Source organism: Aquimarina sp. RZ0 (assembly GCF_008370685.1).
In the GTDB taxonomy this organism is placed as follows: domain Bacteria; phylum Bacteroidota; class Bacteroidia; order Flavobacteriales; family Flavobacteriaceae; genus Aquimarina.
Map to the genome: position 1 here is coordinate 57,672 of NZ_VTZU01000010.1, position 57,671 is coordinate 115,342.

Sequence of the window (57,671 nt, forward strand, 5' to 3'; positions counted from 1 at the left end):
TGGATGAATGGACTTATTTTGAGTATCCGGGTAATAAATAATCCCCGAGGCAGAGCCATTGAGGTATTCAACGAAAGAAAGTTTATTTTTAGTTTGATGAAAACCTTAGGTTTTCAAACTTTCCTCTTAACCCCAACGCAGAGCGTCGAGGAATTCTATAGATTAAATATTGCCGCGTATATACCCGAATTATAGCAACACTCTTCTAGTTCTATTTGTATGAGTAGCAAAAATGTTTTAAAATAAATTGTTTTTAGGCCGTAAGTTTTATAATTTTCTAAAGACTTATACGATTTGTCCTTTGAACTTACTGTAAAAGAAAATTATGCTTTAAACACCAGTAAATTCAATGGATGAATGATATTATTATTATATCTAAAATTAAAAATTTCTTTTGACTAATTTCAAAAAATCAACTGCAGTTATTGTCTTTGCCCTTTCTCAGGAAGAAGAAATCAAAAGAAAGCCTTTTCTTAAGAATAATTTATTTCAGCAAAAATTTACTTCCAGAATTTGTAACATTCTTGATAAAACAGGGTTGGAATATTTTTTATTTGATGAAAAAAAGCAAGAAGGTAGTAGTTTTGGAGAACGTTTTTGTAATGCTATTACAAAAATATATGATAAAGGTTATGACGCTGTTATCACCATAGGCAATGACACTCCTAATTTACACAAAAACCACATAACCAAAACAATACAAGCATTACAGCAGGGCAAAAGTGTTATTGGCCCTTCTTTTGATGGTGGATTTTATATTATGGGACTTCATAAAGAAGCTTTCTGTTACCAGCAATTTTTAGAATTCTCCTGGAATTCATCTCATGTACGAAAAGAACTTTGCGCATATCTGGAATCTTATCCATCAACCTATGTCCAATTAGATTTTTTATACGATCTGGATCAGATTTGTGATATTAAAAAAGTATATAGCTCATTATATTTTGAATTAAAACAAACATATTTAATACTTCAAAAATTACTTCAAAAAAGGAGGATTATTGATTCCTTTGTTATAGAGATTTTAATTATTGTCACCCTAAAAAGTTATTACAACAAGGGATCTCCTTCTAGTACTTCTTAACATCGATTAATCTCAGTTCACAAAGATATTTTTCTAAGGTATCACACATATTTATTTTATTAAAAACTTGAAATAATTGTTTCTTATAGAGGTATTTCTAATAGTATAATTATACGTCCTTGTATGAGGTATGATATTCGATACTCTTTGTATTCATTATTCTCAAGTCATTATCAAATTTAAGTTTATGAAGCTTTTTTTTAAAGTTATTTTTATAGTTCTTATTCCACTTTTTTCATTTGCTCAGGAGACAACAGGCACCCTTCAGGGAGTACTAACCGACACAAAAAACAATCCTATACCCTTTGCCACTATTCAATGCATTGATATAGCTACCAATTATAAATATGGTACTATTTCTGAAGAAAATGGTTTTTATAATATTTCAAATTTATCACCATCCAATACCTATACATTACACATTTCTTTTGTAGGATATCAATCGATCAACGAAGAAAATGTTACTATTCAATTAGGGAATACTACTATCAAAAATTTTATACTATCTGAAGATAGCGTATCATTGGAAGCAGTAGTGGTAACGAGTACTTCTAAAAAACAAAAAAATGGAAATGAAGTTATTCTGGGAAAACGAGAAATCGGAACCACCCCCACGATTAACCGAAGTATTCAGGATCTTACAAAAAACTTGACTGAGAATAATCTTAATTCTTTTGGAGGAGCCAGTAATCGGTTTAACAATCTCAATATTGATGGCATTGCTAATAATGATGTTATTGGTTTTCAGGAATCCGCCAGTGGCGCTGCAGGTTCTTCTGCTAATGGAACACCCGGAAGTCTATCCAGATCACAACCTATTGGGCTGGGTGCTGTAAAACAACTATCCGTAAAACTTGCCCCATTTGATGTTAGTATTGGTAATTTTAGTGGAGCCAGCATTAATTTGGTCACTAAAAATGGTACTAATACTACAAATGCAGAAGTGTATACTTACGGGAATAATCAAATTTTACTGGGTACCTATGCTAACGGAATTAAACAAGAGAAAGCTAATTTTTATGATTTGCAATTTGGTGGCGGAGTTGGAGGGGCTATTATTAAAAATAAACTTTTTTACTATCTAAATGTAGAGCAAGCATTATCTGATAATCCGGTATTAAACGCTCCGGGAAGTACTACTTCTAATATTTCTTCAGCAGATGTTGAGGCAATTGCCAATCGCTTAATCTCTGAATATAATTATGATCCTGGTACTTTTACCGACGCCTCTATTAAAACAGCCAGTACCAAAATATTCGCTCGTTTGGATTATAATATTTCTGATCAGCATAAGCTTACGTTACGTAATAATTATGTAAATAGTTATGCTGATAATTTAGAGTGGAACGCTTCTATATTCAATTTCGGAAATCAGGGATATCGTCATAATAGTATTGCCAATAGTCTTGCATTAGAATTAAAATCTAATTTTAGTAATGGTATTACGAATCAACTTACCTTAGGCTACAATACCGTTAAAGAAGATAGAGATTTTGACGGGCGTGTATTTCCGCATATCCAGATTGCTTCTAATTCTACCAACCGTATTTTTGCAGGAACCTATCGGGAAGCATCCGTATATAATACCGATTTCTCTACAGTACAATTCACAGACAAAGTTTCTTACACTTCTAAAAAACACACATTAACCGCCGGTGGGCTAGCTCAATTTCATGATATAAAATATGGATTCTTATCTGCCTGGAACGGAAGATGGGAGTATCGTTCAGTACAAGATTTTCTAGAGGATAGACCCAGACGTATCAGAGGTGTTTATAATATCAATAATAATGATTTTGATTTTGTAAGTAATCGCCCATCAGCTACGGTCTCTGTAATAGAAACTGCTCTATATGTCCAAGATCAATTCAGGGTTTCTAATACCTTTTCTGTAACAGCAGGTATCCGGCTGGATGCGCAGTTCCTGCCCAGCGATTTACCCATAAGTCAAGAGGTTCTCAATACTCCAGAATTTAGTCAGTTTGATAATAAAATATCCAAAGCCCCACAAATAAATCCTAGAATTGGATTTAATTATTCATTAGATGCAGATCATAATTATCGACTACGTGGAGGTACAGGTCTTTTTTCTGGTCGTATTCCTTATCTCTGGTTTGCGTATGTAGAATATATTTCTGGAACAGAATATTTTAATATTGATTTACGTCCTACAGAAACTACTCCATTGATAGAGAATCTCGGCGATTTAAGAAGTGTACAACCCAACCTTGCTGAGATCAACCTTATAGATAATGATTTTACGCTTCCCAGAGAATGGAAAACTAATATTGCCCTGGAAGCAAAACTGCCAAATCAATGGAATTTAAATATTGAAGGAACCTATACTGAAGTACTAAATGGATTATTTTTTCAATCTATTAACCGCAGAAATGAACTTGGCAATTTTGCTGGTACCGACAATCGCCCTTATTTTTTACAAACCGGTCAGGAGGCAAAAATCAATCCTAATTTTACTAATGTATTTTTATTAACTAATACTGACAAAGGATATCGTTATAATTTTACAACAAATGTTTCTAAAAAACTAGGGAATTACAGAGGGTCTGTTGGGTATACCTACGGTATGAGCAAAGATATTTCCAGTACCGTTAGAAGCTCACCAGCTGCTAATTTTGAATGGAATCAGGCAATTTTTGGAAACGAACCGGCTATTTCTTTTTCTAATTTTGATCTAAGGCATAAAATAGTATCTACACATTCTTATGACTTTACTTTTGGAAAATCTAATGCTCTTGGAATATCTTTCCTGTACAATGGGCGCTCAGGAAGCCCCTATTCTTTTATATATCAAGGAGACCCTAACCGAGATGGTTCCTCCAGAAACGATTTGATTTATGTCCCTCGTGATCAAACCGAAATACAATTAGTGGATATTGTGGATAACAACGGAATCGTAACTGCCACAGCAAATGAACAATGGCAACAACTAAACAATTATATTGAAAACAATTCATATCTAAGAAGCAGACGCGGAAATTATGTAGAAAGAAATGGAGCTAAAACTCCTTGGAATCACGAATTAGATATGAAATTACAATATGGGAAAAAACTAAAAAACGGACATCATATTACTGTATCTTTTGATATGCTTAATGTCTTTAACTTTATCAATCGGGATTGGGGTCGTTTGGTATTTGTTCCTAATGTGGTAAACTCCAGTTTTAGTCTTCTTAATTTTGTAGGTATTGAAAATGAACAACCGCAATATCAATTTAATATTGATCAAGATGAGCAACCCTGGAATGTGGATTTACAAAACTCCAGATGGAGAGGTCAGATTGGAATTAAATATGGTTTCTAAGATTCTATCCACACAATATCATCCTAAGAATGTAACCAGTAAGACTGTATCTTTTTTTGCCATAGGCGAAAACATTTTGTTTTCTTGCATTCAAACAAAAGTTGTTTGCTATTATATCAGTTCTCAAATGAAATTACTTGCTAAAATAAAATCATTTTTTTTGTTGCACACTTCAAAATAAAAAACATCGATAGCGCTGTTATCGATGAATGTTCTTTCTGGTCTGAATTAAAAAATAATTTGATTCAGTGTACGATGATTTTAGCTAATAACAGGTATTATCCAGAATCAAAATGAATTAATAGCAAAATTTGGATTTATCATAGTATTAATTCGATATTTATAGTAGAAATAGATACTAAAAACGAAATTAATAGCTAATGAGGACAGATTATCAATATACAAAGGATGCTATAAAACTATTTATAAATAGAGAATACAGGTAGAACAATCATAAAATGATATAAAAACCAGAAGCGTCCATAAAAATGGGCGCTTTTTTTTATATTCATTGTAGGTATTTTATTAAGAGAAATGGTTTAAACTTTTTTCAATTCGCTATAAAAATGCTCTTTTTGAATCAATTTTTAGCTTTTTCTTACTTCGTAACACTGCAATGAAGTTCAAAAAGCACTTCAATTGAGTAAAAAAGTTTAAATCACTTCAAATAGGAAACACAATAGTATTTGAAAGTACTTATAAGAATTACAGCATCTTACAAAAAACTTACTATCTGTTGAAAAACGGACAGGATTCTCCTTGTTCAAAACTAAAATAAACACCTCAAAATCAACTAAATAAATTTATTTTTTATTTGTGTAATTCAAAAATAGAGTTCATATTTGCATTGTAAAAAAACACTTAATTACCGGAGCACTATGAATTTCACATATACAAACATATATACTTTAAGAGAACCAAGTTCTCCAGTAAGTATACTTCGGGACTTCTACTATACTTAGTACTGAAAATAGCAGTATTTATGAAGTCTGAAGCCGTTTAAGTTTTGGACTTTTTTATTTTATTTTTTTTAATAAAAAGTAATCATACCATAAGGTCTGTAATAACTATAGGTATACATCATACCTTATTTCAGCATACAATAATTAAAAACAACATGGGAACACCCTTAGAACATAAAATTATACAAATTATTGCAGGAAGAGGACCGGCAGAATGCTGCTGGGTAGTGGCACAAGTGCTCAAAATATTTCTGCAAGAACTCCGGCAACAGGAATATGAATATATCATATTGCAACAAGAAAAAGGAATAGAGAATCGTACTTTACAATCTGTAACCATAAAAATAAATGTAAATCAAATGCAACACTTCCTTGATCAATGGTTGGGCAGTATCCAATGGCAAGGTGCTTCTGCTTTTAGAAAACATCATAAACGAAAAAATTGGTTCATCGGGATGTATGAAATACAACAAATTAAACTCCTGGAGCTGCAGGAAAAAGAAATTTCTTTTCAAACTATGAAAAGTTCTGGCCCTGGAGGTCAACACGTAAATAAAGTAAATTCTGCTGTGCGTGCCACCTATCAGCCAACTGGAGATCAGGTTGTAATTATGGATAGCAGATCACAACATCAAAATCGAAAGATTGCGATACAGCGATTAAAAGAAAAAGTGAATCAAAATCAGTTAGAAAATATTAAAAAATCTCTAACTTATCAATGGGAAAATCATCTTACGATACAGCGTGGTAATCCTATCAGAACATTTAAAGGAACTGATTTTAAAAAACAGTATAAAAAATTATCGTATACATCTAAGCCGCAACAACTAAAAGGCGCTTTGCGTAACGAATTAAAAAAAGCAGGATTATGAGAAATTTATCGGACAAATATCTATTTCAGGCATTAGATGCATATCCATACAACTTGGAAGAAGCAGTAGAATCTCTTAATTATGCACTCTCGTATGATAATAAAAACCCAGTAGCTTTATGTTTGATGGGACAGATATATGCAGAAAATTTAAGAAGCTATGAAACAGCAAAAGAATACTATCAGCAGGCATTAGCAGAAGATATGTATGCATTGGATGTATATCCTAACTATATCAATGTACTCTTTTGGAACGAAGATTATCAAGAGGCAGAAAAATTAATAGAATTTGCATTAACGTTAAAGGGTTCAGACAAAGCTATTTTATATCTCAAAAAAGGTATTCTTTTTGAACAAAAAAAAGAATATCAAAAGGCACTTAAAACTTTGAAAATAGCAAAAGAGCATGTGTATGACAACTATGTTATAGGTGATATTAATGACACTAAAAAAAGGATAAAAGATAAAATGCCTAAAAACAAAAAGAAGAAAAAGAAATCTTCTAAAAAATTAAAGAAAAAATAAACTACTGAAAAGGAGATATATTGAGCAATGCTTTTACCTGCAAAATTTACATTTTGTGCTCTAATTTTGTTGGTTTTTTAAACCGTAGGCTATGGCTATGCTGAAAAAACCTGCTTCATTATAGTACAAAAGCCAAACTTTTCGGTTGAAAACCACTACTCAAGATGAGTTTATTAAATAGTTATCAGGTATTCACAAGATTAGAAAAAAGACTGATGATATTTTCTTTAAGACGTTCAATAATTACTAATAAAGCACTGTGAAGACACAGTGCTTTATTAGAGCTAATTATCATGTATTTGTCTCGAACAAATATTTTAGCGAATATTATTCGTCAATATCATCATATACCGGATATAAACTCGTAGAATTGTTTTTATTTTCTGTGGCATATTTTGCTCCGAGAGCAACAATTTCATCAGATTCTTCTACAGCTTCAGAGGCTCCACCACTAAAAGAACTTACTTCAAGTTCTGATGGTAAACTTTCTTTCTCACAGGACGTAAATAATAATACACCAATGGCAAAGTAACTTAGGTTAAAAATTCTTTTTTTCATTTGATTTGGGTTTAAAATTAATAATAAAAGGGAATTTTCTTCAAAAATACAATCAAATTCTTTTTTAAAAGGTCATTTATCTCACATTAAGTTTTTTTTATCATTTAACGATGGTAATAAAGTAGCCATTTTCTAGCACAAAAGGTTTTCAAAAAATTATGAAATGAACCATCTCAACTATGTGATCCCAGCAAAAACAAAAGTCCAACGACTCCTTAAAAAATATAGGAACAGAGCTAAATATTTTTATGACAAATTCTGCCCAACAGCTAAAAAAATCTTAAAAAAGAGCAGGTGAAAGTCTGTAAATGAAAATAGTTATCTATAAATTATTACTATGACTTATTGTACCTTTGTGGTTATGGTCTACAGGGTTTCAATGCCTGACAGATCCCTCTAGACTAATTATTTTTTTACTGAATAATTCAGTTTTATAAACGGTCTCGTCTGAAAACAATTCTGATTCTTTCTTTAAGAATGTATTTCTTAGAGTAAAACTATCTCGGGGCAAGCTCACGAGGCATTTATTAGAAAAAAACATTTCGATTTCGAGGCAAGCCTCGGAGCATTTAAATCTCGATTATCGAGTAAAAGTTAAATATCAAAGAGCTTATTGATTTTTATCTAACCCTGAAAAATAATGATATTTGTAATTATTCAATACATGTCAAAATCTTTAAAGCTTTTTCCGCTTCCGTTTTTATTATTAATAAATCATCATATTGCTGCTCAGGCAACATTAGAAAACCATCGGTACAACTACGAATTACTTAAACAAGCACGAAAAGATATTACGTTCAAACAAGAAAATCGACAAGAAGCATTTAGGATAACACACAAAATTTTAAAAAAAACCAATAATGAAAAAGATATAATTTATGGATATACCAATATAGGAGCGTATCATTATTATAAATATGCAACAGATTCTGCATTATTTTATACAAAAAAAGCTATTTCATTGATAGGAAATAAACAAGACTCAACCTCTTTAAAATCCTTGTCCTATTGTTACGTAATCCTTTCAAATGCTTCGCGAGATAAAAATCTAATTGACGAAAGTAAAAAGTGGGCTTTAAAAGGAATTGAAACCTCCAAAAAAATCAATGATACTATAGCATTACATAAACATACATCCAACCTTGCAATTACCTATAGAATTTCTGGTGATATCCCCAAAGCATTAGAACTTTTTGAAATGATTATAGACAAAAAATGGAATTCAGATTTGACAAAAAACAATTATATTTCTATTGCTCTTTGTTATGCTGATTTAAAAAAATATAAAAAAGCACTTGTTTATTATCAAAAAGCACTGAAGTACTATGAATCAATAGACAACCAAAGAAGCAAAGCAATTACCTTAATGAATATTGGAGTCGTTTATTCAAATACTTCTAAAATCGACCTAGCTCTATCCCATTTCAATAAGTCATTGCTCATTGCCAACACATATGATTATCCACTAATTGCCCTTAATAATAAAATTAATATTAGTGAGACCTTTCAAAACAAAAAACAATATAAAAAGGCAAAAAAAGGATTCCTAAAAGTTTTATACACTGCAAAAAAATCAGGGTATCTTAAGCAACAACTATATGTTTATAAAGCATTAAAAGATATTGCTATAGATGAACAAAATTATAAAAAAGCCCTTGTTTATTCTGAGAAAAAAAGTAATATACAAGATTCTATAAAAAAAATGCAACAGGATAAGGAGGTTGCTAAACTGGAAATACAATATGAGACATTAAAAAAAGAACAAGAAATATTACTCTTGAAGAAAAATCAGGAACTCAAAGCTTTGGAAATAAAAAGGCAGCAGTTTCTAAAGAAAATACTCACCTATTCTTTTATCATTATTCTTATACCTCTTATAGGATTACTTTTTCTTTACTTCAAAAAATTAAAAAGTCAAAATTTACTCAACAAAAAACAAAAAGAGATTAGTGAACAGAAGATAGATGCATTAATCAGGGATCAAGAATTAAAACTAATTAAAACATCACTAAACACTCAATATAAAGAAAGAAAACGTATTGCACAAGAGCTTCACGATAGTATAGGTGGGAATCTGGCAGCCATAAAACTTCAGTTCAGTTCTGTAGCTGGGAATATAGAAAATCTAGGACTAATCCATCAACAATTAGATGACACCTACAAACAGGTTAGAATGCTTTCTCACAATCTTATTCCTGAAAAATTCAGGCTTAACAATTTTACACAATTACTTAAAGAATACATGAATAATATAGGAAATTCCAGTGATCTTGTTATTAAGATTTCTACTTTTCCCGAAAATAAAATCAACGAATTAGATCATTTTTTTCACAATAAAATATTCTCTGTTTTTCAAGAACTTATCACCAATACCATAAAACATGCGAATGCCAGCGAAGTTCAAATCCAAATAGATATTATAAAAGATATCATCTACATTATTTTTGAAGATAACGGCATCGGTTTTGACACTTCAATAGTACCTTTGGGTATTGGTTTATCAAATATAGAAAATCGTATCCATAAATTATCGGGGGTATTGCGTATTGATTCTCACCCAAAAAGAGGTACCATCATCAACATCGAAATGCAAAAACCTTTATAAAGCCCTTAAAAGAATCTGTACATTTGTTGTAATAATCATCAGATCAAAATTGTATCAATGGATAAAGAAAGAAAGACCACTCCTTTACACATATCTCCAGACTACTTCGAATTATTAAAAAAAGAAGGTACAAAAGCCTGGACTATATGTCTTCATCTCAATACTGATAAGAAATTTATAAATACTGTCACATCATCAGCTCAAAACAATAAAACTATTAGCTATAAGGCAGAGCATATATTGATGAGAGATATTGTGAAAATTTTTAATAGTCTGGCGATACGCTATGATGATTTTAATCAGATACCTGTAAAAGCTAAATTCTTATTGATTTATTTCTATGAACGATTACAGGGGCGAGAGCTTAGCAAAACATATGATTTATCGAAAATCAATCAGCTTCCGTTATCCGATCGATTTGATAAAAATGTGACACTCATAAGAAATACCTCTTTTTATGAAACCAAACCTGAATTAGAAAAAGAGTTTGCACTTCCTGCTATTTTAACAAAAATTCATAGTGATCATATTTCTGGTATAGCATCTATCATTAATAGAATAGCTATGATGATCGTAAAAGCTGATAATACAATTACCGAAGAGGAAGAAGTTTTATTAAAAGAAATCGCTAAAAAAATAAATAATCCTAAGGTAATTGTAGATGCATCTACATACAATGATATCCCTGAAAATGATACTTTAGAGATTGTTCTTAGCGAACTTCATGAATTGGTTGATCTGGATTCTATAAAAAAGAGTGTAGAAGATCTTACTAATTTCTTAAAAATTCAGAAAGTACGTAAAGAGAAAGGTCTTAAAACATCCAACAACTCATTACATGCTGTTTTTATGGGACCTCCGGGTACCGGTAAAACTACAGTTGCCCGCATGCTCGGGCGTATCTATAAACATCTCGGTTATTTGGAGAAAGGGCATCTTGTAGAGACTGACAGAGCTGGAATGGTTGCAGGATATGTAGGGCAAACAGCTATAAAAACCGATGAGATAATTACGGCGGCTATTGGAGGAGTATTATTTATTGATGAAGCATACTCACTAACCACAGGAGGTTTTAATGATTTTGGCGCAGAGGCCATAGAAACCTTATTAAAACGTATGGAGGATCACCGCGAAAACCTGGTTATTGTAGTTGCCGGATACCCCGATGAGATGGAAACCTTCATACAATCAAATCCAGGACTACAAAGCCGGTTTAATCGCTATTTTGAGTTTGATCATTTTTCTATAGATTCACTCGCTAAAATCTTTAAGCTGATTGCTAAGAAAAATGATTTTATCCTTACAGAAGATGCAGAGGATAAGTTATTAGCTATTTTGGAAAGAATCCACGAAAAAAGACATAAAGGTTTTGGTAATGCCAGAACGATAAGAAATTTGTTTGAAAAAATCATTGAACGACAGGCAAATAGAATTGTCTCTATCACCCCTGTTACAGAAGAAGTATTAATGACCTTAACAGAAGATGACATCCCACCAATACTGAAAACTGTCAAAGAAATCATCTTATTTGATGAAGAAGAATGATTCGTATTCATTACATTAGTAGTATTCTAAATAATAACTAACCTCCCTTTTCTTCTAAATTTTGGTTTATAATGACATTACAACACTTAATTGATTGGTTTGGGCAACACGAATATATAATAGCAGTTTATTTTGGTATTGTATTAGCATTCACTGTATTGGTCACCTTACTAATTAATAAGAAGAACAGCAATTTTCTACAATATGTAATGAGCGTTCTGGTTTATGCAGTCACAGTACCAGGTATACTATCATTTATACTGCTTTTGTATGCGCTGATAATACTCAAAACGAATATACTGACAGTTAGTATAATTGCATATTTTGTCCCTATAATTGCTACGATTCTAGTATTATTTATTTTAAACAAAAAAGTACGTATGAGCACAATTCCCGGATTCGGGAGGTTATCGGGTTTATTAATTTTGATATGTATTACATTTGCCATTGTTTTTATCCTACAAAAAACGTATTTTGGAGTACTATTCATTGGAGGCTTTATGCAACTCATTGCTATGTTTTTTGCAGTGTTTATACTTTTAAAAATAGCGTGGAATAAAATACAAAAATAAGGGCATTAAAAATTATTGGGATATTAAGTGTAACAAAGTAGTAAAAAAAAACACAAATAGTAATGAGATACTACTTTTAAAAAACAACGGTGGTTAACAGGAATTTATATAAATTTGCCTTTAATTATCGTTCAACAACCAAGAGTAATTTATCAAACGTATTATACATGGGTAAAGAAAAATTTAATTGGAAAGGTCTTTTTATTAACGATGAAAATGACAATGAAGATACAAGTAAGGAAGTTGTACCAAAAAAAACAACTGAGAATACTACTTCTTTTCCTAAAACAAAAGTCACTTCAAAATTTCCTACATCAGCTCCAATCACTTCAAAAGCCAATATTCCTACATCCACAGGAAATAAATTGCATGTGAGTAGCAATGTTCTCAATACAATTATAGAAATGTATGAAGCCGGTTTTGAATCATTAAATCAACCAGGTTATGATTTCTATGAATTTTTCAAAGCTATAAAAGCAGTAGGTTCTAATGAACCTACTGTGTATAAAATGGCTTTAACAATGGCTCAATCTGTAGATTCTAAAGTAACTAAATCTGCACTCCTATCACAAGCTGACTATTACATAAAAGAAATTGAAAAAGTACATAAGCAATATTCTAAACAGGGAAATTCTAAAAAAATCAGTATAGAAGAGTCTCAAAAAAACTCTAAACAAAATCTGATCACAGAAATTTCTGCTTTAGAAAAACAACTTATGGAAATCCAGAATCAAATTAGTCTTAAAAAAAATGAGCTTCATTCTCTGGATACTAATATCTCATCTGAACTATCAGAAATAGAACAAAAAATTGCAGCAAATGATACTGCACGATCAAAAATTCTGGAAACCATTGTTACTGTGGTTAACGGTATAAAAAATAACCTATAAGCGCTGTTAATGGATCTTAAAGAATCAAAAAGTCACGTTTTAGACTTACCAATATTAAAACACTTCGATGATGAAAAAGGAGAAATATCCTTAAATCCTAATAAATGGAGAAACGGAGAAAAAGGATTAAATGCATTTCTAAAAATAGCATTGTTTGCTGGTTTAGGTTATGCTGCCTGGGTATACGTCTTACCTCCTCTTTTTACTGCATTAGGACAAGTTATCGCACTTGCTGGTGTAGCAGTATTTGTGATCTTTTTTATATTGATGCTTCCCGTTATCTTTAAGTTTTTAAGAAGAGTTACCAGAGGTATTCATAAATCTCTTATCAAACACGATCCTTTTGGGGAGCTGGAAGATCAAAAATTAAAAATGCTTCAGAATAGAAAAATATTCAAAGAATCCAAAGCTAAGATTAAAGCACTCAAGAATGGAATGGAGAATGAAGCCTACAAAGCAGAAAAAGAAGCAAAAGACTTTCAGGATCAGGTAGTGGCACTACAGAAACATGCAGAAAAAATTCGTTCCAAAATGGAAGCGATTGTTGCAGAAAAAGGAAGTGCAGGAAAAGATACGGACGAATATGTAGAATTGCATAGTGCTCTGGCAAAAAAACTATCTCAATCTCAGCAAATTGCTCACCAACTTAAACAGAGTAAAAGCTTTATTCAAAAATATGGAAGTAGAGCCAGCGTAATGGGCAAATTAGATAGAAAACTTACGCTCGCAGGAACTGCCATAGATATCAAAATTTCTGATTTTGAAGTAACCATAAAAATGTTACAAAAAGAATATGAATTTGCCAAAACGGCAAGAGCAGCTACAGATGGTGCTAAGTCTGCGATGCTATTCACTAAGGACTGGGAACTGGAATATGCGCTTGATGTAATTACAGAAACCATTGCTATTGATATTGCGAGAACACAAGAAAACCTATCTGATATTGATACATTGACCTCTAAGTATGATGTAGATAGTGATGAATTATATTCTCAATTAGACACCTTGGCAGATAAAATTAAGACAGGAAAAGATTTTATTCCTGAAGCAAAGAAATATAATAATCCTAACTATAAACTTACTGCAGAAGACAAACAAGAAAGTGGTGGTTTTGGTAATATGTTTGACTAATTAAAAATTAAATTAAAAAATGGGTAAAATTTTACGGACAAAGAAATTAACTACACTATCAGAATTGATTATTGTACTTATTTTGTTAGGAGGTATTCTTGGGGCTGTCTACTATTTCGCACCGGGACTAAGAGTAGGAGAAGCTAAGCAACTGGATGAATTAAATATAGATAAAAATGAAGTAAACAATGTAACTACTTCAGAAAAATTAGGATTACCATCCAATAGTCTTTCGGGAGAAGTAAAAAAGAAACCGTTGGTAAGAATGGCGGCATATGCCTGGAATGCACAATCTGGTATAATCGTGTCTAATGGAGGGCCTAAAACAACCAAGGGTTCTTTAATGGAACAAAATGGTGTCAATCTAGAAATCATTCGTCAGGACTGGCTATCAGAGCTTAGAAATATGCAGATGAAATTTATAGAAGAGTTTGATCGTGGAGAAGAGTTTCCGGATGCAGACAAAAGTGCATTTGCTATCATGATGATGGGAGATGGAGCACCTTTCTATATCAGTACTATGCAACAAGCACTAGATGATAAGTTTGGAAAAGATAAATATCACGTACAGGTAGTAGGTGCGGTGGGACTTAGTTACGGAGAGGATAAACTGATAGGTCCTCCAAGCTGGAAAGTAGATCCCAAAAGTATGAAAGGATCTTTGATTTCTGCTGTATTAGGTGATGGTGACTGGGTAACTGCACTTAATTATGCATTTGCGAATGGCCTAAAAGTAAATCCTGATGTAACCACCTATGATCCTGATGCTGTAAACTTCTATCCTTCTCAGGATGATGACTATATTAAATCCGCAGAAGAGTTAATTAAATCTCAGAAAGCAGGCTGGACAGTTCCTCTAAAAGAAGTTAAAAATGGAAAACTGACAGGAAAAACCATTAATAAAAAAGTAGATGGCTGTGCTACCTGGACACCTGGAGACAAAATGGTTTTTGATGCGCTAAGTGGATTTACTGATATTATTTCTACCAAAGAATTTAATAATCAGATGGCTACTACTGTAATCGCAGTAAAAGAATGGTCTATCAAACATCCGGAGATTGTAAGTAATATTCTAAAATCAGCATTGACCGCTTCTAATCAAATGAAACAATATGATGATTGGAGAGTAAGAGCATCCGAAGCGATTGCTAAAACGTATGATCTGGAAACACCAAAATACTGGTATGATATGTTTAAAGGTCAGAAAGGAAGTAAAAATGGTATCGAATATAATATGGGCGGCTCCAGAGTATTCAATTATGCTGATGTAATGCAGTATTACGGTATAACAGATGGTACAAATAGGTACAAGGCTGTTTATAATCAGGTATCTTCTTATCTGAGTGAGCTAAACCCATTTGGTTTTAATGAATCCGTAAAAAGAATTGTACCCTATGACGAGGCAGTGAATTTATATTTCTTAAAAAACATAAACGATATCGATGCGGGTACAGCCTATAAAGCAGATTATTCTAAAAAAGCTGAAGAAGTATTGGCCTCGGGAGAATGGAATATTAATTTTGATACAGGAAGTGCTAATATATCCTCATCTTCTGCAGCAACAATCGAGACGATTTATAACCTCCTCATACAAGCTGAGGATACTAAACTAAGATTAGAAGGACATACTGATAATACGGGTTCTACAGAATCTAACTATGACTTATCACAAAGAAGAGCACAGGCAGTTGTTAATTTCTTAAGAAAAAAAGGAATTCCGCAATCACGATTCCAATCTGTAATTGGTAAAGGAGAAGATGAGCCTATTGCCAATAATGGAACGAATAGTGGTAAAGCAAAAAATAGACGAGTCGTTATTACCTTGCTTAAATAAATACTCGCTAAGCACATAAAGCTGCCTCTGAATTATATACAAGTCAAGTATATCCAGTCAGGGCAGCTTTTTTTAATAACCAAAACCGTATTATGAAACATCTATTTAAACCGTTTGAAGTAGTCAGTAGAAATAATCGATTACTGATTACGCTATTTTGGATTGTATTAGTAGTCGTATTCTGGTTTATTTCCAGTATGGGCGAAAGACATTTGTTTCCTTCTCCTGGACAGGTATTTACAGGTTTCACAGAACTCTACAATGAAGGATTGGTAGTCCATATTTTTAGTTCTCTTTGGTTATGTCTAAAAGCGATATTGATTGCAGTAGTTATTTCTTTAATTTTCACATATTTATCTACAATCCCTATCATAAAACCAATAGCAAATACTCTGAGTAAAGGCAGATACCTCCCGCTTACCGGAATAACTTTTTATCTTGCCATTTTAATCAACGATGCCAGAACCATGCAGGTATGGGTTCTAGTAGTGTTTATGAGCACCTACCTGACAACATCCTTGCTAAGTATGATCAGTAGTATTGATCAGGAAGAGTTTGATCATGCCAGATCCTTACAATGTAATAGATGGGAAGTATTATGGGAAGTTGTAATAAAAGGTAGAATTGATCATGTTATTGAGGTTATCAGGCAAAACCTTGCCATTGTATGGATGATGCTGGTTACAGTAGAATCAATACTGGTAGCAGCAGGCGGTTTAGGTTTTCTAATTAAAAACTCGGACAAATTCATGAATCACGGGAGAATTATTGCATTACAGATTGTCATACTTCTTGTGGGACTCTCGATAGATTTTGTCCTGGATTACTTAAGAAAAGTATTTTTTAGATATTCCAAAATATAACTATATGAATTACAGCAAAGAAAGCACATTACTCTATGTAGAAAACTTAAGTGTTGCATATGGTGATAAAATAGTAATTAAGGACATTAATTTTGTGGAAAAAGATGTTATTAGAGAAAACAATGTAACTGGTCAGATAATTGCTGTAGTAGGACGTTCTGGAAGAGGGAAATCAACACTATTCAGAGCACTCACGGGATTGGTTAAACCCACTACAGGTAAAATACTTATTGCAGATACGACTACAGGAATAGAAAATGATGCCAAAGAAGTGCACGAAGGAGATATTGGATTTGTTGATCAAAAATATACACTATTTAGAAATAAAACTGTGTACCAGGCATTCATGTTTGCATTACGCAAAAAAGATATTTCTAAAGAAGAAAAGCATTCTAAAATAATGGACTACCTTACAGAATGGGGATTAGAAAAGGCAAAAGACCAATATCCAAATGAACTATCTGGAGGACAACGACAGCGAACAGCAATTATCGAACAGATTTTATGTTCGGGACATTATATGGTATTAGACGAACCGTTTTCTGGATTGGATGTTGGCAATATTCAGGATGTCAAAAACGCATTTAATTTAATTACTTCAACGCACGAATATAATACTGTTATCTATTCCACTCACGATATCGAACTGGCCGTAGAGTTAGCAGATAGTATATATGTAATAGGTTACCCTACCATCGACGGAAAAATAGAAGAATATGGAACAATCGTCAAACACATTGACATGAAAGAAATCAATCTTGCCTGGAAAGATTTCGGGATGGATCATATCGAAGTAGTAAAGCAAATAAAAGAAGTAATGCTTAATTCCTAGTAAACTACTTCGGGGCAAGCCCACGATACATGTATTGAAAAAAACATTTTGATTTCGAGACAAACCTCCTGTAGCATTTAAGAGTATATTTAAAAAGAATACAAATTGAAAATCAATAGTTTGAGGTTCTGAGTACACTTCAAATGATGAGTATATCGAGCTATTTACATTAATTTGAAGTAACCTCACGGTTCTTAAAATATTTGTTTTCCAGAAATAAGGTTTTTAAACAAGCTCTAAGCCTCGATTATCGAGTAAAATTACACCATTCTTTTTCTAAAAAAATATAATAATAAGCGGCTGTATAAAACGCATTGGAAGTTTTTTAAATATTTTTTTATTTAAAATTTGGATTTCATCACAACTTCCCCTCATATTTGCACTATAAATGACAATAAATAAAGCACATATTAATCCTAAATCACTGTTAAATCAGTGTGAATATCGTTGGAAAAACAGATTGTTCCATCGAAATCAGGCGTTTTGTAGCTGTTTTAATCCTCAAACATGAAGTGATTTAAAACAAAAACTATATAAAACTACAAGCGCCCAATAAAATGGGCGCTTTTTTTATTAAAAATTTTAAAAAAATGTATAAAAATTAATTGACACATAAAAAGCAGTATTTGGAAAGTAAGCATCAGAAAAGCAGATAGTTGCCAAAAAATCCACTATCAGTTAAAAAACTGACAGGAATTCTTATGCTCAAAATTAAACACAATATACTGATTGTCAATATTTTAAATCAAAAAATGTTTGGAGATTTAAAAAATGTTTTGATCTTTGCATAGCAATCAGAATTAAAACAGGAATTAATATTGATTGCACTATTTATAACAATAAAAAATAATAAAATGACACCTACAATTTCACTTCATAATCTGACCCGCCTCTTTAGTAAACAAAGAGAATATTGTTCGGGCGTGAACATACACGGTATCTTTTATCCAAACAAAATATCTATAAGAATATAACTTATATATAATAGCAAGATATAAAAGGTGCCCTGATAAGGCACCTTTTTTTATGCGCATAGTTCATTGACATATATTAACCTGAGTTTCGAATAATTCCAAGGGCGTCAGTTTGACTGAAATTCTGATAACCGTTTTGTATAGAAAACAAGCTTTTTGGGCTTAAAAACCTATTCGCGATGTACTTTCCCTTTATCAAAGCATTCGAATTAAAGGTTTTTAATCTTCTAGATTAATAGAAACTCTAGTTATTAATACCATTCATTCTTTGAATTTATTACAAAAGGAAAAAACAATATTTAATCGATAGATCTATTACCTGACTTGTATTATAAAAGTGTTACGTTCAGAATTTTGATTCTCAATGACAGCACTTATATCAAATCAATATGGTATACCCTTTCGGATTACTAAAATGAGGTATAACTCAGTGGCAGAGTGCCGCGCTTATATCGCGGGAGTCTTGGGTTCGATTCCCAATACCTCAACAATTTAGTCCCTGACAGAAACAACAAAACACATTCATTAACATCTAAAAAAAACAGCAATTATGAAATACATTTTATTACAAAATCTTTTTAAAAAAAATACTACCTAAAAATTAATACATCAATGAAAATTAAACATCATGAAAACACAGCTTATTACTACCAAAGAAAAAAGAAAAAATAATATCCATCAGTTACTTACAAAATGGATTACTATGTATATCAATGCTATGACAAAGGCATTATATCCTGATACAGCAACTTCAAAGAATAAAAATGATAAAAACCGTTTTTTTCATAAATAGAATACACTATACATAAACAACTCACTTTAATAAAAGTGAGTTGTTTATAAATTCTGATTAAATAAAGTATACTTTTAAAACAGGCTGTAACTTGCCTTTATTTTTTGTACAAGTAAAACTTTTTTTTCATTAAAAATACAGGTTGATAGGTAAAGAAAATGGCCAAAATACCAGCTAAAGAAACCTGAAATATAATCACTCCATTTTTCTCAAAAAATAAATCATACCCTAATGATATCAGCAATAGAAAAAAACAAGTTATACCCACCAATAATATAAATATCCCATTAAAAATACTCACCTTAAAGGCATAACGTAGCCATTTAAAATTCTTTATGAATTCAAATGGTAATTTTCCTTTTTCAACCTCTTTATATACATGTTTCACAGAATCCATAGTGACAAAAAAAGGTAAAAGGAATGCAAGAGGAAGAAATACTTTGACCAATGATTGCTCTCCTTCTATGACTCTTAACGCCTCATAATTCTTGAGTGCAAAAAACTGAATTACAAAATTCAATATAATATTAATCATAAAATTGATTATGGCTCTCTTAAAAAGAAATCGATTCAACATACTTTTTTATTTCATAGCTAATACCATTTCTGATTCAAAATTACTCCAGTCAACTTTGCTTTTTATTCTGAGTATTTTAAAACCAGAAATGGTCTAATTCATTATTTTCAAATATTCTTCTATTCTTTCATGAAGATATAAATTTCTTCAACAGACACCTCGACGTGTCTGTGAATCAGGAACAACATATGAGACTCCCTTTTTTATATAATATCATTTTTTACAAAATTATTGGTTGAGAGTAAATCAAGCTCTTTCAGAACTCTCGGGAGTCCACCACCTTTTTGAAACGAATCTCCAATTTTCTTGGATGCTTTAGCATATTCAGGGTCATTTAGTATTTTCTCTAAAGCTGTCGATAAATGTTCAGGTTTCAAACGTTTAAATTTCAATCGAATTCCAATATGTAACTCTGCTACTCTAGAGGCAACCTGGGATTGGTCAAATGCTATCGGAAGCACAATTAATGGCAACCCCTGCTCCATACTCTCACAAACAGTGTTATGACCTCCATGACAGATTACTGCTTGCAAGTATGGTAATAATTGTAGTTGAGGGACTTTATCCTGAACAATAAAATTATCAGGCCACTGCTCAAACAAATCCGGGTCTGCAACGAGAATAATCAGGTAATTTTTATCCTTAAATGCATCGATTACCTTGAGATAAAAATCTCTTTTTGAAGGTGCTGAAAATATGGTTCCAATAGAAATTAATATTTTTGGTTGTGATATCGTTTTTAAATATTCCCAATCAAAAACTGCATCCGTGGGACGATCTTCTATGAGTGGCCCTACAAATTTATAATAATCAGGAAACTCTTCTGTTCCCAAAAACTCTTTAGAAGAAAAAACTAAGGACAATTGATCTGAACAGGCTATTGATTTATTTCCAAAAACCCCAAGTTTTTTTTGTAGATTAATAATTTGTTCTGTTTCCCATTCCAGAAATTTAGGGAAATCTAAAGAAGCTTTTATAGCTGCAGGAGCAGTAATAGAAGTAGCATAAGGAATGTTTTTTCTAACTGCGCATATTGCACCAGCAAAAGCCTGATGATCGTTAATAATGACATCTGGTAGAAAATCATCTATAATATCTGGTAAAATCCTCCCCATATATAATCCTATAGGAATTAAAACTTTTTCATATAGGTACTGGATACTTTGTATACCAAAAACCTCTTGCCCTTTCTGCTTTATCTCATCAAAATATGCCATTCCGAGTGTATCTTCACCTTTCTCTTCTTGATGAAACTTATAACATACTGCTCCTTCCGGAATTAGATGATCTATGTCGATCATACTTGCCCAGGCCACGGCATGCCCTGCTTCGCTAAGAACTTTCCCCAGACTAAGGGTTGGATTAATATGACCCCAAAATGGGGGAACAACGAATAAGAAGTTCGCCATATTTAATAGTGTTAGTTTAGGTTATAATGCTTTTATCTGCGAAAAAATACTTTTTGATGTCTTGAATAAAAAATTATTCACATCTTCTGCTACTTCTACAGGATTTTCTAAGGGATACCAGTGCCCACCTTCTTTTAATAAATAGTGATTAGATGGTATCCATTTTGCTAGGTTATTTGCTTCGTCCAGGCAATCAGATTCGCTTCCATAAAGTAACAACGTATCAGAAGCAATCATTAACAGGTCTTCATTTTCAAACTCCTCTTCTCTATCCAGATCTTCAATAAGCGTGGTTTCCCAACAAAGATGCTTGAAAACTGCCATAATTGAATTCAATACTCGTGTTTTTCCTCTAGAAACCTTTCCTTCTCCTACCATTTGATTTTTCACTTTACCCATTACAATGTCGGGAAGTTGTTGTTTAACCTCCTCTAATGTTTTGAGATTTTGCTCTTCCATTACCTGATACACCATGGAATGCTTAGGGCTGGGAGATTCTAACAATATCAATTGATTGCAACGATCTGGAAATATAACAGCAAATTTTAACGCTATTTGAGCTCCAAAACTATACCCTACGAGGTGTGCTTTTTCGATTTCCAAAGCATTCATTAATCCCAGAACATCTTCTGCCATTTTTTTAAGATCAAAACCACCTTTCCCTTTTTCACTTTTACCATGGCTCTTCAGATCAAACATAACTACATGGTAATTCTTTGCCAATACTGGTGCAAAAGTGAAGTACCATTGTGCCACATTACCTAATAATCCAGGAATCAAAATGATAGTTTCTGATGCTTTTCGGTTTAATTGCTGAACGTGCAATTTTAACCCATTTACTTTTATATTTGCCATTTTTTATATTTTGATTAAAAAAGAATTAGTTATGCATCGTAATCTCATGCTCTATAAAATCTATTACTTCCTGTAGTTTCAAATCAATAATCTTTTCGAGTCCCATATCTGACAACCAGGTTGTAAGATCTGCTTTTTCTCCATATTGAGATTTTACCAGATCGGCAAATTGTACAATTTCTATACTTTCCATTTCTAATCCATCGGTAAAAGTATCTTCTGTACTGATTTCATTTTCTGTAATAAAATCTTCCCCTATGACCTCTACAATCATTTTTTTTAGTTCGGTTTCTATACTAGCTTTAGTTTCTGTGTGTTGGTTAATTATATCCATCCTATTATAAAGTTTTTGTGTTTTTTAGTTTTAATTTGTGTTTTATTAATGTAAAGATCTGTGCCATTAATCTCTGTTATGCAGTATTTTTTTGGATTCCCCTGTAGTCCTAACCCTAAGCTTTTGCCATAAGCTTCTTTGGCAGTCCAAAAACGAGTAACCCACTCCCACCTATCTTCGCCTTCTGGAATCAATTTTAATTCTTCTAATGAAAATGATACTTCCAGAAAACTAGCCCCTCTGTCTTTAATTTCTTCTATATCAATACCGGTCTTCCCTTGAAAAGAAGCTATCGCTACTGCAATTTTTTCTTTGTGAGCAATTGATATTTCCATTTCAGGAAGTTTCACACCTTCACCTATTACATAGGGTTTACCATCCGAAGTAGATTTTACTCCAATTTCTGCGGGGTACAGATTTTGAAAAGTGTTTTTTTTGAGCCCCACACGAACTGCATCCTTTGCTACTACTCTTCCCATCAACCATTGTTTTCTTTTAGAAAGCGGTAAAGATTCCATGCCTTCTTTTTCAGGCATATTTAAATATTTTTTCTTTATATAATCCCAGGCAGAACTTCTTCGATAGACATCTTCAAATAGAAAAACATTTGGTATAATTTCTTCTGAAAGCTTGTTCTCCAGTACAGACAAAGAGGTATTCCATAATTTCTTATTGAAACCAAGGCGTCTATTTCTCCATCCATCGATAATTGCCCATGGAGTTCCGTTCAGTTGTAAGATCATTCTACAACTCAAAAAATCTTCTGTTTCTTCTATAACCTGACATGTGCATTCCAGAGGTTCGCTTTGTGATGTATACGCTTCAAAAAACTGAATTTTCTCTATTTTTACAGGAAAAGCTACATGATCGTGTGGTATCACAAGATGACACCATAAACCAAATAACTGACCCGCATTATCTAATAAAGAGCCTTTACCTCCACCATTAGAAATTACAGCTTTCATTCCTTTATTACCCATGGCAATAAATTTTGTGATCCCTTGATATTTTGGACCATGGAACATATATTTTTTTTCATACACCTCCTTTTCCGAGATAGGAATATGCTTCCTTACACCGATATCATCAATAGTTGTAAATGCAGGTTTATCAAACTCTTTACCTACCGTAATACTTGCAACTGCATAATCTCCCAAGCGAATATTTACTTGTTCGCTATTTTTCCAGGAACCTGTCAATATTAGATGTATAGGAGATGTAACATCTGTCCACTTAAATGCTTGAATATTTTCTATTCTTATAATCTTATAATCTGGTAAGTTCTGCTGTACTGCATCTGCCATAAGTTCTATAAGCATTGTCATCGGTACTACCGGAAACCTATCGCCTATATAAGGCCATCCTGATTTCTGCATATACATCGAATGATCTATTAAGTCCGGATAGCGTTCTAAAGAAAGCTCTACAGCCTGTTCAAAATCTGCTGGAATGGATTCTTTATACAATAACTCGTTTTGAAAAGTATGAGTATTGATATTAATAGATTGCTCATTCACAGTATCAAAGCTATTTGTTAGCGCCATAGCAATCTCCTTTTGTGCACTTTGTATAGCTTCAAAATTTTGATGAAAACTTTGTAATATAGGGTGTAAATTTTTATTGTTTTCTTGACTAGAAATTTTATTTTCTGTAACGAGTATTTCTTGTTTTGGAATGGCTATAGCTTCAAATTCTGTTACCAGTGGTAATCCAAGTTGAAGCTTTATGTTATGGTTCTTCTTTTCTCTTCTTTTAAGATGTAAAAAAGAAATATCTACGTCTTTCCCTTCTATAAACATTGCTGCTACCACACGCTGTAATTGGTTAATTCCTGAACGTTTTACAGAATTTGCTGAAAGACCTGAGTATGTCATTCCCTTTAGTGTATCGTCTGTAAAACCAATTAATCCTCCCGCTCCTATTTGTACAAATGCTTTTACATTTTCTTGCTGATGAAGTGTTTGGATCAACTCTTTAAAACGAACTGGTTTTACCAAATGTTCCATAGATAAGACTCTTATATCTTCTATATCTTCTGGATATGGAGCTACCGTCGTTGCAGACCACAACGGTATGCTAGATTTGTTTTGGAGCACATTTAATTTATCCTCTAATTGATAACTAAAATCTTCAAAAAAAGGAGAGTGAAACCCTGACTGGAAAGGCAATACTTGATTAAAAACCTGTTGATCCTGTAGTAATCTCTTACATTCATTTATTGACTCTTCTGTTCCACATATAATAGATTGATGTAAACAGTTATCGTGAGTCAGGTATACATTCCCTATTTTTTTTAGTATTGGAGTTACTACATCTACTCCTGCACCAACTGCCAGGAAATATACATCAGGGACTTTGATTGTGTTTATATCAAATTCTGATAGCATTTTTAGTACAGCTTCTCTATTTGCTATTCCTGCAGAGTAGAATCCTATCCATTCGCCTAAACTATGCCCTGCAATACAATCAGGAATAATGCCCAATTTTTTTAAGGCAATATCTGTAACTATACTATTTTTAAAGACACTGACACCCGACTCTACTAGTTCTGAACTTTCTGCGTGATGAATTTTTTCGATCTCAAAATATTCATAAATATCATCTACGCTATTGTTAGCCAACGCATCCAGACCCGGAAAAAGAAAGCACAACTTTCCTCCATCCAGAAGTAATGGGGATGAGGTATACCAAATATCATTACGATTGCGCCACGCTTTTCCTTTTTTAACAATCTTGATCGCTTTTTCTATCCTTTCTAATGTGGGATTAAAAAGTGCCAGTCGATGTATGCCTTTGCCTAGAGTATAATCTCCTTGCTCTAATGCAGTAATCAATGCTTCCGATGAATCACGTGTTAATAATAATAGCTCATCTTTTTCATAGGTAGCTGGAGTTATATATTTCTTTTTAGTATTGTTTTTTGAAGTATGATACCCTTCTAATACTACATGTGCATTAATCCCTCCAAATCCAAATGCATTAACTCCTGCTCGTCTGGGGAGTTCTTCCTGATCCCAATCTCTGGTTTCAGAAATTATGCTAAAACCGCTATCTTTTATAGTTTCTAAGGGAGTTTGACAATGCAATGTTGGAGGCAGTTCTCCATGATACAATGCCATGGCTGTTTTTATTAAGCCTGCTATTCCTGCGGCAGGCATTGTATGACCAATCATCGATTTTACGGTACCAAGTCCAGCATTAATTTTTCCGGATCTGTTCCCAAATACATTTTTTAATGTTTCTATTTCGGTTGCATCCCCAAGTTGTGTTCCAGTACCATGAGCCTCAATATAGCCTACTTCTTCTGGAGCAATTCCTGCCTGATCCCAAGCTTGTTTGATTGCTCTGGTTTGTCCTGATACTGCGGGACTCATGATACTAGTTGCAGAACCATCACTTGCGATCCCGGTACCTTTGATAACAGCATAAATTCTATCTTCATCTTCAATTGCATCCTCCAGTCTTTTTAGTACTACCATTCCACAGCCTTCTCCAATTAGTAGGCCATCCGCTTTTTGGTCAAAAGGTCTTATTTGTTGCTGCTTGGACAAAGCTCCAAGCTGTGTAAACACACTATAAAAGGTTACATTTTGACATAAATGTACACCGCCAGCAATAACCATATTACAACGCCCTGTTGTAAGTTCCTGAACAGCATGGTCTATCGCTATGAGTGAACTCGCACAAGCTGCATCTATGGTGTATGCGGTACCACCGAGGTTTAATCTGTTTGCCACTAGTGAAGCTGCTAGATTGGGAATAAGCCCCATAGCTGTATCTGGTCCAAAACGACCTGTTTGCTTTTGAAACCCCTTCCTGATTTTTTCCATTTCTGAAGGCGCTATATCCGGAGCAATAGAATTCAATAAATTAACCAGATGTTCTCCTGTACGGAGCTGTTCAACAAGTCTGGTGATCCCAGTTCCCAGATAATTCCCTTTCCCTAAGATTATTCCGGTCTTATCCGTTGGTGTGTTTTTATCAAATACACTGGCATCTTCCAGAGCTGCTTTCGCCATTTTTAAGGTAATCAGATGATCTGGTTCTGTCCCTTGAACAGTAATAGGTACAATCCCAAACTCGATGGGATCAAACTCTGCCAAATTATCTACAAATCCGCCACGTTTGCAGTAAAAACGGTCTATAGCGGTCGAAGACGGATCATAATACCTGCTTTCCCATCTATTTTCAGGAACATCAGAAATAGCATCTACTCTATTTCTGATATTGTTCCAATAAGTATGTATATCTTTTGCACCGGGGAACATACAAGACATCCCAACGATAGCAATATCATTTTTTTGATTCATTATATAAAAACAATAAGGTTTAGTAAGAAAAATTATTCTGCCATAATAAGTACTTGACTGTCTCTGCCATACTTAATCTCATTTATAAAGGTTTCCATACCTTCTTTTAATGGGATCAATGCGATACCTCTTCTTTCATATTCTTTTTCTAGAGTTGAGGATACCATACCTGCACCTTTCCATGGTCCCCAGTTTATAGAAATAACCTTAGCTTTTAGTTTTTCTTTGAGCTCCCATGCATATTCGTCTAATACACTGTTTGCTGCTGCATAATCCGTTTGTCCTTTGTTACCATATACAGAAGCTACACTAGAAAATAATACAACAAATTGTACATCTTCTCTAAGTTTTTCAGCTAGTATCCGTACCGGAGTAACTTTTGTGCTAAACACACGTTCAAAAGATTCTTCGGTTTTATCCTGAAACAGTTTATCTTCGAGTAAACCAGCTCCGTGTATTACTCCGTCAATCCTATTGTATGATGTATACAGGTCGTTGATAAGAGTACCCAAATTATTTTCATCTCTCAAATCCATTGCATGATAATCCACTCTCGCTCCATTTCCTTCTATAGATCGTATGGTATTAAGCACTTGATTTCGTTTAAAAATCTTATTAGTTTCTTTTTCAATATCAGCAGGTGTTTTGAATACTTTTAAAGCAATCAGTTCTTTTTTAATTTCTTCTTTAGATTTTAGATTTGTAAACTGATCTATCGGTACCTTTCGCGGATCTGAAGATCTACCTATTAGGATAAAATTACAGGGATATTCATTAGAGAAGCGGATCATCATCTCAGCGGTAATCCCTTGTGCTCCTCCTAACACTAAAATTACTGCATTAGTATCGAGGGCTATTTCTGGAGACGTTCCATTAGTCAGTGCTGTAGGGATGAGTTCAAATATTTTTCGTTCATCTTCTTTATAGAAAACTTCTATCTGATTGTCATTAAGTAATAATTCTTCCTGAACAATTGCAGCTGTAGACTCTGGTATCAGGCTATTTTCCATATTAATGATACGGCAGTTTGCCTGTGACCATTCCTGATTTAAACTTTTAAGAAAACCAGAATATCCTTGAAAATTACGTAATATCTTAACATCTTTGGAAACTCTAAGGTGACTTTTTAGATCAGAAATCGCGTAAATCCAACGTACATTTTTAGCGTCTAGCTTTTTTACCAAAGAGACAAAATCCGTAATCTTAGGACGCACTGGCGCAGCAAAAATATCTAATAATATAAGACCATCATACTTGTCTAATTCTTGATCATTCGTAGCGATAATAGTTACATTGGCTCCACTTTTTTCTAATGTAGCTTTTATTGTTCTGGCTAATATTCCTCCATCATCAGTAATTGCAAAATTTTTCTGATTCAACTCATTATTATGCAATCCATTCTCTTTCTGAGTTTTTAACTGAAAACTCCACCGCATCAATTTTTCTTTATCATCTTTCTTAGTAGGAATACCATTAGCAATGGTTCTGGTAGAAGTAAGTATATTTTCTTCTTGCTTTGTGCCAGCACCTATGACATCTGTGATCCAGGAAACTAATCCTTGAAGAGTTTTTATACCCGCCAATTCTTCTACGATAGCTTCTTCGTTTTGGCTAGAAGTGTTAAAACCTCCTAACTGGATTCTTATCTCTCCAATTATCTCCATTCTTTTAATAGAGTCTATACTCAAATCAGCTTCCAGATCCATTTCTAATCCTAACATCTCCTCTGGATACCCGGTTTTATCACTAATAATTTTTATCAATAATTCCTGAATACTGTTTTGAGTCCAAACAGTAGGTGATACCTCTGCTTCTTGCCTACTACCATTTGTAACGGGAACCGACACTTCCTGGTTTTCGGGAACTTTGATTCTTTCTTCTAACCAGTTGATAAGGCTTTTTAATGTTTTTAATCCTGTTAATTCTTCCACTAATTCTTCTTCTCCTTTATTGGTTTCTCCAAATCCTCCTAACTCGATTTTCAAAGCACCAATAATTTCCATTCTCTTAATAGAATCTATACTGAGATCTGCCTCCATATCCATATCTACCCCTAGCATATCAACCGGGTATCCGGTTTTATCACTTACAATATCAATTAGTATTTTTTGTATGTCGACAGGTACATTTTTAATAGAGGTTTCAGAAACATTACTTGTAGTTACTTCTGGCAAAGGTTGCTTGCTATGTTCCTGAACCCAATCAATAAGTCCTCTCAGTGTTTTTATGCTAGCTAATTGTTCTATTAACTGTTCTTCTGTTTTCCCTTGTGATTGTAGTGTTCCTAACTTCTCTTTAAGTGCTCCTGTAATTTCCATTCTTTTAATAGAATCTATACTAAGATCCGCCTCCATATCCATATCCATCCCTAACATATCCACAGGATATCCAGTTTTATCACTTACAATATCCAGTAAAATATCTTGTAGAGCTTCGCGAGAATGTAGTGTTGGTAATTTAATGCTTCCGTTTTGCTGAACAGGAAGAATGGCTTCTGCACTTGGTTTTGAAACTGTCTTCTGAATATTATTTATTACAGGATAATCATCCAGTCTTGTTTGAGGTATATTTATTTGCTGACCTAGATACCCCAAAACTACATCACGCTGTGCATTAACCATACTTTTTACATTATCCAGATATTCCTTTACTAACTGTTTTGACCCTTCTTCTGCAATCATTGCTGGTTGTAACGGAGCTATCGAATGCCCTGTTAATTGTAATGGAGTTATAACTGGTTTGCCAGCATGTGTCGGTATTTTACTATACACGGGAGTAGCACAATGACCATTTACAGTCCATAATGTTTTGCTTTTGGCATATTTCTCTGGATGTTGGATGTCTATTGTTAATGCATCACGGTCAATAAAAAGCTGGTCTATATTTACCTGTCTTCCGGTAGCAACATATTTTGCTATAGCTTTCAGCATATAATCAATCCCCTGTACTGTTTTATCTTCTGTACTAATTAATACTTCTTCCTTTCCTATAGTTGCTCTTATCAAGGAAGAAAGTGTTTTTCCAGGACCTACTTCTATAAATATTCTTGCCCCATTGGCATACATATTGGTAATTTGTTCTGAGAATTTCACCGGCATCACCAGATGTTCTGTTAATCTTTCTTTGATCTCTTCGGGAGTATTAGGATATATAGAAGCTGTGGTATTGGACCATACAGGAACTGTAGTTTGTTCAAATGTAAAATCTTTTAATATTTTTTGATAGTTTTCTTTTGCTCCAGCAACCAAAGGACTGTGAAAAGCGCAAGCTACCGGGATTATTTTGCTTGATATTTTTTCAGCCTTTAATACGGATTCAAAAGTGATTATAGCTTCCATTTTTCCTGCTAAAACTATTTGTTTTGGCGAGTTTATATTTACAGTATATATGTCCTTATGAATTGCTAAAAATGGTGCTAAATCTTCTAAGGCAGCACTAACAGCAAGCATAGTGCCAGCGTCATTTCCTACTGCATCTAATATGGCGTTGGCTCTTTTTCTACTAAGAGTTACTAAATCATTTTCTGTAAACACTCCAGAGAAACACAGTGCGGGTAGTTCTCCGTAACTATGCCCTGCAATCATATCTGGTACAATCCCCAGGGATTTCATAAACTTTGCAATAGCAAGATCTACAATTCCTAAAATAGGCTGCGCATTCGTGGTATCTTTGATTGCTTCTTGTTGCTTTTTCCTAGAATCCTGATCAAAAACTTCTGGAGGAAAAAGAATATCTTCAAGTTCGGAATATTTTTTTAATTGTTCCCTCATTGCTGGAAATGCTACAAAGAGGTCTCGTGCCATATTTACACGTTGACTGCCCTGCCCTGGAAACATAAAAGCCACTTTACCAGTTTTATAATCCGTTTGATATACGTTTTCTGGAATTCTTCCGGCTAGTACTTCTGTTATTGTATTCAATAACTCCTTACCATCACCAGTTACAATAGACAGTTGAACAGGTTTCTTATTGATATTTACTAAACTAAAAGCTATATTTTTAAGAGACAAGTCACAATTTTCCTGCAATAAACGTTGGGTTTTTTGAAGAACAGAAAGTGCCTCCTGGTATGTTTCTCCTTTAAAAACAAATAATTCTGAAGACCACTCTTTTAAAGCTGTTTGTTTTAGCGTATGACCCTCATTTGCTTCTATCACCGTATGAAAATTGGTACCTCCAAACCCAAAAGCACTAACACCTGCTATACGTTTTTCTGCATTCCAAAGACCTGCTTTTGTATTAAAAGCAAAAGGACTGGAATTCTGTTTATAGAAAGGGTTCGGGTTTTCTAACTGAAGGGTTGGGGGTTTCACACCATGGTACAATGACAACGCTACTTTAATCAGCCCTGCCAATCCTGCTGCACACTTGGTATGTCCAATTTGTGTTTTTACTGACCCCAGATGTGTTTGATTGGCTATAGCCCCCGCTTGAGACATCAAATCTGTTAATGCACTAATTTCTGTTTTATCACCTACAACAGTACCGGTTCCATGTGCTTCTACCAATCCCACATCAGCTGGAGAAATACCTGCCTGCTCGTAAGCACGTTCTAATGCTTTGAGTTGCCCAGAACGCCTGGGAGCGGTAAGCCCCAAGCTTTTCCCATCGCTAGAACCTCCAACGCCTTTAATTACGGCATAGATTTTATCTCCATCATTCTTAGCATCTTCTAAACGTTTTAAAACTACTACTGCAATACCTTCTCCCAGTGCAATACCATCTGCATCTTTGTCAAAGGTCTTACATCTTCCTTTTCGAGAAAGTGCGTGGGTACTAGAAAACATGAGGTAATCATTAATACCATTATGTAAGTCAACTCCACCTGCCAATACCATATCTGATTTTTCGAGGATCAATTCCTGACAAGCCAAATCTACCGCAGCTAATGAAGAAGCGCAAGCAGCATCTACTGTATAATTTCTTCCTCCCAAGTCTAAACGATTTGTGATTCTCCCAGAAATGACATTGGCCAGAACACCTGGAAATGAATCTTCTGTCATTTTAGGCAACACTTCATCCAGTTCTTTGGGGATTTCTCCAAACAATTGAGGAAAAAGACATCTAAAACCATAACTCGTAGCAAGATCATTTCCTCCTTCGGCACCAAAAATGACAGATACATTTTCATTATCATCCGAAGGATCGGCATATCCGGCATCTTCTAATGCTCTTTTAGCTACTAATAAACTCAGTAATTGTGTAGGTTCAATTGCCGCCAGAGATTGTGGTGGAATTCCGAACTCCATAGGATCAAAATCAATACTTGGGATAAACCCACCCCATTTTGATGGTGTTTTTTCTCCATTGGTAGCATTTGGATCATAGTATAACTCTTTATTCCAGCGTTCTTCTGGCACTTCTGTTACAGCATCTTTACCTAGAAGAATGTTTTTCCAATATTCGTCTATATTTTTGGCTCCCGGATAGATACAAGACATTCCTACAATGGCGATATCTAATGGTTTTTTATTTGTTTTTGGGTATTCGGGAAGTTCTGCATTCTCGAGTAGTATATTATTTCCTACTGCTACTTGCTCGTGCAGCTCTTCCATTGTAATTACCTGATCACGCAAAGAAGCTACTTCACCTATCATATACATTCCGGTAGATAGCTGTTCTGCAGTATCTATTTTTTCTAATGCGCTTCCTTTTCTTTCAATTCCTTTAGATGCAATTCGTAACCGCCCTACATTAAGATGTTCTAACTTAGACCATATCTCCTTCTTATCCAGTCCTTCATTAATATATTTTTCTTTTTCTTCTCTAAAAAAATCTGCAAATGGTGTTTCCAAACATCGTGTTTCGTGTCCTGGTGCGGTTTCTAATAAAACAGTATCACTATATTTTACTGCTTGTTTTTGAAATTGTTCTAGTATAGCTCCTGTTTTTACAGCTTCTTCTGTAAATAGGTAAGAAGTCCCCATGAGTACGCCAATTTTAGCTCCTTTGACAGCGAGTGGAGCAGCCATTACGGATATCATTGCTGCAGAAACATCATCGTGAATACCTCCTGCAAATAGGATATTAAATTTATCAACATCGTCTTCTTCTAGTAGTCTTGATATCTGACGCTCCCACAATACAAGGCTTGATAAAGGTCCGACGTGACCTCCACATTCTCTGCCTTCAAAAACAAAACCAGTGGCTCCCTCTTTTATAAACATATCCAACAAACTCGTGGATGGTACGTGTAAAAAAGTTTTGATCCCTATCTCTTCTAAAGGTTTTGCTTGCGACGGTCTCCCCCCTGCAATTAATACAACAGGCGGCTTTGCTTCCTTTATATATCCCATCTGTTCTTCTCTAAGTTCAGTTGGAGCAAAACCTAAAACACCTACTCCCCAGGTTTTGCCATCGGCAAGTGCTTTTGTTTTCTCGATCATATCAATTGCCTTTTTTCCTTTGACCAGAGAAAGTGCTATAAAAGGCAAACCACCAGAACTAGCTACAGAATTTGCAAATTCTGGAACATCACTTACTCTGGTCATAGGTCCCTGAGCAATAGGGTATTTTATATTGAATTCTTTTGCAAAAGCATTATTAGGCCGTATCGGTACAACAGCTTTGGCCTGACGAATCTGCCCGTGAATAGCTTCATCTAATGCAAAAAACATTTTTTTTAAATTCTTATATTTTGAAACAAAGTCTCGAGAAATACTAATATCTTGCCCTAAAGGAAGTAAGCCTTTATCAATTTCTAACTTTCCTAGTAATGGCTTTATATCTGAAAATCCAGCTGTTTCAGGAATTTCTGGCGAATTGGGCCTTCTCAAAATACGATAACCATCTATAACTTGTGTTTCTGTTCCATCGATTTTATACAGGACCTCTTTGGTCATTTGTGGCAATCTACTTTCTGGGAATAAGGCTAACTGACTATCCAGAACTACTCCTTCTGCTCCAGCCATTATCAATGCTGGTGCTGTATGAATCCCGACTCCTCCTTGTACCCATATCGGTAGGTTTGTTTGCTTTTTTACTTTTTGAAACAACACAAAACTTGATTCTTTACTCACTATTCCTGCACCCTCATTACCTTTTATAATAATACCTGTGGCTCCATATTTTTCTGCCGCTATAACATCTGAAGCTTTTTTTATTTGAAGAAAAACCTTTTTATTTTTAAATAAGGTGATTTTTGAAGGATCAGAGCAGATAACCAGGTCTACCTGATCCGTGAGTTTTATTCCCTCCATCACTTCTTCCCCGAAGCATACTCCAAAAGTTTTTTTAGTTTTATTATAAATTGTTTCTATTGCCGAATTAGCAACCTTGAGGTCATTCCCTAAATGAAGAACAGCATATGCCGTATTTAATTTTAAAATTGAAAATAGAAGATCCTTGTCCGGGTACTCGCATGGAGTAACCGCGATGAGTTTACATGGTATCATATTATAGTTTTAAGAGAGTTAGTTGTTTAGTATTTTTGCTACATTATTATACTATTATTATTATTTTAAATTATTTAAAATACACGGTAATAATGATTAATGAAACCAAGGAAATATGCTATAAATCGCTTATTTTCCTTAACATTTTCTTATTCAAATTACGTAAATCAGGATAGCAAAAAAGTTAACAGTATGTTAATTAGATGTAATGAAATCTATTTATATGAACTTAAAAAATCTAAGATCTCTTTTTTGATATTATTGTATTATTTTAACAATTTTATAACAATAAAGTATTAGGGGAAAAATCAACTAAATAAATTTTTTATTACTACTCGTCAAAAATATCTTCTATTTCTAAATTTGTAATTGTTCAAACGAAGATAAAACGTCTAACAATTACTTGAAACCAATTATTAACGCATCCAAAACCAGGGAATTTTTTTAAAAAAATACCTGTGCCCGCTATTAATTTACATTAAATTAACTTTGCTTACTCTGTTTTCATTCAGGATGGATTACGTTTTTATTCGAAAAACTATCATAATGTATTTCTTGACTATTTTAAAACTAACAGGTTATGGGATACTAGGGAATTTTGATAGTGTTATGTGAATTAATGATATCATTACACACCACCACTTACTCTTGTATTAGATCACAAGAATATCATTTTTTAACACTTTATTAAGTAACAAAACGTTCATAATAAACATTAATATATACAGTACTTTAAAAAATAATGTCTATGTCATTTTTTTACAAACAAATATAAAATCAAAACCATTTTTATTGTGGTAGTTTTTTTTAACCAATATTCAGAAAATGTAAATACAACATATGAAATATTACAAACTTCAAAGCATTAAGAGCTTGTTTAAAAACCATGCTGCCTGCTGGTCATCACTTTGACAACCTTGACTTTACTTCAAATAAGCAACGTATCTCGATATGTTGTCGATTTGAAGTATCGTCAGAACGCCAAACTACAGACAATCAGTTTACATTGTTTTTAAACATGCTCTAAACCTGCTCTTGTTTGCTAAATATATGGTCATAAAGATTTTTTATTTTTAAATGTAACTTATAACTACAAGAACTATATAAGTTACCTTATTTTCGGGAGTCTAGTTCTCCTGACCAGCATATAAAAACGTATCGATATAGATAAATTTTTACCTAGATTATACATTCCAAAATATAGGTTCTAAATATAAAATACACTAAAAACCAACAAGAAATTTTATAGGACTTACAACTTGATCTACTTAAGATTCTGACTCTTGAGGTAAAGGTTAAATTCCTATCAGATTGTCAACATGAGATATAACTCAGTGGCAGAGTACCGCGCTTATATCGCGGGAGTCTTGGGTTCGATTCCCAATATCTCAACAATTTAAAAAATAAAGAATGAAGAATGGCATAAACAATCTCAAAGCAAAGGTTTTGACCGCCAGAAAAGCTAAGTATAGAGGAGTCATACGATTTGTGATTAAAAAATTCGTATAAATTCATTGAATTATTTTTTCTTTATGCAAGGCAAAAAAATCAAGCATAGCTATAGCTACGGTTTATTTTTTAAACGAAGTAGAAAGGAAAAAGAAACGATGAATATGCGAAATTTTTAGTTATAAATCGTATCATTACTCTCAATACATATCACAATCAATGTCAGTACTAAGACTTTAATCATATGTTATACAGCTTATCCGGTAAGAACATCGTGATTTTATAGCTTCATAAAAGAATAAAACGCACTAAAGAATCATATGAATTTACCATCCCGGTTTTAAAAACACTCACATGAAAAGTAGTCATTTTTTGCTTAGACAAAATAGAAGAATTAAGGAATATCCTTAGCTACGGCTTCTTTTTATTGAACTCATCTTGAAGTATCAACAAAAGAGAGCAAATTTGAATAGACAATTTTAGGCTAGATTATTAGAAGCTAGTTTGCTTTTAGGGTTTTACTTTTCATCCCTAAATAAACAGCTATACCTCCTGTGAAAAACATTAACAAACTATATACCGCAGGAGCCACGGCAAAAGAAGTGTTTTTTAATAAAACCACGGCGATACTTACGGCTAACGTTCCATTTTGAATTCCTGACTCTATACCAATAGAAATTGCACCTTTGTGATGAACACGAAATAATTTTGCAGAATAATAACCAATTGCCATCGTAATGATATTTAACAATAATGCAATTATTCCTGCCTCTTTAAAATAAAAAACCAGATTATCCTTTTCTTTGATCGCTATACCGATAATCACTAATGCCAAAACAATTGCTGATGCAATTCTAACAGGTTTAACCATTTTTAGAGCAAAATCTCCATTGTACTTTCGTATCAACATACCTATAGAGACAGGAATAACAGTAATTACCAAAATTTGAGTAATTGTTTTTACAGGATCTAATTTGATCGTTTGCGCTTCTTCCAGAAAATATAACAGAGCAAAATTCACTATAAATGGTATGGTGATAATTGTAATTAAACTACTTAAAGCCGTTAAACTAACCGATAGTGCGATATCTCCATTTGCTAAATGAGATATTAAATTAGATGTTGCCCCACCTGGACAGGCTGCTAAAATCATAATTCCTATCGCAATTTCTGGCTGTACTGGAAATAGAGTTGCCAACACAAACCCTATTAGTGGTACAATGATAAGCTGATTTGTTAATCCTACTAGAATAGCTTTAGGGTAAATAAATATCCTCTTAAAGTCATTGATAACAAGTGACAACCCCATTCCTAACATTATGATTACTAAAGAACTGGCTAAAACGATTGTAGAAATAGTATCCATGCAGTTAGATTTATGATTTATTGTCTAATATATTGATTTTGTAATACATCCAAAGGTGAGTTCAGGACATTTCCCATTTAAAAAGAAAATATTTTTTTGTAATTTTGAGAAACACTTTTATTAGAAAGTATGAGTTCCATTCTACCGGAATAATAACCAAGAGTAAAAGCCACCACCCTACTACAAATCAAAATCTAAAATAATGGTATAACTTTTATACTATCTTACGCTAAATTTACCTTATAAAACAATAGCTGTTTTACCTTATCAGCAAATTCAAATCAGGATGGTATAACAAAATCCAGATACTCCCTCTGATTAGCCTTTTTTGTATAGAACGAATCCAAGGTAATACTTTTGTCATACAATGTATGTTTTAACCATAAATTTATTTGTTTTTTTAAAAATATTTAATGAGTTTTGATGAACTCTTTCGTTTATAATCAGAAAACATTTTAGTTGGAAAATACAGTATAGCTGATAAAATCATTGAAATTAACCATAGTTCATATACGTAGTTTACACCAAAAACATCTCCTTGATTCGGACCAAAAACCAACATTGAAATTTTATACAAAACTAAGAGAACATATAAATGTATTATATAAAAAAACATGGGTGCAGAACCGTATGTTTTTGCAATATGTAACCATTTATAATTAACTCGTTCAAAACAATAGAGTAATAGACAACCAATACCAAGTGTAAATAATAAATAATCTAATGAAGGCGGATATTTGGTATAGTTCAAAAATGACATAACAGATTTCAAGAAAGATTCCTGAACCTGCCAGGCTAGGGTCTCTCCATATATATTAAACCCTCGTAGAATCAGAAGAGTCGTAAGAGAAGATATGCATGCTATAATTAGTATTTTTTGTCTTTTTGCTGCTATCATACTCTTAGCATATAGAGGTCCAGAAAAATACCCTAATAAAATCACACCAATCCATGGCAAAACAGGGTAAGAAGCTTTAATACTTATGATACTATTGTTAATCAGGTACCCTCTATCATGCAAAATAGTCCAAAGAGAATAGCCTATTTCTGTAGGTTCAAATGAAATAAAAGATAAAGCATTGTGTCCAAAAACAATGAGTACTCCCATAATTCCAATCCATATTCTTGGTAACCTACTTACCCCTGCCAAACAAATCATACTTATCCCTATAGCCCAAATAACTTGTAAATACAAGGTATGATATGCACCAAACCAAGAGAAATTAATTAATGTAATTTCTAGCAAAACGAGAAATAATCCTCTTTTTAATAAAAAAGAAGTTGCAGAACGTGGAGGTTTATTTTGAGGGTTTGAATATAACCAAGCAGATAATCCTGTTAAGAAAACAAAAATCGGAGCACATAAATGAGCAGATAGTCTGGTAAAAAACAAACTACTGCTAATTTCATGAATTGTGAGTGGGTCTGTAATCACATTATGAGAGAAAAACCGTTCCCGAACGTGGTCTACTAACATGATTAACATTACTAAGCCTCGCAACATATCAATTGATGAAATACGAGATGTTTTTTTTTCTTGATCCATGTTTTATATAAATTGTTTAGGTACGCAATCTAATTTTCTGATATTAAAAAGTATATCCTACTAATATTTTTAATTTATCCTTACTCATTTGATCCTAGAACATAAATACCACGAGGAAAATATTTAGTCACTGGAAAATTAAAAGCCTTATTAAAATTATAATCCGTCAAGTCTGCCAATTCATATACTGGGGCATCCAGGTTAAAATGAGGTACATTAGGAACGGGTACGCCATCATTTTCAAAAAGAAAATCTCCAGAATTCGCATCAAAATCAGCCTGATCCTCAAAAACAAAACTTCCTATTCCTCCATTAATTAATCTATACCCATCTGCGCTCAATTGACTACCTCCTGCTTCTTCTTTCTGTTGAACATAATCATACCCAATTAAAATTTTATGTTTCAATTTACAGGTACTTATATCATTAAAAAGGAAATATGGGGTTATATTATACGAAGACAATTCTCTTTGTCGTAAATCAGGTCTCAAGGCTACCTTATTATTTATAAACTCATCAAAAGAATTGTTTCTGGCAAAACCATTAGCAGTTCTATATTCTTGTAAATCTTCCTCCCAATTAAAATGAAGATACGATGTATTAAAAGTTATATTATGTGTAATTTTTTGAGACAATGATGCATTTATATAATCATATTTATTCATATAAAAATCATTCACTTTATTTATCGCTAATGATGTTGGAGCAGACGATAAATCAAATACTGGATTAGGTCCAAAAGCACCATCTATAAGTAGTCCTCTATCTAATTCTCCTTCTTGTTTAGTCCATACTAATTCTACATTGACACGCATATTTTTATCAGGCAAAAAAGAAAAACAAGAAGCTATTACATATGATTTGTTCTCTTGTAAATTTCTAAAATCATCTGAGTTTTCATATCCTAAATTTAATCGATATAAAAATAATTTACTTTCGCTTAAAGACTCTGTAAAATCTAAGCTTACTCTTTTTGTGCTATAACTACCCGTTGTAAAACTAACCGATTTTCGTTCTTCTGATAAAGGCTTTTTAGTCACAGAATTCATCGTACCACCTGGATTGGCATCACCATATAAAGCTGAGTCAAATCCTTTTATTACCTCAACTCGCTCTATATTCACTAGCAAAGGTTGTGACCCAAAAAAACCAACAGTATGCAAACCATTAATCAATGACCTTGTTTCTGAACTCAATTCAAAACCTCTGAACGTAAATGCATCGTAAAAAGACACACTATTTACACCACTTAAATTTTTAGCTATATCACCCTGTATAAAAGATTCCTGATCACTTAACACCTCTTTGGTTACGATACTTAATGATTGCGGAATATCTATAATTTTTGTAGCGGTTTTAGTTGTGTCAAAAGAGCTCTGATCTCTATAAGAAATGAGCTCACGACCTGTAATTTCAACCAGCTGTAAATCAAAAGCTTTAGTAAACATAGTGATATTCAAATTTAGAATAGGTTCATTTTCACTAAGTATAATTTTCTTTCTTATGGATGAATAATTTAAATGCTGAAATACTAATACATACGCCCCAAAGGGCACTCTTTCAAAAAGAAATATCCCTTCCTGATCCGAAATACCTCCTTTTGAAGTTCCTTCAAGAGTACATGTTATATTTGGTAATATTTCACCGAATTTATTTTTTATTCCCCCTTTTATTGAGCCTGTTTGTTGAGCTGAAACTACTAGAACAGTCATTAAAAACAGAACAATAGTATAATTACTTTTTTTCATAATAGAGTTAGGTGCATTAAGAATAAAAAAAACAGGTAATAATGAGCGCGAAAATAAACTATTAGTAATAAGTCTAAATAAGTTTAACGTGAATTTTAGAATATTTTATTTTTTTTTAGATAGACTTCTTTCTAAGTATATCTCTGCCACCACTCCATATATTTCTAAGAAGGTAATTATTGTATTTATTACTAAAACTAGACTCTGTTACCTATAATAACAATCCAAGGCGAATGTTTCTGATATAGTAACATCTTGCATAATAAGCTTCGGTTTTTACACATTATAATACTTATTTACAATTGTTTATGAGTTAAATAAAAATAAATTTCATAAACAATTGATGATTTTGAAAAAAATCATTTTCCTGGTAGGGTATTTTGGTTTCTTTTTGTTTTAGGTCTGTAAATTTTATGATATGAAAAAGCAAAAAGTATGAAAAAAGTAATTTTAACAATTACCATTATGGTATTTGCAACCATCACATCTATTGCTCAAGAGGTTAATACACCTGGTAAGAATAGAAATAAAGGAGTGAAATATAAAAACAGTATTCGAACAACTCCCTTATCAATTTTAGGTGGCGAAATAGGTGTGAGTTATGAACGTGTATTAAAACCAAAAATTTCACTTAATTCTTTACTTGCTTTTAATTATAATGAGTATGATTTAAATTCTAAGGTATCAATGGATGAATATCGAGTATTTCTGGAAACTGAAATCAGATATTATCTGTCAAGACATAAAAATGCTCCAGATGGATGGTTTACAAGTGGGGGGGGTCTGGCAAACTACTCATATTTTATTTATACTGGACCACCGCTATTACAAGATAGAGATTTTAATATTCTACAGATTGGAGGAGTGATAAAAATGGGGTATCAATGGATTTTTAAGAGAGGGTTTACCATCGGTTCATCCGGAGGTGTGGACTATTTAACTTCTGTTTCTAATATTAAAGGCGCAGACGGTTTGGGGTATCGACTAGAATTCTCAATTGGATATTCCTGGTAAGAAAAATGCAAAATTTATGAAACAATAAAACTATTAAATTCTAAAAAAACAAACAATTGGTTATCAATATTCTGTATTAAAAAGTATACATCTTGGAGGGAATAATATTTTAGATACTTTTATAGTTCATAACTAATTACTGAAATAAGAAGTTAAATAGTTATATAAAAAAAATGTAATGATAAACCTATAGTAAACATCGTATTAGAATCAATATGAACTTTGTTGTACAAAAAACACAGAAAGGAAGTTTTTTAATAAACTCATAATAAATAGTCAAACAATGAATCTATTCTGTCAGAATTCGTGTGATTTTCATAAAATAAAATCATATGACTATACAAAAGCTGCATTCTATTTGATATTAATTAGTAATAATAGTAATTTGATGGCTTTACACAGAATAACCATTGTATAATTATATAAACCATTAAAAATGCCTGAGAATCTGGTAAATGTTTGCGAAGAAAAAGTGTATGAGCAATTATATCGTGAACATGCGGAAAAAATATGTTATTACCTCTATTATAAATATGGAGATATGGAAAAAGCACAGGATATTGTACAAGATAGTTTTGCCAAACTATGGATTGACTGTTCTAAAATTATTTTTGCAGCAGCAAAAAGCTTTTTGTACAAAATCGCAAATAATGCATCTATTAATAATTATGTGCATCAAAAAACAGTTTTGAAATATAAAGCAACTGAGCAAAAGACATATACCAATGAGTCTCCGGAATTTCAGATGGAAGAAAAAGAATTTATGGATCAACTAAATAGTGCCATCGGAAATTTAAAAGATGGGCAACGGGAAGTCTTTCTTTTAAATCGAATCGAAAAAAAGACCTATAAAGAGATTGCAGAGATGCTTGATATATCAGTAAAAGCTGTAGAAAAAAGAATGCATTTAGCATTAACAATATTGAGGAAAAAAATAGGAAATATTTGAACACTATTGTTATTAAAGGCTCTTTATATTGGATGTAACAAAATATACTTAACACAATGGATATGGATAAGGATAATTTTCTCGGTCGCTGGATAGCAGGTGACCTCTCTGAGGAAGAAAGGGAAGCTTTTGAGAATTCAAAAGATCATCTCGCTTATAAAGATATTATAAGAGGTGTAGACAAATTTCAACAACCGATTTTTGATGTAGAAAAAAATTTTAAAGAACAATTAAAATATAATCAAACCTACAAAGGATCTTCTACAACAAAAGTTATTAAATTAAAAACCTGGTTATACAGTGCTGCTGCAGTTATATTAGTATTAATAGGAATTAAAACAGTATACTTCACCTCTATTGATATACACACGTCAATGGCAGAAACAAAAGTTTGGACCTTACCGGATAATTCTTTAGTTACTCTTAATGCTGATTCATCAATAGAATATGATAAAGACTCATTTTTGAAAGATCGTGTTATCCAACTAAATGGGGAAGCATTCTTTGATGTAGCAAAAGGATCTAAATTTACGGTTAAAACTGATCAAGGAAATATTATAGTTTTAGGAACAGAATTCAATGTCTTCACTAGAGATCACTTTTTAGAGGTATACTGCTTTGAAGGAAAAGTACAAGTAAATAACAACAAGAACGCTAGTATCGTATTGACGCCCGGCAAAGGAGTTAAATCCAGCGACAAAGGAGCATTACTACCACTGGACATAAAAGGTAAAAAACCAACCTGGTTGAATGGCAAAAGTAGTTTTAAACAAGTAACTCTTTTACAGCTTATTGCCGAGTTGGAAAGACAATATGATATTAATATTAACACTAATAATATAGATGTAAAACGTATATTTACAGGGTTTTTCGTGCACAATGATTTAGAGAAAGCTCTAAAAACGTGTTTCGAGCCTATGAATATTAATTATGTGTTTAAAAACACTAAAAATATAGAACTAAAAAATAAGTGAAATACAATAGATTAATTTTTCTTCTACTCTTTTTTTTTGTACCGTTAGATTTTTATTCTCAGGAAGTAACAATTTCTAATGTAGAGAAAAAACAATCTTTATCTAAAATCTTTGATGCATTTAATGACCAATACCAATTTAGTTTCTCCTATGATGTCAATGCAATCAAAGATATTCTGTTAAAAATAGAAACAGAAAATGTATCTATTTCCTTTTTACAAAAAATTATAGAAAAACAAACATCCTATTTATTACAAAAAATAAGTGACAATGATTATATTTTAATCAACAACACGACTATGGTTGATATCTGTGGTGTTGTCATCGATGCTGCATCAAGCTATGAATTAATTAAAGCAGACATCCTTAAGAATACCTCTCTAATAGATATTACAGATAATGAAGGAATTTTCAAGTTACAATTGCATCCCTGGGATTCTATTTCTATATCATATTTAGGATATGAGGCTAGAACAATTAAGGTCTCTGAATTTTCGACTACACATTGCGATACTATCAAATTAAATCCTGATATTCAAAACCTAAGCCAGGTAGTTGTTAAAGAATATCTTACTAAGGGAATTCAGAAAAATCAGGATGGATCTGTCAATGTATCAAATAAAACGCTAAAAATTCTACCTGGACTTGTCGAGCCGGATGTATTACAAAGCTTACAATTATTGCCGGGTATTAGTAGTCCTACCGAAGATCCTGCAGGACTTTATATTCGCGGAGGTACACCATCTCAGAATCTTATTCTTTGGGATGGGATTAAGATGTATCAAAGTGGCCATTTTTTTAATCAAATCTCAACATTTAATCCATTTATCACAAAGAATGTAAAGGTCTACCGTGGAGGGACCAGTGTGCGATATGGAGATAGAATTTCTGGAGTTATTGTCATTGAATCTGATGATGATCTTACTGAAAAAATAAAGGCTGGTGGAGGTCTTAACCTTACTCATGGCGATCTTTTTGTAAAAATACCTCTCTCAAAAAAACTTGGGGTCCTGATCGCTGGTCGTCGCTCTACAACGGATATATATCAGAATATAACTTATGACAATTTGGTTCGAAAAGTATTCCAAAATACACGTGCCAATATCCCGGATATTGATGAAGAGCAAACTTCTGAGGGGCAATCCAGAGACGATGATTTCTCCTACTCTGATAGTTATTTCAAAATTCTCTGGAATCCCAATAATAAAAATACATTGAAATTAAGCTCCATATTTACAGAAAACAGACTCAATAATAACAACGTTGTGCAATCACAGGTAAATAATGATAGAAGTCTTGTTCAGGACATTCTAAAGCTTAGAAATATAGGTTTTAGTGTTAATTGGGATAAAAATTATACTGCAAATATTCGTCAAAATATAAATTTTTACTTCTCATCGTATGATCAACGGTATAATTATGTTGCAGATCGATTGAATACTGGTTTTAAAGCCGAAATTGCTATCGATAATATTGTAAAAGATATTGGAGGAGAATACTCTTTGCATCTGCCAATTGCCAAACAGCAATCATTAGATATTGGGTATCAATTCACTTATAACGAGACTATTTACAGTATTTTTAGCAGAGATAGTGGTTCGTTTAATAGTATTGAGTTTATGGATGAGATCAATGGCAATGGGGTAAATAATACGGTATATTCAGAATACAAATATAAAACCCCCAAAACATATGTTAATATAGGACTACGTGGATCACAAATCAGTAATGCCGATGCATTTTTTATAGAACCCAGAATGTTTTCCTCTATGGAAATATTAAAAAAATTAAGAATTACTGCTTCTGCAGAGCTGAAAAATCAACAACTCAATAATTACTTAAATTCTAATACTGCAGATCAAGACATCCCAAGTCTTCCAGTATCGGATAACGTTTGGATCCTTTCTAATAACTCCTCGTCTAATGCAAATATAGATCCCTTACCTTTTATACGTGTCTTAAAAAGCATGCAGTATACCTTGGGCGGATTGTATTCTTATAAGGGATGGAACTTTGACCTCGAAGGGTATTACAAAAAATTAAGAGATATTTCATCGCTTAGCGGTAATGATGTATTAGACATCGTATCTCCTGATGATATTGATATAATTTATGGACAAGAAGAAAGAATAGGTCTTGATTTTTTACTAAAAAAGAGAATACAAAACTACAGATTCTGGCTTGGGTATTCCCTAAGTAAAACTCTAACGTCTTTCCCATTAATTCAAGATTCATATTATAATGGTGATTTTGACCAAAGGCATGTGTTGAATTTTTCGCAGACGTTAAACGTTGATAATTTTGAGTTTGCCCTCGGGTGGAATTATGCTACTGGTAGACCATTTACCAAAATACTTGAAGATGAGGATGGTACAACAATTGCCCCTCAAGGCATTAACTCTAGTAGGTTTAAAGATTACCACAGATTAGACGCTTCTGTAGTTTACCGATTTGGTCTTAAAACAAAACAAAAATGGGATGGAATGATTGGAATATCTTTACGTAATCTATATAACAGAAAAAATATTATCAGTCAAAGCTTTAGAGATGTCGAAACTGAAAATTCTAATTTCATCACACAGAGTGTTCAGAATGAATCGCTACGTATTACACCAGATGTAGTCGTACGGTTTAAGTTTTAGCTAATTTAATTAATCATTTTTTAAGAACTTCAAACGAGGCCAACCAAATAAAAACCTTGTCTATCCTGAAGAAGGATGTCTTTTTTTCAGGAAAATTTACTCAAACAGAAGACTTTTAGTTTTAAAAGTATTTTCTCTTGAGTGAAATTTTCTAAGAACTTTATTGCAATTTAGGTCTTATACGATTTGTGATTAAAAAATTCGTATAAATTCATTGAATTATTTTTTCTTTATGCAAGGCAAAAAAATCAAGCATAGCTATAGCTACGGTTTATTTTTTAAACGAAGTAGAAAGGAAAAAGAAACGATGAATATGCGAAATTTTTAGTTATAAATCGTATTAAATATACGGTAAGGGAAAATTGTACTAGTCCTCAAATGGCACTAGTTATTCTCTGTATACACAATAGATTTTGTTGTTGTTGTTAAATTAAATACCTCGGGGTAAGCCGAGGTATGTAGTAAAAAAACGTTTCGGTTTCGAGGCAAGCCTCCTTTACATCTTGATTATCGAGTAAGCGATATTTTTGTAAAAAAATTAATTTCTTACATATACTTTTTTAACATCCCCTATTTCATCAGAGAACTCAAAAGTCATCGTATTTTCAGAAAACGTAATTTTTGCTTCAATAGCAGTTTCCACTTCAACTCCTTCTTTGAGTTTATATACATTATTCCCAATATTCTCCCATGTACCATCGATAGTTTCTTCTATTATAGTACAATCACCATTAATTGTGTCATAAGATGTTATTTTAAACTTTTGATCAGCCGTTACATCGAACATATCTTTTAAATCGCAACTGGTTAACATTTCTTCAACTCCATTCTCAAATAGCTGAGTTATATTCCAACTACCGATAAGTTTGTCCTGCGTATTAACTGATACCGAATCATCATCGGATGAACAAGAAGCTATTAATACTGACACGAAGAATAATAAAAAGATTTTTTTCATGATTTTTGTTTTTAGTTTTTAAAAATTTTCATTCCTAAAACATATGAATCCAAAAACACCCTACTTTAAAAAAAAATAATATTGAATTCATCCTAAATAGTAATTCCAGACCGAAAAGAATGGGTTTTATAGCATAATAATTTCTTTTCCAGTATAATAAAATCTACTGTCAAAAAAATAATCGAAATTAAAGTTCAACAGGTGAATTTTGCAGATAAAAATATTAATGTGGTATCAATGATAAAAGCAATCATTAACTAAATGAACTCATCTTCACTTTTTCTATTTCCCAAAGTATGGATGAAATACGTTCAATAATAGCGGATTTTTAATGGTAACGATGAGATATCTTTCTTTTTACTCAACTAATCAGAACATTATATTTGACAAACTCAAGAACTATGAGAAGGCTGTTTTGTATATAAAAACAAAAAAGAGCGTCTCCACGCTCTTTTTCTTCACACAAATCATCTTAATTTAGGGGCTTATTCTAAACTTAAAACTCACTTTTTATAATAGCTTTCATCTTGGGGAGGATGAAAGAACTATTTCATTATTACACTGTAAAGATACGAGTATTTTTTATTCCACCAAACAAAAAAGTGTATTTTATCCTAAAAATATGCTTTTTAACATTTAAAAATACCATTTAAAATTAAAATAGTAGTATTAATATTACTTTCTTATTAATTAAGGATACTACAAAATGATTCAAAAAGGAAATGGATTAGATTCATACATTATAAGTATAAAAAACAAAAAAGAGCGTCTCCACGCTCTTTTTCTTCACACAAATCATCTTAATTTAGGGGCTTATTCTAAACTTAAAACTCACTTTTTATAATAATTTTCACCTTGGGCAGGATAAAAGAACTATTTCATTATTACTCTGTAAAGATAGTATAATTTCTCTGTTTTCCAAAAATTTTACACACTTTATCTAAAAAAAATGTAATACAGCATTAAAAATAAAAAATAAAAAATAAAAAAGTAATCTTATTCTTACTTATGTTGAATTAAAAATGCTAAGATATGGATATCCTATTTCTCAAAATTTTGAAAATCTATATCTATTACTTTTATCCAAAATATTATCAGAAAACTTATATCTTTGACCTTATAATTATTTCATTTTTATTAGCTTACTATTATAACCACATTAAGAACGTTTTTTATTTACTAATTAATAAATGATTTCTTCCACCACATTATTTATTAGTTTTTAAATATATAAATCAATAAGCAAATAAATATGGGTATGTCTGGCACTATTAAAAAGTCAATTTCATTACAACAATACGGTATCACAAACGATACAATACATTTTCAATTATCACCTTCAGAGCTTCATAATATAACTGTCCAGAAAAGTATGGGACAAGAAGTTTCTACTGGATCATTAGCCATTAATACAGGTGAATTCACCGGTAGATCTCCAATGGATCGTTTTATTGTCAAAGACTCCATAAGTGATGATAAAGTGTGGTGGGGATCAATTAATATCCCTTTTGAGTCAGAAAAATTCGATATATTGTATGATAAAGTTACTTCTTATTTTAATTCTATTGATGAATTATATGCTCGTGATTGTTATGCTTGTGCAGATAATAATTATAGAATGAACATAAGGGTAATTAATGAATATCCCTGGTCTAATATGTTTGCTTACAACATGTTTTTGCGTCCAACAGAAGAAGAATTAAAACGTTTTGAACCAGAATGGACAATTCTTAATGCACCTGGTTTTATGGCAGATCCTATCATTGATGGTACACGCCAACACAACTTTGCAATATTAAATTTTACGAAAAAAATAGTGTTAATTGGAGGAACCGGGTATACCGGAGAAATTAAAAAAGGGATTTTTTCTGCTTTAAACTTTATTTTGCCTGTCTATAAAAATTCACTACCCATGCACTGTTCTGCAAATGTTGGCAAAAACGGAGATACTGCAATTTTCTTTGGGCTTTCGGGAACCGGAAAAACAACTTTATCTACAGACCCTGAACGTAAATTGATAGGAGATGATGAACATGGGTGGACAAAAGAAAATACTATATTTAATTTTGAAGGAGGATGCTATGCTAAAGTAATCGATCTCTCCAAAGAAAAAGAACCCGAAATTTACAGGGCTATTAAAAAAGGAGCTATTCTAGAAAATGTAATTATTGATAGTAATGATGAAGTTGATTTTACAGATATTTCTATTACTCAAAATACAAGAGTAAGTTATCCTATACATCATATTCAAAATATACAAGAACCTTCTATTGGTAAAAATCCAAAAAATGTTTTCTTTCTAACTGCCGATGCTTTTGGTGTATTGCCTCCAATTTCTAAGCTCACTCCTAGTCAGGCAGCTTACCACTTTATATCCGGATATACTGCCAAGGTTGCAGGAACAGAGGCAGGTGTAAAAGAGCCTATTCCTTCTTTTTCTGCCTGTTTTGGCGCTCCATTTATGCCTCTACATCCAGCTAAATATGCAGAAATGTTAATTGAAAAAATGAATAATGCGGGTGTAAATGTATGGTTGGTCAATACGGGATGGACTGGAGGATCGTATGGAGTAGGAACTCGTATGAAACTGGAGTATACACGAGCTATGATCCGCGCTGTATTAAATGGTGATTTAGGTTTGTATTCTTATGACAAATATCACATACATTCTGTTTTTGGAGTTGCCCAACCAAGAGAATGTCCTGGTGTTCCTACAAGTGTATTAAGTCCTAGAGCAACCTGGAATAATGATGAAGCCTATTACACTACAGCTTTCAAATTAAGCAATGCTTTTAGAGAAAATTTTAAAAAATTCGAATCCTATGCTAATGAAGAAATACGCCGAGGAGGACCACAAAGATATGCATTCTAAGTAATTAAAATAGTGCGCTATAGTTTAAGAAAACTATAGCGCACTATTAATAAGTATATAATCAATGATGTAGTTTCGGTTTAATTGTACTAAGACGACATTATTGATAATTATTTTATTACAATCTTTTGTATTCCTTTTTTATGAACTCTTAAAAAATAGATGCCCGAGACGAAATCTGACGTACTAATATTTTTTACTCCCGTATCTCGGATAGTAATCTCTTTGGTTACTATCTGACCTATCATATTTATAAGATCAACTTTATCTCCTAACCCTAATCCACTCACAAACAATATATTTTCAACTGGATTGGGATAGACCGCAATCCCAAAATTTCTCAAATCATTATCTGATACCCCTAGTACACTTGTACAACTTGACACTATATTATTTAAACTTGTTGGGTTCGAAGCATCATTATGTAATGCAATTCTATCAATTAAATGATTTTTTGATCTTCCAGAAATCTGTAAAGTATATACTCCCGGGACATCAAATTCTACATAAACAGGTCTGCCATCAGCATTATCACCAGTAGAAGCGTTAAAATTCCAATCTATACTATTGGCATAGATTTTAAACCACCCCTCACCACTTGCGCCAGCAGGATTAGGTGTAAGTCCAGATCCTCTGGGATATGTCCTTGATCCATCTCCTTTCTCTCCATAAAAATCCTCAGGGGGAACATCAGGAAATTTCAACCAACTGTCATTATGTTCTGTTCCATTTAAACCAAACCCAACACGGTTTCTCCATTGAAAACGATATTTTCCTATTTTTGTGATTTTTATTTTTACTTCAATCACTCCATTACCTGGATCACCAAAAAAATCATTCCCTAACCACTCTAAATAACTTATTCCTGTATATTGAGTCTTTTCTGTTTTGCGCTGCCAATCTGTACCTGTAATATTAAAATCTTCTGCTTCTATAATTACCAGACCATCTTTTTCTTCGACTTCATCACTACAAGGATCACCTAAAAAATCAAAGACTGATATTCCCGCAAAATTATCAGTTGCAGCTGTTGCAGCAGAAATTGTTTCTCCTATAGGCACGACAAAAGCTCTATAAAAATAGTCATCTCCGACAGGAGGTGCCTCGTTCAAAGTCAGCAACATAGTCTCGGTATTAGCCCCACCAGGAACAGTCTTTCTTGTTTCTCCCAACAGACCATTTGTAGACCAAAATTCAAATACAAGGTCTCTTTCCTGAATAGCTTCATAAGCTAAGTCAATGTTATAATTGGTTTGGCTAAAAAGTTTTAAGGGTGGTTGAGCAAAATCTATTTTGTCCTCTGCTACATTAATGATCATCTCAATACCTGTCACATCCGTAACAGTACCACTTACAATAGCATCATTTTCAAAAAAATAAGCTCTAATAAAATAATCATCACCTTCTGTAGGCAGGCTTCGAGCTGTAATGGGAACGGTGATAATTTGATCAACCCCTGGGCCTATATTCGTAGATTTAAACCCAAAACTTTGATCTGGAGCTTTCTTAAACTCAAAAAAAATCTTGATATCTCTATCTGACGTATATTTCACCTTAAATTCATAGTCTATTTTACTTTCTAAAATTGTGGGTGGTTCAAAATGTTCTACAGACAACTGCGCAGATCCAATAGATATGGCAAAAGCAGTGATAAAGGATAAGAGTACGTATTTTAATTTCATAATAAATGTGTGAAGGTTACTATAATACTTAATCAAATTTATAAGTATATTGGCTTTAAGGATAAAACATATGGTCTAAAAACAATAACATATTCGTTTATCATTGTCCTTTTTAAATTATCTTATATATAAAACATGAATACGAATCAATCAGAAGAACGGTTATACTGGACAAAACGTTATGATGACAATCGAACTGGCTGGGACATTGGGTATATATCTACGCCTATCAAAGAATATATCGATCAGATATCTCAAAAGGACATTCGAATACTTATTCCTGGTGCAGGAAATGGATATGAAGCAGAATACTTATTTAGCAAAGGATTCAACAATGTTTTTGTTATGGATATTTCAGATAAGCCATTGATAGCTTTTGCTGAAAGAGTGCCTAACTTTCCTAATTCTCAATTAATCTGTGAAGATTTTTTTGCACACATAGGCGAATATGATTTAATAATAGAACAAACTTTTTTTTGTTCTTTTTTACCTACTAAAAAAAAACGTATTCAATATTTTTCGCAAATGTCTACTATTTTGAGTTCAAAGGGAAAACTAATAGGATTATGGTTTGATATTCCTTTGAAGGATGATATAGAAAAACGCCCTTTTGGCGGTAATAAGAATTTATATTTGTCGTACTTACAAGATTATTTTGAAGTGATTGTTTTTGAGAAATGTTACAACTCAATTCCAGAAAGAAAAGGGAATGAACTTTTTGGGATTTTGAAAAAAATAAATTCTTAGTTAGGTTTTAATACTAGAAAACAGTTTAAAAATACTCGAATGAAAAGTAGCAATTTCTTGTTTAGACAAAGAAGAATACTAAGTCAGAACTATATTTCTTTTTTATTTTGAAGTACAAACAAAAAAGAGCGTCTCCACGCTCTTTTTCTTCACACAAATCATCTTAATTTAGGGGCTTATTCTAAACTTAAAACTCACTTTTTATAATAACTTTCATCTTGGGGGAAATGAAAGAACTATTTCATTAGTACACTGTAAAGATACGAGTATTTTTCATTCTACCAAATAAAAATGTGTATTTTATCTAAAAAATATGCTTTTTAGCATTTAAAAATATATTTAATACCCAATAATGTAATATTAATACTACATTGTGATTTGCTAAAAACTACAGACGATTCAAAAAGGAAATCGAGTATAATTCATGACAAGTATAAAAAACAAAAAAGAGCGTCTCCACGCTCTTTTTCTTCACACAAATCATCTTAATTTAGGGGCTTATTCTAAACTTAAAACTCACTTTCTATAATAACTTTCATCTTGGGGGAAATGAAAGAACTATTTCATTAGTACACTGTAAAGATACGAGTATTTTTCATTCTACCAAATAAAAATGTGTATTTTATCTAAAAAATATGCTTTTTAGCATTTAAAAATATATTTAATACCCGATAATGTAATATTAATACTACATTGTGATTTGCTAAAAACTACAGACGATTCAAAAAGGAAATCGAGTATAATACGATTTATAACTAAAAATTTCGCATATTCATCGTTTCTTTTTCCTTTCTACTTCGTTTAAAAAATAAACCGTAGCTATAGCTATGCTTGATTTTTTTGCCTTGCATAAAGAAAAAATAATTCAATGAATTTATACGAATTTTTTAATCACAAATCGTATAATTCATGACAAGTATAAAAAACAAAAAAGAGCGTCTCCACGCTCTTTTTCTTCACACAAATCATCTTAATTTAGGGGCTTATTCTAAACTTAAAACTCACTTTTTATAATAACTTTCATCTTGGGGGAAATGAAAGAACTATTTCATTAGTACACTGTAAAGATACGAGTATTTTTCATTCTACCAAATAAAAATGTGTATTTTATCTAAAAAATATGCTTTTTAGCATTTATTTCATTTAGAATAACAAAATAAGTAGGTTTTAACTTACTGTATTATTATTTATTATTCTAAAGAGAACACCTCTAATAGCTCAATAATTCTGCTATCTTGTTTTTAATTTTTTTTGTGGAAGGGATCATAGTTTCCTCCAAGGTACTATTTAGTGGAATCGCAGGCATATTTTCTGAACCAACTGTAATTACCGGAGCATCTAATGATCTAAAACATTCCTCTTGTATCTTGGCTGATAGTGCTCTTGCAAAAGAATTATCTGTTGGTTCTTCTGTTACTACGAGGCATTTCTTGGTTTTCTTTACGGATTCCATAATAGTTTCTTTGTCCAGTGGGTATAACGTACGTAGGTCGATAATTTCAATAATTTCCTGCATATCTCTAGTTGCATTTAGTGCCCAATGTACTCCCATTCCATAGGTCACAATAGTAATAGTTTCCTTTTCATCATTTTCCCAAATACGCTGCACAATATTTGCCCTGCCAAAAGGCAGTATGTACTCTTCTGAAGGCTCAATAGTTCTAGCCGTTTCAGTTCCTTTAACTTTTGACCAGTATAAACCTTTGTGCTCTAATATAACTACAGGGTTAGGGTCATAATATGCTGCTTTCATCAACCCCTTTAGATCGGCTCCATTGCTTGGATATGCTATTTTGATTCCTCTAATATTTGTAATGATAGATTCTATAGATGACGAATGATATGGTCCTCCACTACCATAAGCACCAATAGGAACACGCAAAATCATAGAAACTGGCCATTTCCCATTTGATAAATAGCAAGACCTGCTGACTTCTGTAAACAATTGATTCAATCCTGGCCAAATATAATCCGCAAATTGTACCTCTACAATTGGTTTTAACCCTACAGCAGACATTCCCACAGTGGATCCTATAATAAAAGCTTCCTGAATAGGAGTATTAAAAACACGCTCATCACCAAATTTTTGAGCTAATGTAGCTGCTTCTCTAAACACACCTCCCAGTCTCCCTCCTACATCCTGGCCATAGAGCAAGCATTCTTTATGCTTTTTCATTAATTCTTCTACGGCAAAAAGTGCACAATCTACCATGACAACTTCTTTCTTATTCGCTGGACACCGTTCCCCTATTTCTTCTGTAATTGGCGTTGGCGCAAAATCATGAGTAAATAAATCTTCTGGTTTCGGATCTTCTGCCATTAAGGCTTCTTGCAAATCTCTTTTTACTGTATTTTTGGTTTCAACTTCTATCGTAAGTAATTGATTTTCGGTAAAACCGGCTTCTAATAATTGATTTTTTAATACTGGATATGGATCCCGTGAACGTGCTTCTTCAAGATCGTCACGATACCACTCCATACGCACTCCGGATGTGTGGTGGTTTAGTAAAGGTACTCTGGCATGTACTAAAATCGGTCTGCGTTCTTCTCGTATCGTTTTTATCACCTCTTTTACTGCCAGATAGCTTTCTGCAAAATTAGCACCATCAATAGTAATAGCATCTAATCCATGAAATCCTGCGGCATATTCATAGGCATTCTGCGCTCTTGTTTCGGCTTCATTTGCAGAAATATCCCAACCATTATCCTGTACTAAATACATTATTGGTAATTGTTTTAGCGCTGCCATCTGGAATGCTTCTGAAATTTCACCTTCTGTAACAGATGCATCTCCCAGCGAACATACCACCAGAGGTGCAGCCATCGTCTGTTTTGTTACTTTACTCTTGCTCAAATCGTCTTGAATACTATACTTGATCCCTACAAGTTCTTTGTACTGCATACCCAATGCTACTCCCGTTGCCGGAATTGCCTGCATACCCGTTGCAGAAGATTGATGCGGAATTTTTGGTTTATCTTCATCTTTTAAACTTGGGTGCGCATAGTATGTTCTTCCTCCAGAAAATGGATCATCTTTTTTTGCCAACAATTGTAACATCAGGTCATAGGGTCGCATCCCAATTCCTAATAACATCGAATCATCCCTATAATACGGAAACATATAATCCTGAGGTAATAACTGCATTGCTACAGCAATCTGAATAGCTTCATGTCCTCTGGAGGTCGCATGTACATATTTAGAAACAGTTTTAAAGTTTTCTTCATACAAGGCTGTCATACTTTTGGCAGTACACATCGTGATAAATGCCTTTTGTAATATCTCTTTTGCTATTGTTTTTTCTGCTAACATCTATTCCAATTTTTGCTGTGTGATTTAAAAAATCGTATAACTCTACATTATCAACTCATCTTATCCTACGATCTCTTTTATAGTTACAGGTACTATCCAACCAAAAGGATCTTCTCTCTTTTGAGATTTTATTTCGTCTAAAGATTTTTTTACATCCCGACTTACTGGATTTTCATCAGATAAGGTAATCAATTGATCTTTATATCCTATTGCTTCGATCATTGCTATTGCTACCGCTGTTCCTGTACCAAAAGCTTCTTCCAAAATTCCTTCTTTAAAATAGGTAATAACTTCATCAATAGTAATTGCTCTCTCTTCTACTTCAAACCCTTTATCTTTTAATAATGTGATTACACTATCTCTGGTAATCCCTTTTAGGATAGATCCACTAGTTGCTGGAGTAATAAATTTGCCCTCTACTTTAAAAAAGATATTCATGGTACCTACTTCCTGGATATATTTATGCTCATCAGCATCAAGCCATAATACCTGATCAAATCCTTTTGCTTTTGCTTTCTCTGTGGGTAAAATAGCCGCCGCATAATTACCCGCTGCTTTTGCTTCTCCTGTTCCACCGTCTGCAGCACGGATATATTCTGTTTCTGCATACAGTCTGATTTTTTTTGTAAAAAAAGGTCCTGCAGGAGAACAGATTACAATAAACTTGTAATTTGTTGCTGCACGCATACCAATAAAAGGTTCATCAGCATACATAAATGGACGTAGATACAATGCACTTCCTTCTTGAGGTGGAATCCAATGATGCTCTATAGTAACAATTTGCTTTACTGCTTCAACGAATAATTCTTCGGGAACTAATGGCATTCCCATTCTTGCTGCACTATGATTAAAACGTTTCGCATTTTCTTCAGGTCTAAATAGTAGTGGCATGTTGTGTTGTCCTGTGGTCGCCTTCATACCTTCAAAAATTGCCTGCCCATAATGTAAAGCCATGGCTGCAGGATGTGTAGGGATCATTGCCAAAGGTTCAATTCTCGGATTGTTCCAGGTGCCATTAGCATATTCACAGATAAACATATGATCAGTAAAAGTTGTTCCCAAAGGAATCGTATCAAAATCAATATCCTTTATTTTTGAATTTGGGGTTCTTGTTATTTTTATTTTCGGTTTCATCTTATTTTTTGTTTTAACTATTGCATTGGGCGCATCCCTCTGGGTCGGGCTATCCACTTTTACTCCTCGTATTGTCTATACTTCGACAAGCTCAGTATGACAATACTGTGGGGTAACCGCTACTATCCCTTGCGCATTTATTATACAGTTTTGTAACACATAGTTTTTTAAAAAACACATTTCTATTATTTATATCTTATCAAATTAAAAGACGATCTTTTTCATTGGCATTCATATTTCTCTCTGGATATCAAAAGCTTCTAACTCATCTCCTATTTTTCTCAAAAATGAACCTCCTAAAAACCCATCAACAACTCTATGATCAAAAGATAATGATAGGTACATCATACTTCTGATTGCGATCTCATCACCTTTTTCTGTCGAGATGACTTCGGGACGTTTCTTAATAATTCCTAATGCCAATATGGCTACTTCTGGTTGATTAATAATAGGAGTACCCATCAGGCTCCCAAAAGTTCCTACATTAGAGATTGTAAAAGTGCTTCCCCCTATTTCATCTGGTCTCAGTGTATTGTTTCTTGCACTATTTGCTAAATGATTTACATTTTTAGCTAAGCCCAACAGGTTCTTTTCATCAGCATTTTTTACTACCGGAACAATTAAATTGCCACTGGGTAGTGCTGTTGCCATCCCAATATTAATATCTTCATGCACTATAATGTTTGTCCCATCCACAGAAACATTAATCATAGGGTATTCCTGAATTGCTTTTGACACGGCTTCTATAAAAATGGGAGTAAAAGTTAATTTCTCACCGTGCTTTTCCAAAAACTGATGCTTTACCTGATTTCTCCAATTGACTAAGTCTGTCACATCAACTTCTATATAACTAGTTACGTGAGGTGATGTATGTTTAGAGTACACCATATGATCTGCAATCATAGTGCGCATACGATCCATCTCTACGATACGATCTTTGCCTTCTATATAGGAAATCGGTGGTGCCTTATAGGTTGATTTAAGAACCTGTGATTGTGGTTTACTTGGCAATGAGTACTTCCTGTTTTTAAGATAAAGCA

Annotated in this window: 34 protein-coding genes and 2 tRNA genes (1 of these 36 only partly in view); 21 read left to right on the forward strand and 15 right to left on the reverse strand. The window is 32.9% G+C overall.

What is annotated here, in order from left to right; all coding sequences use genetic code 11:
- The first annotated feature begins 394 nt into the window (after window positions 1–394).
- The 4 genes from F0000_RS06080 to F0000_RS06095 all read left to right on the forward strand — a co-directional run bounded on the left by F0000_RS06080 (window position 395) and on the right by F0000_RS06095 (window position 6,764).
- Window positions 395–1,084: a DUF2064 domain-containing protein gene (locus F0000_RS06080; RefSeq protein WP_149623824.1), complete on the forward strand. Its 690-nt coding sequence runs from the start codon at window positions 395–397 to the stop codon at window positions 1,082–1,084.
- A gap of 187 nt (window positions 1,085–1,271) precedes the next feature.
- Window positions 1,272–4,406 (forward strand): TonB-dependent receptor, encoded by a 3,135-nt coding sequence (locus F0000_RS06085; protein WP_188112028.1) that lies wholly within the window; start codon window positions 1,272–1,274, stop codon window positions 4,404–4,406.
- Window positions 4,407–5,523: 1,117 nt separating this feature from the next.
- Entirely contained in the window at window positions 5,524–6,240 is a 717-nt protein-coding gene (prfH, locus tag F0000_RS06090; protein WP_149623826.1) for a peptide chain release factor H, read from the forward strand.
- The gene (locus F0000_RS06095) at window positions 6,237–6,764 is read left to right on the forward strand and encodes a hypothetical protein (RefSeq protein ID WP_149623827.1); all 528 of its coding nucleotides are present in this window, start codon (window positions 6,237–6,239) and stop codon (window positions 6,762–6,764) included. The genes prfH and F0000_RS06095 overlap by 4 nt, the downstream gene beginning before the upstream one ends.
- A 327-nt stretch (window positions 6,765–7,091) precedes the next feature.
- Here the strand turns inward: F0000_RS06095 and F0000_RS06100 are convergent, their stop codons facing one another.
- Window positions 7,092–7,322, reverse strand: a complete 231-nt coding sequence (locus F0000_RS06100) for a hypothetical protein (RefSeq protein ID WP_149623828.1) — start codon at window positions 7,320–7,322, stop codon at window positions 7,092–7,094.
- A 664-nt stretch (window positions 7,323–7,986) separates the two neighbouring features.
- On the opposite strand from F0000_RS06100, the gene F0000_RS06105 reads away from it, so the two are divergent.
- The 10 genes from F0000_RS06105 to F0000_RS27630 all read left to right on the forward strand — a co-directional run bounded on the left by F0000_RS06105 (window position 7,987) and on the right by F0000_RS27630 (window position 19,361).
- A complete protein-coding gene (locus F0000_RS06105; protein WP_188112029.1) occupies window positions 7,987–9,927 on the forward strand; it encodes a tetratricopeptide repeat-containing sensor histidine kinase in 1,941 nt (646 codons plus the stop codon).
- Window positions 9,928–9,984: 57 nt separating this feature from the next.
- Entirely contained in the window at window positions 9,985–11,472 is a 1,488-nt protein-coding gene (locus F0000_RS06110) for an AAA family ATPase (RefSeq protein ID WP_223148876.1), read from the forward strand.
- Window positions 11,473–11,543: 71 nt separating this feature from the next.
- The gene (locus F0000_RS06115) at window positions 11,544–12,044 is read left to right on the forward strand and encodes a hypothetical protein (RefSeq protein WP_149623830.1); all 501 of its coding nucleotides are present in this window, start codon (window positions 11,544–11,546) and stop codon (window positions 12,042–12,044) included.
- Window positions 12,045–12,211: 167 nt separating this feature from the next.
- The gene (locus F0000_RS06120) at window positions 12,212–12,934 is read left to right on the forward strand and encodes a hypothetical protein (RefSeq protein ID WP_149623831.1); all 723 of its coding nucleotides are present in this window, start codon (window positions 12,212–12,214) and stop codon (window positions 12,932–12,934) included.
- 9 nt (window positions 12,935–12,943) lie between these two features.
- On the forward strand, window positions 12,944–14,065 hold the full coding sequence (locus tag F0000_RS06125; RefSeq protein ID WP_149623832.1) for a hypothetical protein: 1,122 nt from the start codon (window positions 12,944–12,946) through the stop codon (window positions 14,063–14,065).
- Window positions 14,066–14,084: 19 nt separating this feature from the next.
- Window positions 14,085–15,899 (forward strand): OmpA family protein, encoded by a 1,815-nt coding sequence (locus F0000_RS06130; protein WP_149623833.1) that lies wholly within the window; start codon window positions 14,085–14,087, stop codon window positions 15,897–15,899.
- A 92-nt stretch (window positions 15,900–15,991) separates the two neighbouring features.
- On the forward strand, window positions 15,992–16,762 hold the full coding sequence (locus tag F0000_RS06135; protein ID WP_149623834.1) for an ABC transporter permease: 771 nt from the start codon (window positions 15,992–15,994) through the stop codon (window positions 16,760–16,762).
- 4 nt (window positions 16,763–16,766) lie between these two features.
- On the forward strand, window positions 16,767–17,594 hold the full coding sequence (locus F0000_RS06140; RefSeq protein WP_149623835.1) for an ATP-binding cassette domain-containing protein: 828 nt from the start codon (window positions 16,767–16,769) through the stop codon (window positions 17,592–17,594).
- Window positions 17,595–18,984: 1,390 nt separating this feature from the next.
- Window positions 18,985–19,056: transfer RNA gene (locus F0000_RS06145), tRNA-Ile, on the forward strand.
- A gap of 140 nt (window positions 19,057–19,196) precedes the next feature.
- Window positions 19,197–19,361, forward strand: a complete 165-nt coding sequence (locus F0000_RS27630) for a hypothetical protein (RefSeq protein ID WP_188112030.1) — start codon at window positions 19,197–19,199, stop codon at window positions 19,359–19,361.
- Between the two features lie 97 nt (window positions 19,362–19,458).
- Here F0000_RS27630 and F0000_RS06150 read toward each other — a convergent pair whose 3' ends face one another.
- From F0000_RS06150 to F0000_RS06175, 6 genes are all read right to left on the reverse strand, one after another.
- Window positions 19,459–19,896, reverse strand: coding sequence for a hypothetical protein (locus F0000_RS06150; RefSeq protein WP_149623836.1), 438 nt, complete (start codon window positions 19,894–19,896; stop codon window positions 19,459–19,461).
- A gap of 245 nt (window positions 19,897–20,141) precedes the next feature.
- The gene (locus tag F0000_RS06155; protein ID WP_149623837.1) at window positions 20,142–21,347 is read right to left on the reverse strand and encodes a glycosyltransferase; all 1,206 of its coding nucleotides are present in this window, start codon (window positions 21,345–21,347) and stop codon (window positions 20,142–20,144) included.
- Between the two features lie 21 nt (window positions 21,348–21,368).
- Complete coding sequence (locus F0000_RS06160; RefSeq protein WP_149623838.1) at window positions 21,369–22,202, reverse strand: alpha/beta fold hydrolase; 834 nt, start codon at window positions 22,200–22,202, stop codon at window positions 21,369–21,371.
- Window positions 22,203–22,227: 25 nt separating this feature from the next.
- Window positions 22,228–22,536 (reverse strand): acyl carrier protein, encoded by a 309-nt coding sequence (locus F0000_RS06165; protein WP_149623839.1) that lies wholly within the window; start codon window positions 22,534–22,536, stop codon window positions 22,228–22,230.
- Window positions 22,527–26,846 (reverse strand): type I polyketide synthase, encoded by a 4,320-nt coding sequence (locus tag F0000_RS06170; RefSeq protein ID WP_149623840.1) that lies wholly within the window; start codon window positions 26,844–26,846, stop codon window positions 22,527–22,529. Before F0000_RS06170 ends, F0000_RS06165 begins: the two co-directional genes overlap by 10 nt.
- A gap of 32 nt (window positions 26,847–26,878) precedes the next feature.
- Complete coding sequence (locus F0000_RS06175) at window positions 26,879–34,240, reverse strand: type I polyketide synthase (protein ID WP_149623841.1); 7,362 nt, start codon at window positions 34,238–34,240, stop codon at window positions 26,879–26,881.
- Window positions 34,241–35,560: 1,320 nt separating this feature from the next.
- On the opposite strand from F0000_RS06175, the gene F0000_RS06180 reads away from it, so the two are divergent.
- Window positions 35,561–35,632: transfer RNA gene (locus F0000_RS06180), tRNA-Ile, on the forward strand.
- Between the two features lie 556 nt (window positions 35,633–36,188).
- On the opposite strand, the gene F0000_RS06185 is transcribed toward F0000_RS06180, so the two are convergent.
- The 3 genes from F0000_RS06185 to F0000_RS06195 all read right to left on the reverse strand — a co-directional run bounded on the left by F0000_RS06185 (window position 36,189) and on the right by F0000_RS06195 (window position 40,349).
- A complete protein-coding gene (locus F0000_RS06185) occupies window positions 36,189–37,055 on the reverse strand; it encodes a bile acid:sodium symporter family protein (RefSeq protein WP_149623842.1) in 867 nt (288 codons plus the stop codon).
- Window positions 37,056–37,455: 400 nt separating this feature from the next.
- Window positions 37,456–38,601: a DUF1624 domain-containing protein gene (locus F0000_RS06190; RefSeq protein ID WP_149623843.1), complete on the reverse strand. Its 1,146-nt coding sequence runs from the start codon at window positions 38,599–38,601 to the stop codon at window positions 37,456–37,458.
- A gap of 80 nt (window positions 38,602–38,681) precedes the next feature.
- Window positions 38,682–40,349 (reverse strand): TonB-dependent receptor plug domain-containing protein, encoded by a 1,668-nt coding sequence (locus F0000_RS06195; RefSeq protein WP_149623844.1) that lies wholly within the window; start codon window positions 40,347–40,349, stop codon window positions 38,682–38,684.
- Window positions 40,350–40,784: 435 nt separating this feature from the next.
- Here F0000_RS06195 and F0000_RS06200 point away from each other — a divergent pair, with 435 nt between their 5' ends.
- The 4 genes from F0000_RS06200 (at window position 40,785) to F0000_RS06215 (ending at window position 45,928) form a co-directional block, all read left to right on the forward strand.
- Window positions 40,785–41,363, forward strand: a complete 579-nt coding sequence (locus F0000_RS06200; RefSeq protein ID WP_149623845.1) for a DUF3575 domain-containing protein — start codon at window positions 40,785–40,787, stop codon at window positions 41,361–41,363.
- 436 nt (window positions 41,364–41,799) lie between these two features.
- The gene (locus F0000_RS06205) at window positions 41,800–42,312 is read left to right on the forward strand and encodes an RNA polymerase sigma factor (protein WP_149623846.1); all 513 of its coding nucleotides are present in this window, start codon (window positions 41,800–41,802) and stop codon (window positions 42,310–42,312) included.
- Between the two features lie 62 nt (window positions 42,313–42,374).
- Complete coding sequence (locus F0000_RS06210; protein WP_255452641.1) at window positions 42,375–43,286, forward strand: FecR family protein; 912 nt, start codon at window positions 42,375–42,377, stop codon at window positions 43,284–43,286.
- Window positions 43,283–45,928 (forward strand): TonB-dependent receptor plug domain-containing protein, encoded by a 2,646-nt coding sequence (locus tag F0000_RS06215; protein WP_149623848.1) that lies wholly within the window; start codon window positions 43,283–43,285, stop codon window positions 45,926–45,928. The genes F0000_RS06210 and F0000_RS06215 overlap by 4 nt, the downstream gene beginning before the upstream one ends.
- A 538-nt stretch (window positions 45,929–46,466) precedes the next feature.
- Here the strand turns inward: F0000_RS06215 and F0000_RS06220 are convergent.
- Window positions 46,467–46,886, reverse strand: coding sequence for a lipocalin family protein (locus F0000_RS06220; protein ID WP_149623849.1), 420 nt, complete (start codon window positions 46,884–46,886; stop codon window positions 46,467–46,469).
- A 1,258-nt stretch (window positions 46,887–48,144) separates the two neighbouring features.
- On the opposite strand from F0000_RS06220, the gene pckA reads away from it, so the two are divergent.
- Window positions 48,145–49,758: a phosphoenolpyruvate carboxykinase (ATP) gene (gene pckA / locus F0000_RS06225; protein ID WP_149623850.1), complete on the forward strand. Its 1,614-nt coding sequence runs from the start codon at window positions 48,145–48,147 to the stop codon at window positions 49,756–49,758.
- A gap of 110 nt (window positions 49,759–49,868) precedes the next feature.
- On the opposite strand, the gene F0000_RS06230 is transcribed toward pckA, so the two are convergent.
- A complete protein-coding gene (locus F0000_RS06230) occupies window positions 49,869–51,440 on the reverse strand; it encodes a T9SS type A sorting domain-containing protein (protein WP_149623851.1) in 1,572 nt (523 codons plus the stop codon).
- Between the two features lie 135 nt (window positions 51,441–51,575).
- Here F0000_RS06230 and F0000_RS06235 point away from each other — a divergent pair, with 135 nt between their 5' ends.
- Window positions 51,576–52,187: a methyltransferase domain-containing protein gene (locus F0000_RS06235; protein WP_149623852.1), complete on the forward strand. Its 612-nt coding sequence runs from the start codon at window positions 51,576–51,578 to the stop codon at window positions 52,185–52,187.
- Window positions 52,188–53,397: 1,210 nt separating this feature from the next.
- Here F0000_RS06235 and F0000_RS06240 read toward each other — a convergent pair.
- The 3 genes from F0000_RS06240 to F0000_RS06250 all read right to left on the reverse strand — a co-directional run.
- Window positions 53,398–55,497 (reverse strand): thiamine pyrophosphate-dependent enzyme, encoded by a 2,100-nt coding sequence (locus F0000_RS06240; RefSeq protein ID WP_149623853.1) that lies wholly within the window; start codon window positions 55,495–55,497, stop codon window positions 53,398–53,400.
- Between the two features lie 60 nt (window positions 55,498–55,557).
- Entirely contained in the window at window positions 55,558–56,631 is a 1,074-nt protein-coding gene (locus F0000_RS06245) for a branched-chain amino acid aminotransferase (RefSeq protein WP_149623854.1), read from the reverse strand.
- A 231-nt stretch (window positions 56,632–56,862) separates the two neighbouring features.
- Window positions 56,863–57,671 carry the 3' portion of a dihydrolipoamide acetyltransferase family protein gene (locus tag F0000_RS06250; protein ID WP_149623855.1) on the reverse strand. Its footprint extends 478 nt past the window's final position, so the window shows 809 of its 1,287 coding nt (coding positions 479–1,287); the start codon falls outside the window, past its right edge; it ends in the stop codon at window positions 56,863–56,865.

Bases quoted from the DNA above. Each gene is read 5' to 3' on its own strand.
- F0000_RS06085 (WP_188112028.1), top strand. From the start codon at position 1,272: ATGAAGCTTTTTTTTAAAGTTATTTTTATAGTTCTTATTCCACTTTTT.
- prfH (WP_149623826.1), top strand. From the start codon at position 5,524: ATGGGAACACCCTTAGAACATAAAATTATACAAATTATTGCAGGAAGA.
- F0000_RS06095 (WP_149623827.1), top strand. From the start codon at position 6,237: ATGAGAAATTTATCGGACAAATATCTATTTCAGGCATTAGATGCATAT.
- F0000_RS06100 (WP_149623828.1), bottom strand. From the start codon at position 7,322: ATGAAAAAAAGAATTTTTAACCTAAGTTACTTTGCCATTGGTGTATTA.
- F0000_RS06105 (WP_188112029.1), top strand. From the start codon at position 7,987: ATGTCAAAATCTTTAAAGCTTTTTCCGCTTCCGTTTTTATTATTAATA.
- F0000_RS06110 (WP_223148876.1), top strand. From the start codon at position 9,985: ATGGATAAAGAAAGAAAGACCACTCCTTTACACATATCTCCAGACTAC.
- F0000_RS06115 (WP_149623830.1), top strand. From the start codon at position 11,544: ATGACATTACAACACTTAATTGATTGGTTTGGGCAACACGAATATATA.
- F0000_RS06120 (WP_149623831.1), top strand. From the start codon at position 12,212: ATGGGTAAAGAAAAATTTAATTGGAAAGGTCTTTTTATTAACGATGAA.
- F0000_RS06125 (WP_149623832.1), top strand. From the start codon at position 12,944: ATGGATCTTAAAGAATCAAAAAGTCACGTTTTAGACTTACCAATATTA.
- F0000_RS06130 (WP_149623833.1), top strand. From the start codon at position 14,085: ATGGGTAAAATTTTACGGACAAAGAAATTAACTACACTATCAGAATTG.
- F0000_RS06135 (WP_149623834.1), top strand. From the start codon at position 15,992: ATGAAACATCTATTTAAACCGTTTGAAGTAGTCAGTAGAAATAATCGA.
- F0000_RS06140 (WP_149623835.1), top strand. From the start codon at position 16,767: ATGAATTACAGCAAAGAAAGCACATTACTCTATGTAGAAAACTTAAGT.
- F0000_RS27630 (WP_188112030.1), top strand. From the start codon at position 19,197: ATGAAAACACAGCTTATTACTACCAAAGAAAAAAGAAAAAATAATATC.
- F0000_RS06150 (WP_149623836.1), bottom strand. From the start codon at position 19,896: ATGATTAATATTATATTGAATTTTGTAATTCAGTTTTTTGCACTCAAG.
- F0000_RS06155 (WP_149623837.1), bottom strand. From the start codon at position 21,347: ATGGCGAACTTCTTATTCGTTGTTCCCCCATTTTGGGGTCATATTAAT.
- F0000_RS06160 (WP_149623838.1), bottom strand. From the start codon at position 22,202: ATGGCAAATATAAAAGTAAATGGGTTAAAATTGCACGTTCAGCAATTA.
- F0000_RS06165 (WP_149623839.1), bottom strand. From the start codon at position 22,536: ATGGATATAATTAACCAACACACAGAAACTAAAGCTAGTATAGAAACC.
- F0000_RS06170 (WP_149623840.1), bottom strand. From the start codon at position 26,846: ATGAATCAAAAAAATGATATTGCTATCGTTGGGATGTCTTGTATGTTC.
- F0000_RS06175 (WP_149623841.1), bottom strand. From the start codon at position 34,240: ATGATACCATGTAAACTCATCGCGGTTACTCCATGCGAGTACCCGGAC.
- F0000_RS06185 (WP_149623842.1), bottom strand. From the start codon at position 37,055: ATGGATACTATTTCTACAATCGTTTTAGCCAGTTCTTTAGTAATCATA.
- F0000_RS06190 (WP_149623843.1), bottom strand. From the start codon at position 38,601: ATGGATCAAGAAAAAAAAACATCTCGTATTTCATCAATTGATATGTTG.
- F0000_RS06195 (WP_149623844.1), bottom strand. From the start codon at position 40,349: ATGAAAAAAAGTAATTATACTATTGTTCTGTTTTTAATGACTGTTCTA.
- F0000_RS06200 (WP_149623845.1), top strand. From the start codon at position 40,785: ATGAAAAAAGTAATTTTAACAATTACCATTATGGTATTTGCAACCATC.
- F0000_RS06205 (WP_149623846.1), top strand. From the start codon at position 41,800: ATGCCTGAGAATCTGGTAAATGTTTGCGAAGAAAAAGTGTATGAGCAA.
- F0000_RS06210 (WP_255452641.1), top strand. From the start codon at position 42,375: ATGGATAAGGATAATTTTCTCGGTCGCTGGATAGCAGGTGACCTCTCT.
- F0000_RS06220 (WP_149623849.1), bottom strand. From the start codon at position 46,886: ATGAAAAAAATCTTTTTATTATTCTTCGTGTCAGTATTAATAGCTTCT.
- pckA (WP_149623850.1), top strand. From the start codon at position 48,145: ATGTCTGGCACTATTAAAAAGTCAATTTCATTACAACAATACGGTATC.
- F0000_RS06230 (WP_149623851.1), bottom strand. From the start codon at position 51,440: ATGAAATTAAAATACGTACTCTTATCCTTTATCACTGCTTTTGCCATA.
- F0000_RS06235 (WP_149623852.1), top strand. From the start codon at position 51,576: ATGAATACGAATCAATCAGAAGAACGGTTATACTGGACAAAACGTTAT.
- F0000_RS06240 (WP_149623853.1), bottom strand. From the start codon at position 55,497: ATGTTAGCAGAAAAAACAATAGCAAAAGAGATATTACAAAAGGCATTT.
- F0000_RS06245 (WP_149623854.1), bottom strand. From the start codon at position 56,631: ATGAAACCGAAAATAAAAATAACAAGAACCCCAAATTCAAAAATAAAG.